The following is a 42447-nucleotide window of genomic DNA, read 5'->3' on the forward strand; positions in this document are numbered from 1 at the left end:
ATGGCATTGAGCTTTTTCGCAAGATCGGTGATATCAACAACCTTTAAATCGTCTGGCATCGAGTTTTCCTCTGGTTTGTCGTTATGGTTCTAGCGCGAATTATGCATAGTGCGTGCCTGGCTGATTAGCTGGCGCCATGCGCGATTATGTAGGGTAAACAGCAGCATCTTATAGAAGGCAGTGGAACGGATACAGCCACCACTGAGCAGCAGCATAACGACACTCACCAGCGCCGCTGTCAGGTTGACACCTGGCCAACTGGTACCGCTCAGCGTGCCGGCCAGCGCAAAAAGCAGGTAGGCTGCTGTCAATAGCAGGCTTAAAAGCGCCAACGTAAGATGTACCCGCAGGGCGCGCATACTGCCTTTGCCAATCATAAACATCGTCAAGCCATTGATGCCAGCAAACAGCAAAGCGATCGCCACTACCCACACGAACACTCTCTCAGCAGGCTGGTTTAGTGCGGCGAGTACGCCGTAACCCAACCACAGCTGCGGAATAGCAAAACTGACAATCACTCCGAGGGTGCTAATCGCCGCTGGAATGCCCATGGTATGCAGTCCCACCGGCTTACCCATCTGTTCGGCCAAGTGTGTTTTCAGCTGTTGCAGCTGCGCACTGCTAGCGTTGTTAATGCTGACCGCCGCGTCGTTACAATATTGCCAGCGACGGGATAATGCTTTAACCATTTTAATATCCTGCGCTTAGTTAGGGGAGAATGACTGTAACGTCAACGTCTGGGCATCAAGTGACTGGTCGTTATAATTCATCCGGCTAAAAACAAAGAATGGAAATGATAGTCGTGTTGTGTATGCGAAGGGAAGGGTAAGAATGCTGATTCTTATGTGTTAGCGGCTATGGTAGGACTGCGGATGATACTTCATATGCAATTTAACATAATATACATTATGCGCACTAAGGTTGTAGGAGCTCAATGCTAATCTCTATTTGTGGCTCACATTAGGAATGTCCGGGTTATAGTTCCAAAGCTGCTTGACTAGACAACGACTCACTTTTCCTGATGGTTTGGTCGTGCAATGCACGAACTGAATATCCAGACTATCTACGCCAATACCAGTTCAGCTAAAGGCCGCGTTGAACGCGCCCATCTGACGCTTCAGGATCGCCTGGTAAAGGAGCTCAGGCTCAGGGGAATTTCTTTAGTGGACGCCGCCAATGATTATGCCGATGAGTTGATGGCCGATTACAACCGACGCTTTGCAAAAGCCCCCCGGCATGACTTCGATGTTCACCGGCCACTTGAAACTGATGATGATCTGGCCGCATTTTTCACATGGCGGGAGCCGCGCCGTGTTTCAAAATCCCTGACGGTACAGTATGACAAAGTGCTTTATCTTATTGAAGATAATGACTTAAGCCGCAGGGCTATCGGGAAATATATCGAGGCCTGGCATTATCCGGATGGTCGTAAAGAACTCCGCATTAATGGCGCTGTCCTTCCCTACTCCACCTATGATCGTCTTCAGGAAATTGACCAGGGGGCCATCGTGGACAACAAGCGCCTCGGGCGCACACTCGAATTTATCAAGCTGGTTCAGGACAAACGCGATAATAACCGTTCACAGGCGCTGCCTGCCGGAAATGACTTGAATACTACGATAAACAGCAATGCTGTGGTAACTAACGTCCGCTTTGAGCGAGGAGCGGACGTCATTCTTGTTTCGAGCTTTTTAGGTAATTTTAACGGCTTCTGCTTGCCTCGCTCATCTCTTGACAAGGTATCTCAACCAGTGCGGTCAACTCTAAATATGGTGGTAGTGCTTCCTGGCTTTATCGCGTTAATCTGCCTGTATCTAAAGGACCACAAACAAAAACTCTTACCAGGAGAAAAACGATGATTTCAAAAGACAATGCTGAGCATTATATCTGGGGTGATGATTGCGATGGCTGGTATCTAGTGAACCGGCAAGATATGCTCATCATTCACGAAAAAATGCCTCCAGGCACTCAAGAAAAGCGACACTTTCACTCCATTTCCAGACAGATTTTTTATGTTCTTGAGGGGAACCTGACGATGGAACTCGAAGGCGTTAAACATGAAATCAAAGCCCGGCAGGGACTTGAAATCCCCCCGTATGCAAAACATCAGGCCAGAAACGACAGCCAGTTACCCGTAGAATTTATTGTCATCTCTCATCCGACAACTCGGGGCGATCGTTCTGATCTCTCTCCATGTTAATAACGGATCTCCGACAACAGATTTGACTGCATTAATCACAGAAAGCAATTGGTTTCGTATTTTGACGTCAGCCACGATCGCTTCTGGCACAAAGCAGACATGCGTAAGAGACAATGTCCGCTTTGAGCGAAAAGCGGACGTCAGGCTGGCAGATGTTACTGTTGTCGCTTTTCACTGCCGTCGACGAGTCTCCTGAAGTTTTTAATGGTCGCTCTGGAAAGGCTGGCTGCCGTATCAACGATGACAAAGCTAAAAGGATTTTCAGTTATCAGTGGGCTGAGATCTGTACAAGCGACAAGAACAGCCTCCACCTTATGGCTTTCCACTACCGACATTAAATTTCTCCACATTGATTGCACATCGGGGTCACGAAAGCCCTTTATTTTAACAAGCTCAATGAGTGATGTAGTCATTTCACGTAGCACCCGGGAATCAATAACTTCTTTGCCAGAAGCCTCTATCCGCGCCTGGTAAAACCTGGATTTCAGAGTGGGCTCTGTGGCTAATACAGCTACTTTAGTTGCAACAATTGGCAGAGATTCAAGTGCGCTATCTGCGATATGCAGCAGTGGGACCCCTGCGCTTACCTCTTCCATTTCGGGAAAGTAACAGTGTGCTAGATTACAGGGAATGACGATTAGACTAACTTCTGCTCTGACGAGTTCCTCAATCCCCTGTTTCAGAGCAGCGATCATTGCACTATCGTCAATTTCCTTACCAGGCCAGAAGGGTGTTGGTAGCGAGATAATATGCATTTTCGGAAAATCCATATCGTATTTCGCGCCATAACCCACCTGGCATTCTGTCACAAGCATATCAATGAACGGGGCCGTTGATCGAGGCCCCATACCTGCCAGCACTCCTAAAGAAATTGTCATTTTCATTGGCTCCTCTTAAGATTTTTTTCGAATAGCTTGTAATCTTTGCTGCAAGTAAAATACAACAGTAATCTTACTTTATCGCTTTAAATGCGCGGCACTGCCTTTGTGCATGATATTAAAAATTATTACTCAGGCCAAAATGAAAGGTAATTTATCACATCTTTAATAGAGTAAATCTATTTGTCCTGGTACATTGAGTAAACACACTTTACCTTGGCTATCATGTGAAAATTTAGCTATGTAACGTACTGATTCAACTCCAGTCACAAGGTTGTCAAGGTCGGTATTAGCAACGCGTACAGATTGATTTTTTGCCCAAGCGGGCAGAGCATGGATATAATAGGTAAACGTTACAAGAGTAATGCCACTCCTATCCTGCTGGGTTTTAAGTATTTTCCTCACCCGCATTGTTCCGTAGCAGAAATCATGCTTTTTACTAAATGATGTATAACCATATTGGGTTAAGTTCCAACTCTTTTTTCCCGCCTCGGCATGGGATGTTATTAATCCAGCATCAACAAGTGCCTCCATTTTTGCATTAATCCATCGGTCACTACCGAGCTTTATAGATACCGGCCAGTGATCCTCACCCAGACACAGAGGCTGTTGGTTTAGTGATTGTTCAATAAGTCTGCGATACAGGTTTTCCGAATTTGCCATGCAGTATGGCGCTATTAAAATTAGCAAAAGCCATGTCTTGCGCATCAACGAAACTTCTCCATAGCCAGCGTCTGAAAGGCATCATCGACACTGTTAAATATCTGCTCAGTGAGATAACTCCCTGCTGCTTCCCAGTAAAATGCGGACGTACCGGGATCATCATTATTTGCAGCCAGACTGTAACGGGAAAATTTCACTTTTGAACCGTCAGTGATATCGCCATTAGCAGCGTATTTCACCCCTCTTATTAGATAAACAATCCCGTTAAGCTGGTGTAGTTCTACGCCGTTTACCTTGAGAGCTGAGCCAGACAATCTGAAATCTGCCAGGATGAAACCCTCATCATCTGGAACCGGTACAATGAACCAACTTTTTCCAGTTTTAACAAAAACGGTAAGCGTTTCACTGGGGTGGGACGTATTATTGTCATAGGTAGCCATAAAGACTGTGTCAGCGGTACCATCATTGTTCAAATCGATGGTGTTAACACCGGTTTTAAGATGAACTCGGGTATTGTTCTGACAAAGAACAGAATTGCTAACCAAAAGCACCGTAATTAGAAGAAAAAATTTATTCATTTTGAAAGTGTTTTTACCAGTTTGAAGAACGCATAGGCATTGTATAGCTTGTACTGTACGTGTAGCAGTTTGTTAGCCTGGTTGTAGACATTAAGAACCGGAGAAACAGAAAGGGAAATTTTTTAATCAAAGTGATTTCCTGACTCAATAACAGCTAACTACGTTGGTGTGACCGAACTAATAATAGGAATGTAACAACTTAACTGATGCCAGGCTACCCCCTGAATTAGGGGCTTGGAAAAAGGGCCAGTCAATAACAAGCTTCCTATACTCAACATAACCCGCAAACGCTATGCAGACTTTAGACCGACGCTGGCGTGTGAGAAACTCGCAGAACTGCACGATGTTTACCTGTCAAAAGAGATTGTCCGTTCACTCATGCTCAAAGCCGGTCTCTGGAGCCCTCGCAAACTACGTGCGCCAAAATCTGGCATTATGCGGATGGGCGAAAAGAACCCCAATTGAACGGGACCGTTCTTCCCTACTCCATCTATGATCGTCTTCAGTAAATTGATCTGGGCGTTATCGTGGACAACAAGTGCCTCGGGCGTACACTTGAATTTATTAAACTGGTTCAGGACAAACCTTTCGTCCTCACTGCTTATCCGATGGGTTAATTATGAAAGACATCAACGTATTCGGGCTGGACAGCCTGATCGCACTTTATTTTGGACAGAATTATGATCTGTTCGGTAGCGGTGAAAGCGTGGAGGCTCAAATTGATGCCTGGATTGCTGACACGCCGCCAGCTTTACGGCATGGCTTGATAGGCGATATTGATCAGTTTACCGAGGAAAGCGACAACCTCGAAGAGGATTTTGAAAACCGTTATGGCGCGGAATTCTCTACGGAATTATGGGACACTACCCCAGTCGACTTTCTCAGCTTGTTGAAAAAAAAGGTGACCAGCTCCCTCTCTTAACACTTATGCAGGGACACAATGACTCCTACGTCTCTATCCAGTTGTGTAACGCCCGCCACCGGCACGACGCTGCCTGTAGGGTAATACTTGATCCTGACGGGCACCGTATAGGAGTATGTATACCGGATGAGTAAGATATGCTCATTTTAGGACTATGAGATGACGGATGACGAGTTAGACATTTTACTGAAAGATAAAACTGATTTTAATAAACGGTTGCGACTGATCGCATGTTTATACGGTTGTGAGGATGAACGCAGCGTACTGGCTCTGAAACATCTTGCAAAGCATGACTTCGTCTACGTTGTGCGTCGCTCTGCGTGGCAAGCACTCCAGGCGAAAGGCATTCTTATTCCAGAGCCCGTTGAACGACCGCGTTATGTAATCCTGTTAGAAAGATTCCTTGAGCGTGCTAAACGCATCTGCCAGAAGGTGGGTGATTTCTGCGTGGGCTGGAGTATCTGAACATAATACGCTCTACCTCAAGATCCCAGCATCAATCGATGCGACATGCGTCTTGCCGCAGAACGCCATCGACAAATCGAACTCATTACGAATGATGTTGAGCGCCATTGTGACGCCCTCCTCCCCCTGCGCCCCTAATCCATACAGCATGCTGCGCCCGATATAGGTTCCTTTTGCACCCAGCGCAATAGCCTTGAGCACATCCTGCCCGGAACGTATCCCGCCGTCGAAATGCACTTCAATGCGATCGCCTACCGCTGCGACAATCTCCGGCAATACGGTAATCGATGACGACACGCCATCCAGCTGACGCCCGCCGTGATTGGAGACGATCAGCGCATCCGCGCCCGCCTCCACCGCCAGACGCGCATCTTCTACGTCCATAATGCCTTTCACGACAAGCTTGCCGCCCCAGCGCTGCTTTATCCACTCAATATCCTGCCAGGAGAGCCGCGGGTCGAACTGCTGGGCCGTCCACTCCACCATCGCGTCGATATTATCCACGCCGCTGGCGTGGCCAATGATATTGCCGAAGTTACGATTGCGCGTGGCAAGCATACTGCGACACCAGCGCGGTTTGCCGGCAATATTAAGCAGGTTACGCAGCGTCATTTTTGGCGGTGTCGACAGGCCATTTTTGATGTCTTTATGGCGCTGACCAAACACCTGTAAGTCCATGGTGACGACCAACGCGCCGCAATTTGCGGCTTTTGCGCGGTCGATAAGGTTCCCGACGAACTGGCGATCGCGCATGACGTAAAGCTGGAACCAGAATGGATGGTAATCCGTCGCCTGCGCCACCGCTTCAATCGAACAAATACTCATCGTGGAGAGCGTAAAAGGAATGCCAAAATTTTTTGCCGCCCGCGCCGCAAGGATTTCACCATCAGGATGGATCATGCCGGTTAAGCCGGTGGGCGCAATGGCCACCGGCATCGCAACGGCCTGGCCGAGCATCACGCTGGCGGTGCTGCGCCCGGCAATATCGACCGCCACGCGCTGGCGAAACTCAAGGCGGTGTAAATCGGCTTCGTTGGCGCGATAGCTATATTCGGTCCATGAGCCTGCATCCACATAATCGTAAAACATTTTTGGCACCCGCTTACGCGCCAGCTGCCGTAACTCTTCGATGCAGGTTATGGTCATATCCGTTTCCCAATAAATTACGATTTAACGTAATCGGTATAGGCGTTCTGCAACGCAATGTGATCGGCAATATATTTAGCATCGTGCCAAACGCCGTAAATAAACGATGAGGCGCGATTGACGAGGTTCGGCAGGCCGATGAAATAAATGCCCCGCTCGGCGGAAATACCGCGCTTATGAAACGGCACCCCTTTCTCGTCGAATGCGTCAACCTGCAGCCAGCTGAAATCAAATTTAAAGCCGGTCGCCCAGATAATGGTCGTAATGCCCGCTGCGGCAATATCCAGCTGAGTAAGTGGATTGAGCAGGCACGCCGGATCGGGCAACAGCTCCCAGGCCTGCGGCTCCGGGGGCAGATCCAGCCCGTTGCGTTCAATGTAGGCGTCGGCATCGCGTAGTACGTCGAAGTAAGCTTTATCGCCCTCGGCGATATTCTCAGCCAAGCCTTCGGCGAAGCGCAGCACGCCGTTATCCCAACTTTTGGTAATGCCGACAAGCGTAATGCCCATATGCGCCAGCCGGCGGAAATCCACCGTTTTGCCGCCTTCATAGCCGCTCACCGCAAAGGCCACGTGCTCTTTCTTCGGCTTGATTTTAACTTCATCCCACAGGCCAAGCGCGCCGAGCCACCAGCAGTAATCACGGTTGCGATAAGCGCGCGGCGGACGGTAATGTTCCCCGACAGACAGATAAACCTCGCGCCCCGCTTTACGCAGCTCTTCGGCAATTTGCGTACCGGATGCCCCTGCCCCCACCACCATCACGCCGCCTGCGGGCAGCTGCTGCGGGTTTTTATAAACGGAGGAGTGGATCTGCTGCACCCCGGCGCTCTCTGGCACAATCTGCGGGAATGACGGCTTCTGGAAAGGACCCGTTGCGGCAACCACGTTGTCGGCTTCGAATTCACCGGCTGACGTCACCACTCTGAACCCGCTGCGCCCTGTCAGGCGCTCTACCTGATAGACCTCCACGCCGGTGCGTACGGGTGCCTTAAGCATCTTCACATAATCTTCGAAGTACTGCGCCATACGCTCTTTCGGCGGAAAGGCTTCCTGAGAGATATTGTCGAATTTAAGCGACGGGAAGCGGTCGTGCCAGGCGGGTCCGTTCGCCACCAGCGAATCCCAGCGCTCGGAGCGCCAGCGTTCAGCGATGCGGCTGCGCTCAAGAACAACGTGTGGCACGCCCATCAGCGCCAGATGTTCACTCATGGCAATACCGGCCTGACCGGCACCCACAATCACAGTATTGATTTTTTCTACTGACATGATAGATCCCTAAAAATTTAAATTTTATTAATGTCTGGCTTCAACGTTTAATACTTTGCCAAGCCCTAAAAATTTATTGGCGATAATTAACATCGTGGCGGTGACGGTAATATAAATAACTGACAGGGCCGCCAGCGTCGGGTCGGCAAATTCACGCACATAGTTATACATCGCCACCGGTAAGGTCTGCGTCGCCTGGGTGGTAATAAACAGCGATGCGGTAAACTCATTAAAGGAAAGAATGGCGGCAAACAGCCAGCCGCCGAACAGGCCCGGTAAAATCAGTGGCACGGTGATGGTCATTACGACGCGCAGCGGCGATGCGCCAAGGCTTGCCGCCGCCAGCTCAATACGCTGTTCGAGGTTTTTTAGCGACACGTACACGCTACGCAGCACAAACGGCAGCACCAGCACGACGTGGCAGAAGATCACCAGCGGATAGCCGCGCCCGAGGTTGAGCTGTGACACCAGCATCAGCAGGCCCAGACCAATAGTGAAATGCGGGATAAACAGAGGCGACAGCAGAATGCCTTCCAGCACCTGCTTGCACGGGAATGAGTAGCGCTCAATGGCAATCGCCAGCGCGGCGCCCACGATCACCGCCAGCGACGATGCCCATGCGGTGACAATCAGCCCGGACCAGAAGCCGTGACGAAAATCATCGTAACTCACCGCCCGTTCGAACCAGCGCAGCGACCAGCCTTTCGGCGGGAAGAACAGCACCGAGGTGCTGCTAAACGAGGAGATAAACACCACGATGGTTGGCAGCAGCACAAAGATAAGAATAGCGGCGACCAGCAGGCGGCCCGCCAGCGTCATCAGTTTGTCGTTCATCGAACGGGTCATATTAATGCTCTCCCATCGCGTGCAGGAATCGGGTCATGCGTTTCAGCGCCATCAATAACAGGATGGTCAGGATCAAACCGGCAATGCTTAACGCGGCGGCAAACGGGAAGTTCATCGACGAGAAACCCAACTGGTAGACCATGGTCGCCACGGTGCTGACGCGTCCGCCGCCAATCAGCTGCGGCGTGGCGAAGGCGCTAAAGGTCCAGGCGAACGCGGTGGTCAGGCTGGCGACAATGCCGGGGATAGAGAGCGGGATGGTCACTGTCAGCAAGGTGCGGAGCGGGCCTGCCCCGAGACTGGTGGCGGCTTTCTCATAATCGGGGTTAATGTGCGACAGCGCGGTGGCCAGCATCAGCACCATGATCGGCATGGTGACATGCACCAGAGCTACCACCACGCCAGTTTGCGTAAACATAAACTGGATAGGTGCTGAGATGACGCCCATCGCCAGCAGCAGGCTATTCAGGAAACCGCTGTTGCCCAACACGATGATCCATGAATAGGTGCGCACCACTTCGCCGAGAAACAGCGGCGTAATCGCGATAATCAGAATAGTGGATTTGATCCACGTGGTGCGGGTGCGAACCAGCGCGTACGCCAGCGGATAACTCATCAGCAGGCCAAAAATAGCGGTTTTGGCGCTAAGCATGACCGTGTTGATAAAGGCATCGGCATAAATGCTTTTAAACAGGCCGTTAAAGTTCGCCAGCGTAAATCCGCCCACGTCGAGCGAACCGGGAATATAGGCGCGCACGCTATACTGCATCACCGCGAACATCGCGATAACCAGCCCAAACGCGGTCAGCGTGGCGGGAATAATGAACCAGGGTAAGAATGTCGGTTTTCTCGTCATAGACGTTGCTGCCTGAGTAGTGTGTTGCCGGTAGAAACGGGGCGGCCCGCAAGCCGCCAGGGCAATCAATGAGACATGATGTTTTCAGAGAACCACTGACGCCACGCTGCGGTCTTCTCGGCGCGCAGCTGCGGATCGGTATTGATGGTGGCGTTCCACTGCTCCGGCGTGGTCAACATGCCCGGCAGTTTCGCCAGCTCGGGATCGATATGGGCGTTCGTCACCGTTGGGCTGCCGTGATAAATCTTCGCCACCTGCTGCTGGATCTCCGGCTTCAGGGCGATATTGATGAACTTATACGCGAGGTCGGCCTTGCGGGTGCCTTTGTTAATGCCAACGGTATCGACGCCCAGAACCGCGCCCTCTTTTGGCATCACCAGCTTGATGTTCACCCCTTCGGCAATCATGTGGTAGGCGTTCATTGACAGCATCACCTGCACGGGCGTTTCGCCGGTGGAGATCAGTTGCTGGCTATTGGCGTCATCGGTATAGAAGGATTTGATGTTCGGGATCAGCGCTTTCAACTTCGCCTGGCCCTGCTCCCAGTGCGCCGCATCGGTGCCGGAGAGTTTGGCGGAAACCGCAATGATATGGCTCGGATCCCAGTCAGGCAGCGCCAGCGTCCCTTTCAGCTCAGGCTTCCACAGATCGTTCCAGCTCTCAAAGGTTTCGCCCTTCGCCACCATGTCTGGACGATAGCCGATAGTGTAAACGTAGCCCCATACGCCGAGGTGATAAGGGCTGACTTTCGCCTGCTGCACCAGGTTCGCCGCGTTCGGGATTTTGCTCATATCGAGTTGTTCAAACAGGCCAGAGTTAGCGTACAGATAGCCCACATGCGCCGTCGTAAAGGTCACGTCCGTTTCCGGCGAGCCGCCTGCCAGTTTGGCTTTGTTCAGACGATCGATGGTGCCGCCCGTAACAAACTGCACTTCCACGCCGGTCTCTTTGGTAAATTCTTTGGCGATGGTCTCATCAATCAGATCTTTAAAACCGCCGCCCCACGTGCTGACAATCAGCTTATCAGCGGCCATCGCATGACCTGCGGTCAACACGCTCGTGGTCAACAACGTTAAGGCACAAATCTTACGCAACATATTCTCATCCCCAATGCATGAAATGGCTGTTGTAGCAATCTGAAACCCGGCGCGCCAACGCGGTGCGAACGGTGTTCCTTGGTGTGAAATCACTATGCCGATACGAGCCGATTCGGTAAAACAGCCTTTTCCTCGTCTTTGCGTCAGGATTTCTGACGCAAAAAAAATGGCCCTGTTTTGGCATGAGAAATGCAAGAAACCTGCACTATTAGAATGACTGCCGCCACATGAGGGCGTCAGCGATCTCAGGAGAACCTGCATGCTCAGTCGCATCACCCAGCGTCAGCTGGAATATTTTGTCGCATCCGGAGAGGCGGGCAGCATCATCGGCGCATCGGAACGCATCCACGTCTCATCCCCGTCGATCTCTGCCGCGATCACCCACATTGAATCTGAACTGGGCGTCCAGCTGTTCGTGCGGCATCACGCGCAGGGGGTATCGCTGACCGCCATCGGTCATCAGGTACTGAAGGAGGCGAAGCTCATTCTGGAGCAGATGGTGAACCTCTATACCATTGCGTCGGAATCCATGAACAATGTGCGCGGCCCGCTGCGCGTGGGCTGTCTGGATACGCTGGCACCCATGCTGACGCCGGAACTGGTGTTCGGCTTTGGCCGCGCGTTTCCGGGGGTGCGCATTACGCTCGTGGAAGGTCACCATGAACAGCTGCTGAAACAGCTGCGCACTGCCGATATCGACATCGCCCTGACTTACGATTTAGTCCCGGCTAACGACATTGCGTTCACCTCGCTGGCGCAGCTGCCGCCGTATGTGATGGTGGGTGAACATCATCCGCTGGCGACGCAATCAGCGGTGACGATCCAGGATCTGGCGACAATGCCGATGGTGCTGCTGGATATGCCGTGGAGCCGCGAATATTTCCTCGGGCTATTTAGCGAGGCGGGCGTCACGCCGAACGTAGTCATGCGCTCCGGCAACATGGAGGTGGTGCGCGCGATGGTGGCCAACGGCGTCGGGTTTGGTATCGCTAACGTGCGGCCGAAAGCGCATCTCTCCCAGGATGGCAAACGCCTGATTCGCGTGCGGCTGGCGGGGGTGAACAGGCCGATGCAGCTGGGTTACGCCACCGTGGCCCACACCCAGCACTCTATGGTGGTGAACGCTTTCGCCGAGCGCTGCCGCATGTTTATCTCCGACCAGTACATTCCCGGCATGGCAGCGCCCAGCTACTTTGACCCGCAGGTGGTGCGGGTGGCGTGACAGCGTCACCTCTCGTTTCGGCGCGGGTATAACGATTAATACCCGCGAGCCGGGAACACCTGATTGGTAACCGGCTCACCGCGTGCGGCGCGCTGGATGTTCTCTGCGACCTGCTGTGCGGCGCTGGCGGGAATGGCGACAGACGCCAGATGCGGGGTGATCAGCACGTTTTCCATACGCCACAGCGGATCGCCTGGCGGCAGCGGTTCGCGGTCAAACACATCCAGCGTGGCTTCTGCAATCCGCCCGGTGCGTAACGCATCTGTCAGCGCCGCCTGGTCGACAATCGCCCCGCGCGATACATTGATGAACGCCGCGCCTGCCGGCAGGCATGCCAGCCGTTCTGCGCTAAGCAACCCAGCCGTGTGCGGCGTAAGAGGCAGCATCATCACTAAAATGTCGCTCTGGCTGAGAAAATCATTCAGCGACGCCAGTCCGCTGCTACAGCGAACCCCCGCTATCGCTTTTTGCGAACGCGACCAGCCGCGCACGTCGAAACCCTGTCGCGCCAGCTCCTGCGCCGCATACCCGCCCAACTCCCCCAGTCCCAGCACGCCGACACGGACGCTGGAGGGCGTGCGCGGATGCAAATAGTGCCAGCGCTGTTCACGCTGTGCACGCTCGAACGCCGGAATATCGCGGGCGTAACGCAGCACCGCAAAAAGCACATAACCGGCCATCATGCGCGCCATATCAGGGTCAGACAGGCGAATGATCGGGATATCAGGCAGATCGTCACGCCCGACCAGAGAGTCGACGCCCGCGCCAAGATTCACCAGCAGCTTGAGATTACGGTATGGCGCAAAGAAACCATGCGGCGGTTTCCATGCCAGTGCATAGTGCACGTCATCAGGATTTTGCACCGTTTCGGCGCGGCAAATCGTCACGCCGGGCAAATAGGGTGCAAGTAAAGCTGACCACTCGTCGAAGCTGTCAAATTCGCTGTAAAACACAAGGGTGCTCATGCGACGCGGGCCTCCATCAGGTTGACCACCGCATCAATCGCCAGCTCGTACCCCATCGCGCCCAGCCCGGCGATCACGCCGGTTGCCGCTTTCGACACCATGGAGTGATGACGGAACGGCTCGCGCTTCCAGATGTTGCTCATATGCGCTTCGATGATCGGGCCGTCAAACATCAGCAGCGCATCAAGGATCGGCACGGAGGTGTAGGTCAACCCCGCCGCGTTGATAATCAATCCCGCCGCGCTCTGTCGCGCCTCCTGAATCCAGTCAACCAGCACGCCTTCATGGTTGCTCTGGCGAAAATGCACGATCACCCCGTGCGATTCGGCGCGACGCTGACAGCGTTCGCCGATGCTGACAAAACTTTCGCTGCCGTAGGTGCCGTTTTTATCCAGCCCATACAAATTGGCGTTCGGCCCGTTGAGAAAATAGATCTGCTGAGACATGCAAGCTCCTGATTAAACGTGCGGACGCGTAGCGACCATCGCCGGATGCGCATCGAAAACGGCGAACCATGCGGCGGTCAACGGGTGGTCATCGCGCCAGTTGAGTTCGGCGAAGCGGAAATCGAGATACCCCAGCGCGCAACCGATGGCAATCAGACCGATATCGTGGGGACGATCGCTAAAACCGCTGGCCTGATGCTCTATTTCCGCCAGTGCGGCGGCAACTTTTTTCAGCTGCGCGTCGGCCCAGCTCCGCCACTGTTTCTCAGGCGGGCGAGCGCTGTATTCATAGCGTGCCAGCAACGCCGCATCGATAATGCCATCGCCCAACGCCTGACGCGCAAGGCTCTGCCAGCGCGCATCTTCCTCTTGCGGGAATAAACCGCCCTGCGCGCGTGCGTTGAGGTATTCGCAAATGACCCGGCTGTCGTAGAGAGAGATCCCGCTTTCGGTACGTAGCGCCGGGACTTTAGCCAGCGGATTAAAGGCGGCGATACGTTCGTCGCGCTCAATGGGATGCGCAGCGGAATCCAGCCGGTGTATCTCCTCAGCAAGACCCAATACCGTCGCGCACACCATCACTTTACGGACGTAAGCGGAGGTCGCGGCGAAATAGAGTTGCATCATGACGCCACCGCCAGCAGCACTTTGCCGATGTTGGCATTGGCCTCCAGAATGCGATGCGCGTCTGCGGCCTGCGCTAACGGCAGGGTTTGATAAACCACCGGCGCGATTTTGCCGGCGGCGATGAGCGGCAGGAGATGTTTGCTGATGCACTGCGCCAGCCGTGCTTTCTCGGCGGCGCTCTTTGGACGCAGCGTTGAGGAGGTGAGGATCAGCCCTTTCCGCATCACCTGTTGCAGGTCGAGTTCAATCTTCGCACCCTGCATAAACGACAGGCTGACATGACGTCCGCCCGATGCTAACACGCTCAGGTTACGCGCAACGTAATCGCCGCCAACGTTATCCAGCACCACATCCACGCCGCGCCCCTGAGTTTCCTCAAGGATAACCGCGACGAAATCTTCGCTGTGGCGATCAATGGCGCGCCAGACGCCGAGCCGTCGCAGCGCGGCGACCTTTTCAGCGCCGCCTGCCGTCGCCACGACCCGCGCCCCGCACGCCTGCGCGCATTGAATGGCGAACGTCCCCACGCCGCTGGCCGCGCCGTGGATCAGCACGGTTTCGCCTGGCTGCAAACGCCCCAGTTCAAACAGGTTATGCCACACGGTAAACGCCGCTTCCGGCACGCCTGCCGCTTGGGTGAGAGGCAGATTTTCCGGCACGGGTAAACAGAGTTCGGCGCGCGCCACGCAATACCCGGCATAGCCCCCGCCGTTGAGCAGCGCCATGACCGGCGCGCCGGGCACGAGGGAGTCAACGCCCGCGCCCAACGCCGCAACGGTGCCGGAGACTTCCAGCCCCAGCACATCGGTGACGCCCGGCGGCAACGGCATGCCGTTGCGCTGTAAGATATCGGGACGGTTCACGCCCGCACTGGCGACACGGATCACGATTTCGCCCGGCCCAGGCTGCGGCACGTTGCGCTCTACTTGGGCCAACACCTCAGGGCCGCCCGGCTGGCGGGCGATGATAGCGTTCATCATTTCAGGTATCATCATCCCTGTTTCGCCGCGCTAAACGCGCATACGCCTTCATCATCAACGCTCACGCCCACCAGGCTGCCGATGGGCCAGCGCGTCAGCGCATTCAACCCGGACTGGCGCGCAAACAGCGAGGCGCTGCCAAGTGCCGGGACATCAAGATGCACATCCACATGATCGCCCTGAAAGACATGGGCGATCACCGTGGCGCTGAACAGCGAATGCGGGCCAAGCGGTGCCAGCTGCAGGTTTTCCGGCCGCACGTAGACATCAAGGCGTTCGCCCATCGTGGCATGCACACGTTCCGCCGGCAGGCGCAGCCTGTTGCCGCCTAACTCCAGCATCGCCGCGCCGTCACGACCGACATAGCGCCCTGGCAGAATATTCACATCGCCCACAAATCCTGCGACAAACGGATCCAGCGGACGACGATAGATCTCATCCGGCGTGCCAATCTGGCGTACATGTCCTGCCGACATCACCACCACGCGGTCGCTCATGCTCAGCGCTTCACCCTGATCGTGCGTCACAAACACCGTGGTGACGCCAAGCTTGCGTTGAATCGCCTTCAGCTCTACCTGCATCGACAGACGCAGGTTTTTATCCAGCGCCGAGAAAGGCTCATCCAGCAGCAATACTTTGGGGCGGATGACCAGCGCTCGCGCCAGCGCCACACGCTGCTGCTGGCCGCCTGAGAGTTCACGCGGCTTGCGATGACCGTAACCGGACAGCTTCACCAGCGCCAGCGCCTGCTCAACGCGCTCGACGATTTCAGCTTTTGGCACACCGCGCATACGCAGGCCGTAGCCGACATTTTTTTCCACCGTCATATGCGGGAACAGGGCGTAGTTCTGAAACACAATGCCGATTTCACGCTGGTACGGCGGTATCTCAGTAACCAAATCGCCATCAATAAAGATTTCGCCGCCATCCGCCTCGGCGAAACCCGCCATCAGGTTCAGCAGCGTGGTTTTGCCGCAGCCGGAGGGGCCGAGCAGCGTAATAAATTCCCCTTCTTCTATCGTCAGGGAAATTTTGTGTAGGGCGATGGCGTCGCCAAAGCGTTTCAGGACACCGTCAAGCTGTACGGCGATAGGGGCTTTGTTGGCGACGGGGTGCAGCGTTTCGGGCTGCGGGAATGTGGTGACTTCGGCACTTACCATGGACTCTCCAGAAACGGGCTATCAGATGCGTGTCACCAGCATACGGGTTAAGCGCGCATCACGCGGTTAGTGCTTCCTGAAGCTGGCGTTTGGAAAAGGTAAAGCAGAGAAAAAGGTGACAATGTCACCTTTTTTGACACATCCATGCGGCAAGACGGCGCAGCATGGCATCGCAGGCGGCGAGCTGTTCAACAGTGACAAACTCATCGGGCTTATGGCCCTGCGCCATACTGCCCGGCCCGCAGATCACGCTGGGAATGCCAGCCTGATGGAACAGTCCGCCCTCCGTACCGAATGCTACGGTGCTAAAGGCGTCAGAACCGGTGAGATGAGCAATCAGCCGCGCGGCGGCGCTGTGCGCTGCGGTATCCAAACCGGGATAGCCGCTGATGGGATAAAAGCGAATGGCGGCGTCGGCATTGACGGCGCGCATATGCGGCAGCAGCTCCCGCTGCGCGTAACGCTCCAGCGCCTGCGTCACCTGCTGCGCGTCATCCTGCGGCAACGTGCGCACTTCGAAGTCAAACGTACAGTCGGCAGGCACGATATTCAGCGCCCGACCGCCCTGGATCACGCCGGTTTGCACCGTAGTGAACGGCGGATCGAAACGCGGATCCTGACGTTCCGGCGCGGCCAGTTGCTGGCCTATCACCGTAAGGCGGTGAATCAGCTTTGCGGCGTATTCAATGGCATTGACCCCCTGCGGCGCATAGGCCGAATGGCAGGCCGCGCCCTGCACTTCGCAGCGAACCCCGAGCTTGCCTTTATGGCCGAGCACCGGCTGTAGCTCGGTGGGTTCGCCAATGAGGCAGATATCGGGCTTGTCCAAGCGGCTCGCCAGCGCATCCAGCAGGGTGCGCACGCCCAGGCACCCCACTTCCTCATCATAGGAGATCGCCAGATGCAGCGGCTGCACCAGCGGCTCTGCAAGAAAATGCGGCACCGCCGCCAGCATGCAGGCGATAAAGCCTTTCATGTCCGCCGTGCCGCGGCCATACAGCTTGCCGTCTCGCTCAGTCAGCGCAAACGGCGGGACGCTCCAGTTCTGCCCGTCCACCGGCACCACATCGCTGTGGCCGGAGAGCATCACGCCGCCGCTGCCTGCCGAGCCAAGCCGCGCATAGAGATTGGCTTTGCTGCGCTCGGCATTATGAATCAGCTCACAGTGGACGCCGAGATCGGTTAAGTAGCGCCAGACAAAGTCGATCAGCGCCAGGTTAGATTCGCGGCTGGTGGTGTCAAACGCCACCAGCTGCTCCAGCAGTTTGCGACTGGTTATCATCGCCTCTCCTTGCGTTATTCGTCGCCCGGCACGCCGTAGCCAGGCGCGCTGCGGGGATCGAGCGCGCGCGTGATATAGTCCTGCATCTGCGGCTTATACGCCTGCCAGAGCTGATTGAGCTCCTCTATGGGATCGCCGTCCGTCCAGTCGACACGTAAATCGACAACCGGCCAGACGGGCGCATCCACAATCGACAGTGCCGCTGAATGTACAGGCCCTGCCTCTCCGCCCGCGTTCATACCCGCCTGCATCGCGGCGATGAGCCTGTCGGCAAGATCGCCTGAGCGTTGTTCGAAGGCGTTGACCATCGCGATAATGACATCCGAATTCGCCAGCAGATTGCCCGCCGCCACGCAGTTTTCGCCGCTCAGGGCGTTGTTAACACCGAGCGTCTTTTCGCCGCTATAAAACGCGCTTTGTCCGTCGGCCGTCAGCACCGTAACCTGCCGATAGATGGCGTAATCATCGGTGTCGAGCCCGGCTTTTAGCGCGCTGTCGACAGCATCGCCCTGCTCCAGCCGGTCAAGAATGCGCGGTCCGAGCGCCGGTAACGTGATGTTTTGGGTTGATACCGCGCCGACCTGGCTGCGCAGCCAGGGGCAACGCGCGCCCACCGCGATGCTGGACGAGCTGATGGCGATGCCCATCTGGCCGGTTTGCGCGCAGCGGCCAATAATCGATAAGGTCATGATTATGCCCCCGCCTGCGGCTGCCAGTCGTCCGGGATCACGGCGATAACATCAATCTCCATCAGCCACTGCGGCTGACCCAGCCCAGAAATAACCAGTCCGGTAGAGATAGGAAATACGCCTTTCAGCCACTTGCCGACGACCTGATAGACCGGCTCACGATAGCGGGGATCGATGATATAGGTGGTGGTTTTAACGATGTGCGACAGATCGCTGCCCGCTTCTTCCAGCAGCTGTTTCACGTTTTTCATCGCCTGTTCGGCCTGTGCGGCCGGGTCACCAAGCCCCACCAGATTGCCGTCGAAGTCGGTACCAATCTGGCCGCGGACGTAAACGGTATTGCCTGCGCGAACGGCCTGACAAAGATCGTTGTCCAGCGACTGGTTCGGGTAGGTCTCTTTCGTATTGAATTTGCGAATGCGGGTATGTGTGCTCATGTTTGCCTGCTGAGAAAAGGGATTCCCAGCAAGGTATACATTCTCGGGCGTTACAAACAAAACAGCATAATCCGAGGCGTTAGTTTAGAAAATCCGGGTTGACCGAATCACGTAAACGGCTAGTGCTCACGCTGATACGTGAAAACGTTTGATCTAATCGACGTAATTTTGCTGCTTCAGGTGACGGATAAACACCCGTCCCTCTGGCATAAATTCGGTGCCATAGCGCACCAGGCCCACGCCCTTCAGTTCGGCATCGATGGCATAGCGCAGCTCGCCGGGGATCGTCTGGTCAAGAAGGATAACGCTGAGGCTTTTCAGCCGTGGTTCATACTTAAGCAAAACGGCCGACAGCGTGCTCATCATTTCGTGAGCGGTCCCCGGCATACCCTGCAGGATTTTAGTCATATCCGGCAGACCGTAATCCGGCAGATGCGCCAGTGTCCCGGCGCGGCAGTTTAAAATGCGTTGCATGTTGTCCAGCACGGACAGGATCACCTGGTTCTCTTCAGTGGCCTGGTTCAGAGCGAGATCACCTGTGAAATTGTTGAAGAGGGTTTCGTACAGCGACGGGCGTGGTCTGTCATTCATCTTTCACTGCCTTAAGCGTCAGCCGGTTATTGCCTGCCTCGATGATCCGGGCTTTGTCCGCATCCAGATCGTCACGGCTTAATATCACCCGCCAGGTGTTATTAGCCTGATCCGGGGAGATAAACATCCCTGCTACGGCGACATACTGCGCATTGTCATCCATCGGCATATCGATCATCACCGCCCCACCCGGCTGCAGGCGGATATCTTTTTCTGCAACCAGATCGGCTTTGATGGCCTGGCTGTCGGTTGCAAACAGTGACGGATAATCCGTGCTGTCGAACGTCTTGCGGTCCTTAAGCTGATAGATGCGTATGACCGTGGACAGCGGCACACCGCCGGCATTTTTATTGACGGCCTCACGCGCCCGGATATCAAGATGCAGGGTTTTCACCTGCTTGTAAAAAACAGACCTGGTCACGGCTGCCGTGCCGTCCGCGACGTCCTGGGTCAGGCCGCAGCCTGCCAGGATCATCGCGATGCCCGACGTCAGTACAAATAAGGTGGTTTTACCAGCGGTAGTCGCCATCTTCATCAGTCTCCCTGCGGTGTATATTCTCCTGGACCCGCTCATAGCGGCCCAGGTTAATGAGGATTGTGTGTGTTTGCGCTGCGGCATCTGAATTCAGAGGGCGCATGACGGCCGTCCATCCGAGCTGCCCGGCTCCCGGACGCGGCTGGCTGTTTATTGTCGCCTCCGGAAGCAGGCTTCGCGCAACACACAGCTGCAGACGAACATCGAGACGTGACCCGAGATAGACATGCAGCAGCGCCATGAGATCGGTGTGAAGATCACCTCCGGGTAACCAGCCCTGCACTTCCTGCGGATCCGTGGTGGTGAGCTGCATCAGCACCTGACTGTTCACATCGGTGGCATAGCTCCCCATCACCGGGCAGTTTGCCAGAGTAACGGGCTGGCGCAGGCTCATGGCCAGCGGCTTTTTCAGCGGGACACGTCTCCTGTCGTGGTGCCAGATGTTCGCCTGCGTCCCCGGTGCCAATAGTCGAACCAGGGACGCCATCCCTTCGGCCGTTCGTCCCGGTAACAGCATAACCGGCAGCAGCGCCAGAAAGCGTGATGCCGGTGCCGCAATACTCTCCACACAGCCGTCAATCCCAAGCCCCGCGAGTCCGAGTAGGTACTGTGAGGTCCTGTCTTTTCCGCCGTCTTCGAAGGTTGCCGGATAGGAGTATTTCCGCCAGATACGGTAGTACTGGGCAATCAGCCGGTGGTTAAAGATATCGAGAAAATCGGCCGTGGCTTCATAGCCCTCGCGTCGCCGGGTGATATCGTCAATGTAGTGAGTCGGTAGCGGGGACTCCACGCCGTACAGTCCCATAAAAGTGACACGCACCGTGTGCGGCAGGTGCGGATGGGCTGGCGGCTCCAGCGCCTTGATCTCCGAGGCCGGGAAGCCCATCCCCGGATGTGGCCGGAAACGCACCGGCTCATGTCGTACCTGCCAGGTGCTGCCGATGACAGGCTTATCGGGCTGGCTCTGCTCAAGCAGCTGGCAAAAGCGATAAAAGTTAATATACGGCAGCCGGTCGCCCAGCTGCGCCATCAGCCGGGCAGGCGCGGACTGTGATTCTCTTTCCACCGGATGCATTTTCCTTCTGGCTGAACAATAAGCGTGAGCTGGTTGAACTGGTTCATGTCGGCATAGAGCGCAAAAAAGCGGTTGAGCATTTCGCCAAACAGGTGGATATCCCCCTCCCCCGTGAACCCGTTGCTGTCGAGGGTCACTTCAATATCCAAGCCCCGCAGCAGATAGCCCTGTTCAAAACGCTGAAGACGGTGATGTTCCACGTGCTGAATCGCCTCCAGACGCCGGGTGTTCAGTTCATCTTCCTGCCAGTTATAGAGCGCCAGGGTGCCACGCAGGACTTCGGCGGTACTCATCATGTTCAGGAACCCTGAGCCCAGGTGGCTCAGCACCCGCCAGTGGAAGCGATCTTCAGCAGGCGGGTAAACCGGCAGCGTGGGTTTGCAGAGGTTTTTCACCGACAGCGGCGTCTGCACCACCTGCTCGCAGCGGTCCAGCAGCGTGCTCTGCAGTGCCCGGCGCGGTAACTGGCCGTTGGTGCCGGTGATTTGCAGCGACACCGCTTCGCGCCCGGCAAGTCTGTCCTCTTCCCACTGGTGACCGCCGAGGATAAGCCAGGTGTCATACAGCCCGGTGACACCGCGCTTAACACGGGTGTGGTAATACCGGGGCGGTGCCTGGCGGCGCATCATCCCTCCCTTGTGGCGGAAGCTGCTGAATGGCACGTATTCGGCATCACGGGTCCGGTTTGAACCGGTGACCGAATCCACGGTATAAATCTCGGTGTGTCCGTCCTGCAGTCGTTTGGGGCGCAGCAGGTATTCACTTTCAAGGCCAGTGATGGTGAGCGGGTCCGCTTCCAGCGTAAACAGGTTAATCACTGGCACACAGTGAAGAAGAACCGCGTCATCACTGACCGGCAGGTCTGATGGCCACAGCGTACTGAACACGACCTCAATGTCAAAGTACTCGGCCCCTGCTGGCGGCGTGATACCGTCCAGTCCATTGAGATGGACAAACATAAACTTGTTGCGAAAGGTGAAGTACTCCAGCAGCAGCTGATACCCGCTGAAGGCCGTATCGCCTTTCGGCCACAGCCTGTCTTCCTCAGCAAATCCTCCCGGCGAGAAGTACCCGTCAAGGCGAATACGATCGGTCTGCCCGGGCAGGCGCATATACAGTGCGGCCTGCCGTCTAGTCAGCATCAGATGCAGCTGACTGCTGACGGAGGCATCTGCACCAAGATAGAGACTCAGGTGACTGAGGTCAGCATGGGACCAGTCCGCCTGCATGCTGCAGGCAAAACGCATCCGCAGCAGCGAACGCCCGTCAGGCTCGGTCGTCATGGTCACCCCTGAGATATTCAGAGGATTGAGCATCACATCCCGGGTGGTGCGGTAGCGGCAGACTGTGTTTTTCGGTCCCACCGGGCGGGAGTACACCTCCAGGCCGGCGGGCATCACTTCCGCCATTTTCACGGCCTGAAGCGCGGGCGTGAACGCCACCATCGAGAGTGACGGAATGGTGCGCAGGTAGTGTGGCCAGAGCATACTCACCAGCCCTTCCGTCAGTTCCGGCAGGTCGTCGTCAATCTTCTCCCGCAGCCGTCCCATCGAGAAAGCAAAGCCTTCAAACAGGCGTTCGACATACGGATCGGGCGTGCCGGCCTTATCCAGATCCAGCATGGCGGCCCGGTCCGGGTGGGTCTGGGCAAACTCTTTGGCAGCCTCACGGAGGTAGCGCATTTCTGCGTCGTAATAACGCAGGGTCAAATCGTCCATTAGTTCATTTTTTCCTGTGAAAGGTGCTCATCAGTAGACCTCCCCGGCATCATTGCCTGCACGGGCAACCTGGCCCGGCACAGCCGCGTCGGGCGTGTTGAAGATGGTTTCCGGCAGGCGGAAATGACGCAGTTTCAGCAAGGCCAGCGGCCCCTCTCCCGCTTCGGTACGCAGGGTGTAATTGAGCGTGCGACCGTCCTGTGCCTTCCAGCTCAGGCTGTAGCTGCTGCCGACACCCGGGTAAGCACTGACGGCGGCTTTATCGAGCAGGCGGATCCAGCCCCAGCTACCCGGGATATCCGCATACTGGCGGGTTCCCGCCTGGGTACTGATCCAGCTTAAGTCAGCCCCCGGTGCCTCAGTATCGGCAGGCCAGGTGAAGCGCTTCCATACCGGGAGCTGGTTCACATAGGTCATTTTCTGGCTGTCGATAATCATGTCGGTCTGCATCACGCCAGCGGCCGTGCCCGGACGCAGCTCGAAGTTCATGCCGGCATTGCCTTCGGTAAAGGCCACATCCGAAATATGGCTCAGGGTGTTGATGGCGTTGAGGAACGCCGGGTTAAAGGTCAGCCCCTGGGCGTTAATGCTGTCCGGCACCCAGTGATTACCTTCCTTGTGCAGTACGCCCTTAAGGCGGGTCTGGAGAAACTGCGTGATACGCCCGGAATCCGCATTGAGGTATTTAGCGAGCAGCGGCAATGAAACCTCACTGCTGCTGTCACTGAACGGATAGCGACCACCAAAGGCGGTGTTCCACTCGCTCACCACCGCCTGCTGCCACCGGGCATTGAGGCTGTCCGCCGCCGGGGTCAGCACCTGCTGCCAGGCCTGCTCCATCGGATCGACAAACACGGTGCGGCCAAAGCCACTCCACTCCTGCCCCAGCCCGGCGGCAATCAGGCTGCCATAGTCGCGGGTTTCGGTCAGATCCACCGCTTTGCCCTGGAATACCGTCTCGGCGATGGTCCGGGTCATTGCCTGCGGGTCAGCGGCACTGGTGACCTGCTGCAGGCGCAGACGCACCTGCGTCACCCGGGTCAGATACGACTCTAAGCTCTGCGCCTGTGCGCCCGTGCGGCTCCTGTCCATCAGCGCCAGCACCGGGCCAAAGGTCGCATCCAGCGGGCCATGCAGACCGGCACTCTGATCAATGGCATCCTCGCTGTCACCACCCAGCAGGTTTTTCGCTGATTTCACCAGCGAATCGGAAATCGCCTCGCCGGTTTGCCCGGTGCGCCCCTGTACGTTCAGGGTGTTCATCAGTGCCACCAGCGGCGACTGACGCACGTCAGCCATCAGGGTCAGCTGGTCAATGGAATCCGACAGCGTGGCGGCCTGGTTCCAGCGCAGGCTGTTGAGGAACACCAGCCAGGCACCGCCAAAGTCGGCAAAGTAACGCGCCGTCAGGCGTTTTTTCAGCGCTTCCGGGGAGAGATCTTCCTGCACCTTATGTTTACTGTCGGTCAGCACCCAGTCGAGCTCATCCCGACGGTTTTTCACCACGTTCCCGATGGCGGGCTGTACCGCCTGCTCCCAGGCCTGGCGGGTAAACATCCCGGGCACCACCTCGCTAGTGCTGAACAGGCGGGCGGCATCGGTATCGCCGGTCATGTCTTCAAGGCGCATATCAACATAGAGATGCGCCACCTGAGAGAGCATCTTCTGGTACAGGGTCGATTCGCTGTTACGCATCCCCATCAGGCGAACCAGCAGGGAACGCGCCTGGCTGACCATGTTTTCATCTGCCCGTAACGCCCACGCCGGATGTGTCGTGAGCTGCGCGCCCCAGAACGACAGCAGTGACGGGGCCACGCCCTGCCATACCCCGTCTTTTACACCATCACGCTTCGGCCAGTCGTTCAGGAGCGCAGAGCTGAACCAGGCCGCATCCATATGTTCCGGGCGGGCCAGCATCAGGTAAAGCTTCAGCTGGTCATACGTGGTTTTTGCCCTCTGTTCACGCAGCGGACTGTCCGGTGGCAGCGCATTAAAGGCATTAATCTGCTTCTGCAGATGGTCTGCGGCTGCATCCCTCAGCAGCGGCCGGGCGCTGTCCTGATAACGTGGCCAGAGGGCCGCCAGCAGGGCACTGTTCTGGCTCAGTCCGGCCTGTTCGTACCACGGTACGCCGTGCTCAGAGCGATACTGCAGGCGGGCCAGCGTTTTTTGCAGCTCCGCCAGGGCATGCAGTTGTGCTGCCAGCGGCTGGTTTTGCCGGGAAGCCATCGCAGCCTGGGCATTCGCACCGGCAATCTGGCTGCGGTTCGTGATATACGCGATACCCATCCATCCAGCCCAGCCCACCATCGTAAGCGCAGCCACAGACGCCATCACCTTCGGCCACGGAATGCCTGGCCTGCGGGGACGCAGTGCGGCAGGAAGCATCCGGACAGACGCAGGCAACGCATCCCAGCGTTTATCCATGCCCCAGTGATGCTGTACGGCACGTTCCGCACCGGCAGAAGGCTGGCTGAACACTACCCCGGCCAGCGGCAGCGGACGGTACGGATTGAGCATTACCGAAAGCGGCGCGGTCACACTCTTTGGTTCGCGAATGAGCTGGTCGGCAAGCCGCAGCAAGAAGTTATGTTTCACCTCACCACAGGTCTGCTGCAACCCCTGTGCGATAAGGCCCGGCGTCAGGGCGGCAAGCTGTGCTGTTAATTCTTCGCTACGACACCCGGCAGGCAGCAGGCAGCCTGCGGCCTGCACAATGCGCCCTGCCGGCTGACCAGCGCGCGGATGCAGGGACCAGACGTACAGCGGGAGCTGCCAGCCCAGCACGCTCATCCGTTCGCTGATGGCGTGAGAAAGGGAGTCCATGGTGCTTTCAGACGGCACCGGCAGCGAGGGTTCCGGTCCCGGCGCGGAGAGCTGGTCCAGGGCTGAGGTGGCCCACACCAGGCCATCCACCGGACGGCGACGCAGCTTACGCAGCGCGGTCAGCCAGGCACTGTCAACCGGGGTGTTGAGGTCACCGCCCCACAGCAGCAGTGTCCCGCGATCTTCCTGCCAGAGCTGGCTGACAAGACCGGGGGTCAGCTGCTCCACCTCTGAGGCGGCACCGGTGATCAGCAGGATACGGACTTTGCTGCCCCAGCGGCGGCCGTAGAGGGTGCGCATGGCTTCACGTATTGCGGTGACGGTGACGTTACGGGGTGCGGTCTGCCTGACGCGGCCTTCATCGACAGGCAACACACTTTTGCGTCTGGCCTGAAAACGATGCCAGCCCTGCCTGATGGCAAGGCCAATTGTTTTGCCATGCGAAAACATCAATATCAGAAGTAAAGCACCGGCAAATGCCAGGCTCTTCAGAAATGGAGTGCGCAGCCCAACCTGGTCGCCAGCGTGCCAGATTAACCAGGCAATCCCCCCTGCAATAAGGGCAGAAAACCCCAGTCTGCCCCACCCTCCACGCCATGACGAATTACCTGTTGTCATTATTTCTGTTCCCTGCTTGCACTGTATTAATAAATCTCTGTTCGCTGTCAGAGGAGAGCATCAGACAGTCTGCTTTCTGTATATTCACGATATCGCTGACTACTGCGGCCATTATCCAGGGGGAAAAGGGACCGCTGAGTCCGGCATATTGTTCCAGCCAGTGGAGCTGTTCAGGTTGCCAGCGCCCTGCGTGTTCAGCTGCCGCTTCAAGCAGGTCCGCAAATACATCGCCCCAGTCAGCCCGATCGCCGATAATATTTTCTGTGGCGCAGGCCTGAGTCTGCGTTGAGAAAAACGTATCCAGTGATTTCTCTATAACATCCATGTCCAATAACATTGGGCGTAGCAGGCAGGCATCGTGTGTGAGTTGATATTTAGTGGCAACATCATCTGATGTCAGCAGCAGTGCGGCCAGAACATCGCTGTATCGACCTTCCCCCTGAATCTGTTGCACCAGAATCAGATCCACATCCAGCGTGGGTGATTTAATCCGTTCATCCAGTGCTATAAAGGATTTTGCGGTCTGTATATTCAGAACAGGGACAGGACGCAAAGGCGCTGAGTCCTGCCAGGCCGTTGTAAATGCGTCCTGAAGTGTAAGGCGATCTTCCTGCGAATCCGTCAGCAAAGTGACGCTGAGGGGTAAATCCGCTGGAACCCTGGCCAGGGCATCACTGGCACATTCAAGTAGTTGAGAGAAGCAACCTCGGGCAGTTGGGCGAGGTAAACGCCGCGACAATGTTGTGTGCTGCATTTGCTCAGCAGTGGCCTGTAAAAAACGACAGGGCGTCAGAGCACCCGGAAAAATGACATTGCTGTGCAGTACGGCAACGTTGCGCCCGGCCCATTCTGTCCATTGCTGCTGGGCATATTCAGCCTCATTAACCTCGAACTCGTGCTGATCAAACGCACTGTTAAAAAGCCAGCCCCGCAGACAGAGGAAGAAAAACCAGATAACGATGGGGCCTGCTGTGACGACCCAAAGATTGAATCCCTGTAAAGGCCCTGAAAGCTTGTTCGCATGCAGGACGAACAGCATCACACTTCCAACAACCGCAGCTAGTCCCAACACAAGCCACAGAACAAATGAGGGTTCTTCAGGCTTCCCGGATACCGTTGATTTCTGACGCTCCCAGCTCATTGCTTATCCTATTACACAATCCGGTGCGCTGGATATCAGCTGACAACCACATTCACAGCGGCAACCATTGACAGCAATTGCTTTACCGTCTGAGGACCACTCTGATGAACCTTCAATAATAGTGTTGATGCCATGTCCCGCTACCGGGCAGCTAACTTTATCCCCCACCAGCGCAACCTTTTTACCATTAACAATCATTGTCGATGATGCAGATATAACCTGACCACCATGTGTGGTTTTATCACCGAGTAATACGAAACCTTTAGACATAATAAATTTCCTTTTGCTATAAAAAACAGATTTTTAAATGGCTGGATTTACATTTCTAATGACAACCTGGAAAGCCACATTATGGCTACTTTATTTAAATAAACCCACCCTCTTGTTTGGATTTCTGAAATATCATAAACCTTACGAGATACGATTATCAGAAAAATCATGGGTTATTATTTATTAACTACGCAGCGGAACACACCAGTATCATAGTCATATTCATCATCTTCTGGTTTCGGATTAGGTGGAGAAGATTGTCTGAACATTGTTAATGCATATTGGTCATCCCCACCTACAGCTCCGCGCTGTACTTTCTTTTTCCCCTTAGCTGGTCCCTGTGGATCTTTGACGGGAGAATGCGAATAATAATCTGATGCATACCAGTCATTCGTCCATTCTTTTCCACTTAACCCCATATCATAAAGTCCTGATGGGTTGGGAGGATACTTACCAATTGGGTATATAGGAAGATATAACCCGTCAGTATATTTCTGCAACTCATCAAAAGTTGGGTAATTTCTACCACGCTCAATTTTTCCATTATCGGTTGCAAAAGGTAAATACTTACCTTCTGAACGTGCGGCATACTCCCACTGAGCTTCTGTCGGCAGATCTACTTTTTTTCCTGACTGCTCTCCCAGCCACAGGCAATAGTCTTTTGCTCGCTGCCAGGTAATTCTTACAGAATAATTGTCACTCAGAAGTATCGGAGAACCTTTCGCAAGGCTGTAAACTGGAGGAGCGGTGATACCCGTCACCTCAAGATAAATTTTATAGTCTGCATTTGTGACTTTATATTTCGAGATCATAAAGTCGCTAAGAATAACCTTATGCAGTATCTTATCATCCCGCTGGATACTAAAAGGTAATTTTTCTCCAACCAGTGGGCCAAAGTCTCCCATCATAAATTCCCCGCCTTTAACAGCGATCATGTTTGAGAGTGATTTATCAACCAATTTACTGGCTAACTCTGATTTTTCTGAAGGGTTATCACAGGCGACAAGAGTGAAAGCGAGTAGAATAATTATTTTTTTCATATGCCTGACCTAATATAACCACGCCTAAACAACACTGTGTTTGATACAGGTAATCATTTATTGATTACACAACGAAAAACACCAGTATCATAGTCATATCTATCATCTTCTGGTTTCGGATTAGGTGGAGAAGATTGTCTGAACATTGTTAATGCATATTGGTCATCCCCACCTACAGCTCCGCGCTGTACTTTCTTTTTCCCTTTGGCTGGTCCCTGTGGATCTTTGGCGGGAGAGTGCGAATAATAATCTGATGCATACCAGTCATTCGTCCATTCTTTTCCACTTAACCCCATATCATAAAGTCCTGATGGGTTGGGTGGGTACTTACCAATTGGGTATATAGGAAGCCCCAGTCCATCTGTATATTTATCTAATTCATCAAAAGTTGGGTAATTTTTACCACGCTCAATTTTTCCATTATCGGTTGCAAAAGGTAAATACTTACCTTCTGAACGAGCGGCATACTCCCATTGAGCTTCTGTCGGCAAATCTACTTTTTTTCCTGACTTATTCCCCAGCCACAGGCAATAATCTTTTGCCCGCTGCCAGGTGACAGTTACAGAATAATTGTCACTCAGAAGAGACGGAGAATCCTTGGCAAGACTGTCAACAGGAGGAGCGGCGATACCCGTCACCTCAAGGTAAATTTTATAGTCTGCATTTGTGACTTTATATTTCGAGATCATAAAGTCGCTAAGAATAACCTTATGCAGTATCTTATCATCCCGCTGAATACTAAAAGGTAATTTTTCCCCAACCAGTGGGCCAAAGTCTCCCATAAGAAAATCACCACCTTTAATGCTCACCATGTCTGCAATGGATCTATCAACAAGCTTATTGGTTAACTCTTTCTTCTTTGATGAACTGTCACAGGCAACTATTGTAAAAATAAGAAGCAACAATATTTTTTCTATATTCATTTTTTTCATTACAGTCTGCCTTACGCCATTTGTGTAGTAGAGTTATGGTTGTTATTAATCAAGGCGATATATCGTTCCATTTCGTCGTGAGGAATTGGTTTAAAGGGTTCATCTGGAACAACAGTATCGGGAAGTCTTTCATAGAGAGTCTGGAGGTTTTGTTGGTATTGCGTCGAGAAGTTCCCCATAAATCCAAACTCCGTTGTCCCTAAAAAGTTCAACAGTGCTTGCTCATTGGCCTTAATATTCCCTTTTCCCGCAGCAGGCCTCGCCGTCATATGCTGCATCACATTATTATAATCCGCTTTACTCTGCACCCACTTGAAGCAAAGCATTATTGCTGTTTTCCTTAACTGCATTACCCCCCATTTACTGGTGTCTTTTTTTTGATTTCTTTGATCTATAACATCCAATGCATTAACATCCATTAACTGGAATATTATGGATCCTTTTGTCTCGGGTGGCGTGTATTTCAATTGGTCTGGGTTAGCATTGATGCTTTTCATCAGAGCCACACGCTTATCTTCATTATCTAACGCCTGTTTGAACTGCCTTAAAATACCATCAATGTCGTCTTCAAGATGATCAAACATGTCAACACCAATTTGAATTTTTTCCGCAGCCAGTATTATTGGTATCGCACACAAAGCTCTAAATGAATCTGGTTGCATCATGTCCTCAAGCTTTTGATAATCCACATTTCTGAGCATATACATAAAGCCTTTCATAAATGCTGCAAACGAATTACCATCGACCTCAAAACCCAAAGAACCTTTGGCACCAACACCCCAGCAAAGTGAGGCTTTGCAATATATTCTGAAGCGGCTGTTAACATACGTTACGTAAAAAACTGCAGATCCGCCTGCCCCGGCCTGAGCCGTTACGCCAAGAGACAGTTTGGCAATAGCGGTAAACTTCTTCTCTTTATTCACAATTTGCTTGCTACTGTCATGAGCAATTTTCTTGTCTTCTTCAGGATGAGGATCAAACCATTCAATAGCACCGCTGACATTGCCACCGGCCTGAATGCCAGCAAAAGCGCCAATTTCACTACCCGCTTTCACATCAGGTAGAGGAAGGGTCAAATTAACCTGCCTCTGGCCAGGCGGTGGCGGAGGTGTCAGCTTCGCCGGACTCCCCTTAATGCCATAGCCCTTTGCCATTTCGTCACTAAAGTCGGCTTCTACACCCAGTTCAATGCCGAGGCTTGCCCCGGCATTGCCGGATAACACCGCATTTATCACGTACCGGATAGCCCCCATATTACAGACACCACCTGGTGCACCCGCAGAGGCTCTGGCAGGAAACAACAGTGCGGTACCAAGCCGATCGGGAATAAAAAGTTCAGCGGACGCTTTTGCCTCACCCAGTGCAAAAGTTGAGTGGCCTTCCATCTTCGCGGCAGCTTTCTTGTGTAATGGGTTAAACTCAGCAGACAGCCCGGCTCCCTGACTGTAGCGCATCAGCTGCGCCTGTGTACTGATGTCAACATACTGATGATAAGTTGACTCATCTTCAGGTTTATCACTTTCTCTGGGCCATGTTAGCCCTTTATTCATTTTTTTCGCCCAGTCAGTAAGGACAACATTACTGTCTTCTAATAGCTCATCTTTAATCTTAAGGTTGTGTGATGCTTCTTTTAATTGTCTGCTGAGCTCTTCGGGATCTATTTTTCCTGTCCTGACTGTTTTTTTTGTTTCATTCCCGTCAGCATCGACGCCAGTCACTTCTTTATCTGTATATTTAATGAAACTGGCCTCTCCGCTTTCTTTATCCACCTCACTGAGCTTGTATCTCCGCCAGTGGCTGCGAATTTTGTCAGAACGGACATAGGTACTTTTAAATCCGGCAGTCTTCTGAAGGGGGATCAGTTCCATAAGACCTATAGCTGACTCTTTGGCGTTTTCATCGAGCAGTTCCCCTTCGGGCACCTTTGCAGTCAGGGTTTTAAGTTCTGCCTTTAATTTTTCGTTAGCGTCATTGAGTTGCTGGTAAGCGCTCTGAAGTTTGCTGTCATAAGCACGTTTTGGCCTCTTACCTGCCTGAGTCAACATCTCGAAATTGAGTTCATCCAGAGCATTCTGCGCCTTCTTCTGTTTTTCCAGCAACGCTGTCATTTTCAGCTGTTCCTGAATGAATAAGCGATTATCTTTTGCATCAACCCAGAGTAATGTTGCACTGCCCGGGTGAAAATAAACCTGAGGGTCATGCTCTCCGTTGACAATAGTATTTTTACTCACGTTATCCAGACGACTTTGCTGTGTACCTTTAGTCATTTACTCACTCCCTTAATCAGCCACCGAGCAGTTCAATACTGATTTTGCTTTTTGCCGCACCAAATATTTCAGCCGTCTTACCTTCACTGTCAGTGCGCCCTTCATAAACAGAACCATCAGCCGTGGTGATCCGGTATCGCGTGTTTGCCAGAATGTCGCCAGATTCCTTGTCCTGTGCAACAAAACGCTCACAGTATCCTTGCGGAAGTTCAGGCTCTGAGGCGTCATAGTCCGCACTGCTCATTTTCTGGACACTGGCACACTTCAGTAAAATATTGCCCGGTGCGCCGAGTTCCATATTTCCACCTGCCAGTTTCATAAATGCCCCGTCACAGTTAACGACCAGCTCTGTTGCACCCGTAATGATCACTTTGCCTTCTAAACTGGTCACCGTGACGTCTTTCTTCGCAATAGCCTCCAGCGCATCGTCCTGCGCCTGAATTTCCATCTTTCCTTTGGCGGCAAAAAGCTTCATCCCGGCCTTGCGGGCCAGCATACTCACAGCTTCGCCCGCCGCCACCGTAAAGCGCTTCATCGCGCTGATATCCGTATTCTGCTGGGACATAATCCCCACACTGGCAGCACCCGAAGCTACACGTACAGCCTGAGGACTGGTGATACTCACGCCTTCAGGCGCATTCAGTATGATCCCTGGCTTAGCGAGTTCTTTGAGAGCCGCGTTAAGCGTCTGCTGACTTGCAGTATCTGCAGGCAGGGCATCAGCTCCTTCAGCAGCAGAGGATAAGCTTTTTGCTATCGTCAGCGCATTTTCCAGCTGGGCAATCGCCTCCTGCATAGAGAGCATGTTGTCCCCGGCGAGCGGTTGTTTATCGGCTGTGATAAACACCCCGGTACCGCCACGAATGGAAACGTGTCGATCGGTACGAAGCTCAGCACCTTCACCACGCAGCGCGCGGGAAGCATCGACATTGTGTCCTAAATTAAGCTGCGTCTTACCCCCGTACTCGGTACTGAGCTTGATGTGCTCCTCACCGCGTTTGTCCTCCATCCGCAGCTTGTTCAGGCCGGCGGTCCTGATGACGTTTCGGGTGCTGTTCAGTTCGGTGACGTGGTCAACGTGACGGGAGTCGTGCATCGCGTGCGCGATATACGGGCGGTCCGGATCGCCTTCGTGGAACGCAATGGCGACTTCAGTACCCTGGATCAGCGGAAAGTGAAAGCCGTACTTGTCACCACCATATGGCTTAGCAAAGCGCACCGGCATGCTCTCCATGCCCTGACGCTTGTCATCCCGGTCAGCATCAAACTTCACCCGGTACAGGCCGGATGCATCCTGCCAGGCGTAGATATCATTGTCTTTCGCGCTGGTCACCCGTGCCATCAGGGTACCGCTCACCACCGGGCGCTTTTTAGCCGCAGGACGCCAGCAGCGGTTCTCGTAATACGGCATGGCCGCCCACTCCACCCGCAGCGCGTTCTTCCGGCTGGCTGTGTAACCGGCGCTGATGATGATGAGACCGTTTTCAGTTTCACGGGGCAGCGTCGGCGGAACAGCCGTCTCGGTGATGGTGAGCACCTGAGCCGGGCCCAGGGTATGGTCGGTGCTGCTGCCGGTCACCGTGGTCTGGGTGGACAGAAAGCGTTCGTGCTCCAGACGCGCCCAGAAGTTGCCGGTTTCCGCTGCTGGGTTAATTTTGTCACCCCGCTCCCGATGGCGCGGGCGGTAATGGTACACATCACCGTAGGTGTTGCCCTCCCCGTCGCCGCGGGTCATGTCTACCGGTGCGGACGTCAGGACGTTCTGCGCCTCACGGTGGTTATAGTCACTGGCCGTGACGGAGTGCGCCACCACGTTGTGCCAGACGTGAATGCCCCACACGGAGTCAGCCGCATTGTCATTTGCCCCGGACGGGCTGTTCAGCGGCAGCGTTTTACCAAACGTCCAGGCGCTCTGCTTGTCCGCGAAGTGCACCACCTCGGTCTGCGTGTCCGGCTGCAGGCTGAAGAAGTAAAATATTCCCACCTCCGCCAGCAGACGTTCAATAAAGGCGAGGTCATTTTCCTGGTACTGGTTAATCTGCTCCCGCTTTGGATAATCAGCCTTGAGGGTAAACTCATACTCCCAGCCTTTCAGGCCATGCTCCTTAAGCACTTCGGTGACCACTTCCGGCACTGATTTGTTGACGAAAAAGCGGTGGGTGCGGAACTGGTTACCCAGCAAAGACAGGAACGGCTCAATAATAATCTGGTACGTCGCTTGGTCACGTGACCCACTGATACGCTTAAAATGCGTCACCACGCCATGTACCACTTTCTGGCCGGTCAACTCGATCAGCGGCCCTGTGCCCATGGTCAGCGTGGCCGGTTTGCTCAGCAGTTGTGTGGCATCAATGTTCAGATCGCTGCTGGTGAAGCGGACGTTGTAATAATACAGTTCACTCATACATTCTTTACCGCTGAACTCTTCCACATCCAGTAATGAGGTACAGGATGGGATATCCAAACGGTAGCGATTCAGCCCGCTTTCAGTTAGTGCAGACAGGGTATTCTTCAACGCATCAGTCATACTCATTATTTTGGCTCCATAGAATAACCTGCCGTCCATGACTTTCTCGCCGACAGGCAAGTAACAGGTTTAGGTACTTAGAGAGTACGAAAAAGAAAATTATACATTTATTATTCAGACACCTGAATTGAACCATACGGCCTTGCAATTTCACGATCGGTCAACGGAAAATTGTAAACCTCCCCATTTTTTATCCCCACACCAACAACGAACTTACGTGGCTCATCATCTTTCTTTGAAATCAATATATATTCAACAATGAACCTTCCATTATCAGGGAAATGATAAAAAGAAGGGGGAATGCATAATTTCCCATCAACGATCGTAAGGCCAGGTGAAAAGTTAAAATCTTTTTCCTTCGCAGGGGTTCCTCGTGGATTTATCCCTATGTCAGCAGGTTGGTAATCTTGAGCATCAGTAACGTTAAAGCATATGTTTTTTCCCTGTTTACTAACAGAGGTGGTTTCATGGGGGATAAACCTGTCTCCCGGACCAGGGCATCCAGTTAAAGTCAACAGGAATATGCCAGAAAAAACAACCGACCAAAACATACGAAAACCAAACATTTTCACCATGGGAACCCCCGTAATGCAATGTTGTATTGTTCACGTATTACTGACTCCGTAGTATCCCCATCTAAAGTAATAGTTGGATTTTTACCGCCCCACAATCGATACCATAACTTATATCCCTGCGTTTGCAACGTAAAATTATCCGCAATAACCTGCGCCTGCTGCTCCATCGGATAATCACTTAAGAGGCGACCATCAAGTGTATAATGATAACTCACCATCCAGCTTACCATTCCTCTGAAGATGACATTCATCCCCTTTGCACGTTGCCAGACGTGCCCCATTTCATGGATGAACATATGTTGAATATCGTCTGTCGTTTGGGAGAAATCATCGAAGTATTGATCACGAAAATAGATCTCCCCGTTCGGCGTCATCGCCGTATTCTTATCTTGTAAATTAAAAGGGAGATAACTATCTCTGTGGATCCACACTTTCGAATAATCAATAGTGGATAAAAAGACAGATTGTGCCAGCTGTATCTCACCCGTCGTAAGGAGCCTGACACCACCTTCTTTAATTCTGAACTGATCCTGAGTTTCTTCAGTCATGTTTAAACTCCATGCCAATCCCCTCTTCCTCACTCCAGCCGAGCGTCAGGGATTGTAGTTTCTGTTTCGCATCCATATGGGTCAGCAGCTGCTGACTCAGCACCGGCAGGATCTGCTGATTGAGCAGGCTGTCGATATTGCGCGCTCCGGTGTCCGGCAGCAGGCAGGCGGCGGTCAGGGCGTCATACAGGCTCTCGTCGATATCCGTTGTCATGCCGTAATGGCGTGCCAGCCGCTGGCTGACCTGCTCCAGCTTCATCCCGACGATGGTGCGCATGGCAACTTCTGGTAGCGGGCGGTAGATCACCGTCTGGAAACGGGCCAGCAGTGCGGGCTGGAAGTGGTCCCGCAGCAGCGGGCGCAGCAGTTCGTGCAGGTCGGCATCTGTCGTATCCGGCTGGTCATCCAGCAGCTGCATGATGCGGTCGCTGCCGAGGTTGGCGGTCATCAGGATCACCGTGTTGCGAAAGTCGATTTCGCACCCCTCGCCGTCGCGCATAAAGCCGCGGTCGAAGACCTGGTAGAAGAGGTTCATTACGTCCCGGTGCGCCTTCTCCACTTCATCGAGCAGCACCACGCTGTATGGACGCTTGCGCACCGCTTCGGTAAGGATGCCGCCCTGGCCGTAACCAACGTAGCCCGGCGGGGAGCCTTTCAGCTGGGAAACAGTATGCGGCTCCTGGTACTCCGACAGGTTGATGGTGATAAGCGATTTCTCGCCGCCGTACAGCACATCCGCCAGCGCCAGCGCGGTTTCGGTTTTGCCAACTCCGCTGGGGCCGACCAGCAGGAACACACCCTGCGGCCCGTTCTCCGGGGTCAGCCCGGTTTTAGCGGCGCGCAGCCGCTGCGCGATGGCGTTCAGCGCGGCCGCCTGTCCGACCACCCGTTTTTCGAGTGCGGCTTCCAGGCTCAGCAGCGCCGTCTGCTCATCCTTCATTAAGGAAGAGAGCGGCACCCCGGTCCAGTCGGCAATAACCGTGGCAACCGTGCGCACACCCACGTCTACCTCCAGCAAAGGATTACTTTGCTGGATCTCGGCAAGCTGGTGTCGCAGAGCGGCAAGCTCCCTCTGGCGGGAGATATCGGCGCGGCAGGCCAGCAGCTGTTCAGTGAGCGCCAGCTCCTGTCCATACTGCGTCTCCAGGGTGTCAAGCTGCAGAATAATGTTCACCTCCTCCCTGTCGATAGCCTCCAGCCGTTCGCCGTGCGGACCATTTCCCACCGCGACATCCTCCAGCAGCGCCTGTTTTTCCAGCTCCAGCGCAGTGATGGCAGATTTCATGCGGGTCAGCGGCTCCGGCACGGTGTCGAGATTCATGCGCACGCGAGCGGAGGCGGTGTCGAGCAGGTCCACGGCTTTATCCGGCAGCTGGCGTCCGGTGAGGTAGCGGCGGGAGAGCGTGACGGCGGCGCGCACGGCGTCATCAGTGATATGCACCCCGTGATGCTGCGCATAGCGGCCTTTCAGGCCCCGGAGCATCAGGCAGGCAGTGTCGTCATCCGGCTCGTCCACTTTCACCATCTGGAAGCGGCGCTCCAGTGCGGCGTCACGTTCGAAATACTGTTTGTACTCGCTCCAGGTGGTGGCGGCGATGGTGCGCAGCTCGCCCCGCGCCAGGGCGGGTTTCAGCAGGTTGGCCGCATCCGCGCCGCCCGCCTGGTTTCCCGCGCCGATAAGGGTGTGCGCCTCGTCAATAAACAGCAGCACCGGCACGGGCGACTGCTGCACCGCATCGATGACGTTTTTCAGCCGCTGCTCGAACTCGCCTTTCACGCCCGCGCCCGCCTGGAGTAAACCCAGGTCGAGGGTACGCAGGCTGACGGTTTTCAGGCTGTCCGGAACGTTACCCCCGGCGATGCGCAGCGCCAGCCCCTCCACCAGCGCGGTTTTGCCCACGCCCGGCTCGCCGACCAAGATAGGGTTGTTCTTGCGCCGTCTTGAGAGAATATCCACCATCTGGCGGATCTCCGTATCGCGACCAGACACCGGATCGATACTGCCCTCCCGCGCTCTGGCGGTGACGTCGAGGGTGAATCTGTCCAGCACGCTTTGTAGCGCCGGATCGGGTTGATCCTCTTTTATCCCGGCCCCGGCCGGGCGGCCAGCAAATTCCACCTCACCGCCGTGACGTTGCATCAGCGCCTCGTCCTGCTGAACCTCCGGGCGTTCATCGGACTGCGCATCGAGCAGCGGGCGCAGGCGCGCCAGCTGGCTCTGGCCCAGGGTCAGCAGCGGCCACAGGCCATCGCAGCGGATCAGTTTCGGGCTGTCCACCAGGGCAATCAGCAGGTGGATGCTGCGGATCTGCTCCTCACCGGCCAGCGAGGCCCGCAGCCAGGCATCCTGCATCAGCGTCTGCGTGCTCTCAGCCAGCTGCGGGCGGCTGCGGACCGAGCGCGGCAGCGCGTCCAGCCAGCCGATCAGATCCTGCCACAGGGAGTCCATGTCCCACTCGTAGCGACGGGCCAGCACCATCAGGTCCCCCTCGCCCTGCTCCAGCAGTTTCAGCAGCCAGTGCTCCGGCAGAATGTCCGCGTGCGCCCGGGTCTGGCACAGGGCGGCGGCCCCCTCCATCGCACGGGCGCAGTAGGGGTTGAGACGACGCAGCAGAATGGCGGGATTTTCCATGACTCTCTCTCTTTATCGGTTCCTGGACACGCTACCGCCCATCGCTGTTTCCTGATATTCAGGAGACCAAAGCGCACGAGGTCGGTATCAAATTGTGTTTTTGTTTGCTCAGCAGTCACAGTTGACCGCTCAGAAAACAAAAACAGCAGACGGAAAACCGTCTGCCGGGGGCTTATGCAGTAGCCCGTTCGTTCCACGAGTCGGAATGAATGATGTTGCCGTCTTTGTAGGTCCAGGTGATTTTTTCATAACGCAGCTCGATGGTTTCGAGATGGTTATGCTTCTCGTAGGCCGGGTCCTTGATGTCGTGCATTTCTGGCGCGACCTTCACCAGCTTGACGTTCTCCAGTTTGGTGTTGAAATACTCCACCTCCTGGCCCGCGTCGTTGATCTTGTACCACTTGAACTCGGCAGATTTCAGGGTCTGCCCGGTGGTCACCGCCTTGTACAGGTAAGGACTGGAGGAGTCGATCTCCTTGGTGAATTTGAACGGCGTGTGAATACGCGTGCCGGTCAGCCTGCCGGTGTTGCTGTCGGTCGGGATGTACAGATCGTGCTTCTGGGCGACAACTTCGATGCTGCCTTCACGATCTTTCACATCGACGGAACCCTTGATGTCGGCACCGCCGTCGTCTTTCAGCCACAGATAAACCGGAATTGCCATGTCAAAACTCCTTCTTACTTTTTAAGGGCGCTGCCGGTCATGGCAACGCTGTGATTACCCGGCACCTGACAGGCATTCGCTTGCGGCACCAGCGTGATGTCGACACGGCGGTTGAGCGCTCGCCCTTCCGGCGTGTCATTGGTTGCGATTGGGCGGCTTTCGCCATAGCCCTGCACCGCAAAACAGCTCTCCGGCACGCTGCCCGTGTCACGCATCCAGTTACGGACTGACTCGGCGCGTTGCAGAGAGAGAAGCTGGTTAGGTTTCTCATCCCCGCTGCTATCGGTGTATCCGGCCACCACAATCAGCCAGCCCGGTCTGGCCTTAATACCCACCAGTGAGTTCACCAGCACCCTGGTCGAACCCGGCTTCAGATCCGCTTTACCGGTATCAAACAGCGACATGCTGTCGAGGCGGATGGTTTTCGGACCCTGAATGATTTTCTTAATGACAGGTGGAGGCGGTGGCGGAGGTGCCCAGTCACTGACGGCGGCCTCAATGGGCGGCACCAGGCGCAGCCCCTGATACAGACCCAGGCGATAACGCAGTGGCTCCCCGCGGCGCTGCCAGTCGTCCAGCAATGCGTCATCGGCACGCAGCCGCTGCTGCGCCCGCAGCTTTGGTGCAACAGGCTTACCCGTCAGCTGGTGATATAACGCAAGATGATCGCCAACATTACGGATGAGGCGCTGGTTGTTCATCCAGGACGCCAGCATGACCAGCGCGAGGAAAATTCCACCCAGTAATCCGGCGTAACGCCAGAACACCATTCTGCGACTGACGCCACGCCTGCGCGGTAACGCCGGCAGCAGCAGTTCTGGCAGCGGCAGTGGCTCAGTGGTCACGGCCGCTGCAGGTGGCAGCGCCGTCAGGGAGGTGATGTGCTGCTGCCAGAGATTGGCCGCGATACCGTTCACCGGCACCATACACATGCCCTGCACGCAGGGCTTTATCACCGGCAGCTCGCCGTGGCGTACCGTCAGCAGGTCACTGACTGCGCTGTTCTGCCAGGCAAGCAGGCTGTGCAGCCACAGCCCCTGGCTCAGACGGGAAAGCCGTCCGTCTGGCCCGGTCTCGCGGGTCCACTCCGTCAGTGACACACTGCCCTGACCGGGCTGACAGACCTGAATGCCGCTTCGCTGGCTTACCGTGGTAAACCAGACGGACTCCGCCTTCGCGCAGGCCGCAGGAGGCGATACCCAGGTCACGGTCCACAGCGGCGGGAGGGTGCCGAATGCCGCACGGCACCGGACAACAGCACGCTGCCAGCCCCGCAGAGACTGGGTAAAATCATCCCCGGATGTGTGCTGCTCAGGTATCACCGCCAGCAGGACGGAGATCTGCGACACCAGGGCCGGACGCACCCGACTCAGGTGCTGTGCAAAAAGCGGCAGCTGTTCTGCATCCTTCACCCACAGATACCAGCCCTGCCGGGTTTCCCGGTGACGGGATCCGGACACAAAGAGAGGCGTGTTGTCACCGCAGACGAGGATCACCGCCCCCTGAAAATCGTCCGGCGGCAGGTTTTCACCCGCCATCTCCCTGACAGCGGTCGCCCGCGTCTGAGAGGCCCGGCGCTGCCGCCAGAACATCACGCCGGATGCTAGAACGACCAGCAGCGTGAGTGCCACACGGCTGCCCGTGGACAGGGGCCAGAATCCCAGGATGAGCCACAGCGCCAGGACGGCACCCAGGGCAGTTAACAGACTCCGGTACGCATCCCGCATCGCTTACCCCGGCCTGATAGTCTGGCTTACCAGCCCGGCAAGCGAAGATGAGAGGACGAACCAGAGTGCCGCCAGGGCGACAGCGGCCACAATCCAGGTCAGCCAGTACCCGCGACGGCCACTGTGCAGGCGTGAAGCGCGGGCAACAAGGGGGGCGTCCTGCGCCAGGGTGAACGCCGGCACCCGTTCAGCGAGCGCGCGAACAATATCCTCACGACGCTCATCATCCCGGGCGCGATACTGACCCACAAACCCCAGCTGCAGGGTCCGGTACATACAGGTCAGCACGGCTGCATCAGGAGCGGTTTCTTTCAGCAGGTTCCGGATGCGTTCCCACAGCTCCTCTCCGGCGTTCAGTGTGCCAAAGAAGTGCGCCTGCAGCGGGTCACGACGCCAGGTCAGGTAACCATCATCGGTGGTGCCCCGGTTCATCACGCTCTCGTCAAGGAGGGCACACAGGGCATACACCATATGGTCGCGGCTGATGTCGCTGTAGCCCGCCTCGGTGAGCGCAGTTCCCGCCTCCTGCACCAGCCGGCAGGCCCGGCGATAGAGCCCCTCCCCGTCACGGACTTCCTGACCGCCCCGCAGCTGGCTGGCCATCAGCCAGCCCGGGTAGAAGATACGTTCTGTCTGGCTGAGTTCGGATTTATTCATGTACGCAGTACCGCAAAGAGTTCAAGATCCACATCCCCCAGTGAGCGCGGGGTATAGAAGGTACAGCTGCCCGCCTCAAGCATGGAGCGTGCTGCCTCAGTACTCAGATCCAGCGAGAAATACTGGTTCTCAAGACGCAGCGGGATCGCCGCCGGAACATGGGCGAGGGGCGCGATCACCATCCCGCTCAGGGCCACATTCACCACCTCTGAAACATCATCAAAACTGCCCGCTTTACACAGCTGCGGGAATTTCGTCTGAAGCTCGTGGTTCGGCATGGAGGAGCGTACTGAGAGGTAGAAATCGGCCCCTTCGCGCAGGCGCGCATCGTGCAGGGCACCTTTCCAGATCTGGTCCTGATGCTCCAGGTGGATCCTCACCACCCGTGACGGCAGGCTCGCTTCCAGCAGCTTATCGAGCAGTGTGAGCAGCGGCGGGAATATCTGTTCCGGCGCATCGTGCTGATAAGCAGGAATATCCCCGGCGTCATGCTCCAGTGAGAAGGTCAGCAGGCTGCCGGCAAGACGGGCCAGTTCGCGGTACAGCAGTTCCGGGTGGCGATCGGGCGTCTGCAGCAGCTCCGTGAGCACCGGCTCCGCACTGTTCAGGGCATTGAGCAGCCAGAACAGGGACACATCCGCGACCGCAAAGTCGGCCATCCGCGCATTACTCTCACGGCGCATGGCCATCAGGCGGCGACGGCGGGCCTGCAGCCGGACCAGCAGGCCACCCAGTCCGGCGATCAGCCACGGGCTGGCAGAAAGGGAAAGCATTGGCGGGATAAAGGCCGGATCCCGGCTCCACTGCCCCTGCGCATTACGCACCAGGCGGGCCACCGGACAGGTCAGCCAGGCCGTGTTCTCCTGGCTGGAGAGACGCAGGGTCAGGGCATTACGCAGAATGGCCAGCTCCCCGCTTTCATGGCCTGCCAGGTCCTGCACCACCACGCGCTCGGCTTTCCAGCGACGCGGGCGCTCACTGTCCTGGCCGTTATCGAGGTTGCCGCCACTGGCGCTCAGTAGCGGCAGCGCGGCAACCACGTCAACAGCCTCACGGCCGGCTGCGCCAGACAAATCACAGACCGGAGGAAGATTGTCTGCCAGGTCCGTATCCACAAGGGTACCGTCCTGAAAGCGCACCACCAGACGGGTGGCGTTCAGGCGCGAGAGCGCTAGCGCAGCGTCGTCGAACTCTGCGGCCCCGACACCCCAGGGGTGAGAAATGCCCATCCGGGCGACCCTGTCGGCAACGTGCGCACTCCAGCGGGCCTGCTGCTGGAACTGTTGCGGGGCCAGCGCGGCCCCGTCCTGCCAAAGTGGACGATAAATTTTCATTCCCGATACCCCACCTTACGCTTTCGCCTTCGGCATCTGGGAG

The 42447-nt window shown here is 55.4% G+C and carries 40 protein-coding genes and 3 pseudogenes (1 of these 43 running past the window's edge); 7 read left to right on the forward strand and 36 right to left on the reverse strand.

The genetic code is table 11. From position 1 onward, the window contains the following. Together EV102420_RS08975 and EV102420_RS08980 are read right to left on the reverse strand one after the other, a co-directional pair. On the reverse strand, window positions 1-59 hold the beginning of the coding sequence (locus EV102420_RS08975; RefSeq protein WP_042391095.1) for an NUDIX hydrolase. The gene continues 565 nt to the left of window position 1, outside the view; 59 of the gene's 624 nt are visible here — the first part of the coding sequence; its start codon is at window positions 57-59; its stop codon lies off the left edge, out of view. Between the two features lie 30 nt (window positions 60-89). After that, on the reverse strand, window positions 90-689 hold the full coding sequence (locus EV102420_RS08980; RefSeq protein WP_042391097.1) for a hypothetical protein: 600 nt from the start codon (window positions 687-689) through the stop codon (window positions 90-92). A 336-nt stretch (window positions 690-1025) separates the two neighbouring features. On the opposite strand from EV102420_RS08980, the pseudogene EV102420_RS08985 reads away from it, so the two are divergent. Together EV102420_RS08985 and EV102420_RS08990 are read left to right on the forward strand one after the other, a co-directional pair. Beyond that, window positions 1026-1604: pseudogene (locus EV102420_RS08985) on the forward strand (transposase family protein); the annotation flags it as partial. Window positions 1605-1855: 251 nt separating this feature from the next. Further along, window positions 1856-2200, forward strand: coding sequence for a cupin domain-containing protein (locus EV102420_RS08990; protein ID WP_042391099.1), 345 nt, complete (start codon window positions 1856-1858; stop codon window positions 2198-2200). 155 nt (window positions 2201-2355) lie between these two features. Here the strand turns inward: EV102420_RS08990 and EV102420_RS08995 are convergent, their stop codons facing one another. From EV102420_RS08995 to EV102420_RS09005, 3 genes are all read right to left on the reverse strand, one after another. After that, window positions 2356-3084, reverse strand: coding sequence for an aspartate/glutamate racemase family protein (locus EV102420_RS08995; RefSeq protein ID WP_255211669.1), 729 nt, complete (start codon window positions 3082-3084; stop codon window positions 2356-2358). Between the two features lie 159 nt (window positions 3085-3243). Next, a complete protein-coding gene (locus EV102420_RS09000; RefSeq protein WP_052512341.1) occupies window positions 3244-3786 on the reverse strand; it encodes an SEN1982 family lipoprotein in 543 nt (180 codons plus the stop codon). Further along, complete coding sequence (locus EV102420_RS09005) at window positions 3786-4319, reverse strand: carbapenem self-resistance protein CarG family protein (protein WP_052512342.1); 534 nt, start codon at window positions 4317-4319, stop codon at window positions 3786-3788. The genes EV102420_RS09000 and EV102420_RS09005 overlap by 1 nt, the downstream gene beginning before the upstream one ends. A 291-nt stretch (window positions 4320-4610) precedes the next feature. Here EV102420_RS09005 and EV102420_RS22885 point away from each other — a divergent pair. From EV102420_RS22885 to EV102420_RS09015, 4 genes and pseudogenes are all read left to right on the forward strand, one after another. Beyond that, a pseudogene (locus tag EV102420_RS22885) lies at window positions 4611-4730 on the forward strand (ISNCY-like element ISTde1 family transposase); the annotation flags it as partial. 14 nt (window positions 4731-4744) lie between these two features. Next, window positions 4745-4903 (forward strand): annotated as a pseudogene (locus EV102420_RS22890) (ISNCY family transposase); the annotation flags it as partial. Window positions 4904-4938: 35 nt separating this feature from the next. After that, window positions 4939-5241 (forward strand): contact-dependent growth inhibition system immunity protein, encoded by a 303-nt coding sequence (locus EV102420_RS09010; protein ID WP_042391101.1) that lies wholly within the window; start codon window positions 4939-4941, stop codon window positions 5239-5241. A 159-nt stretch (window positions 5242-5400) separates the two neighbouring features. After that, a complete protein-coding gene (locus tag EV102420_RS09015) occupies window positions 5401-5706 on the forward strand; it encodes a hypothetical protein (protein ID WP_042391103.1) in 306 nt (101 codons plus the stop codon). A 12-nt stretch (window positions 5707-5718) separates the two neighbouring features. Here the strand turns inward: EV102420_RS09015 and EV102420_RS09020 are convergent, their stop codons facing one another. From EV102420_RS09020 to EV102420_RS09040, 5 genes are all read right to left on the reverse strand, one after another. Beyond that, window positions 5719-6852 (reverse strand): alpha-hydroxy acid oxidase, encoded by a 1134-nt coding sequence (locus tag EV102420_RS09020; RefSeq protein WP_042391105.1) that lies wholly within the window; start codon window positions 6850-6852, stop codon window positions 5719-5721. Between the two features lie 17 nt (window positions 6853-6869). Then, entirely contained in the window at window positions 6870-8120 is a 1251-nt protein-coding gene (locus EV102420_RS09025) for a flavin-containing monooxygenase (RefSeq protein ID WP_042391106.1), read from the reverse strand. A 27-nt stretch (window positions 8121-8147) separates the two neighbouring features. Beyond that, complete coding sequence (locus EV102420_RS09030; RefSeq protein WP_042391108.1) at window positions 8148-8966, reverse strand: ABC transporter permease; 819 nt, start codon at window positions 8964-8966, stop codon at window positions 8148-8150. Between the two features lies 1 nt (window position 8967). After that, window positions 8968-9822 (reverse strand): ABC transporter permease, encoded by an 855-nt coding sequence (locus EV102420_RS09035; protein WP_042391111.1) that lies wholly within the window; start codon window positions 9820-9822, stop codon window positions 8968-8970. A 65-nt stretch (window positions 9823-9887) separates the two neighbouring features. Further along, window positions 9888-10919, reverse strand: a complete 1032-nt coding sequence (locus EV102420_RS09040; protein WP_042391113.1) for an ABC transporter substrate-binding protein — start codon at window positions 10917-10919, stop codon at window positions 9888-9890. Window positions 10920-11178: 259 nt separating this feature from the next. Between EV102420_RS09040 and EV102420_RS09045 the strand changes: the two genes are divergently transcribed. Further along, entirely contained in the window at window positions 11179-12141 is a 963-nt protein-coding gene (locus tag EV102420_RS09045) for a LysR family transcriptional regulator (RefSeq protein WP_042391115.1), read from the forward strand. Between the two features lie 35 nt (window positions 12142-12176). Here EV102420_RS09045 and EV102420_RS09050 read toward each other — a convergent pair whose 3' ends face one another. The 26 genes from EV102420_RS09050 to tssK form a co-directional block, all read right to left on the reverse strand. After that, window positions 12177-13106 (reverse strand): 2-hydroxyacid dehydrogenase, encoded by a 930-nt coding sequence (locus EV102420_RS09050; protein WP_042391117.1) that lies wholly within the window; start codon window positions 13104-13106, stop codon window positions 12177-12179. Further along, complete coding sequence (locus EV102420_RS09055; protein ID WP_042391118.1) at window positions 13103-13552, reverse strand: type II 3-dehydroquinate dehydratase; 450 nt, start codon at window positions 13550-13552, stop codon at window positions 13103-13105. Before EV102420_RS09055 ends, EV102420_RS09050 begins: the two co-directional genes overlap by 4 nt. 12 nt (window positions 13553-13564) lie before the next feature. Then, the gene (locus tag EV102420_RS09060; protein ID WP_077776512.1) at window positions 13565-14179 is read right to left on the reverse strand and encodes a glutathione S-transferase; all 615 of its coding nucleotides are present in this window, start codon (window positions 14177-14179) and stop codon (window positions 13565-13567) included. After that, window positions 14176-15174, reverse strand: coding sequence for an NAD(P)H-quinone oxidoreductase (locus EV102420_RS09065; RefSeq protein ID WP_255211670.1), 999 nt, complete (start codon window positions 15172-15174; stop codon window positions 14176-14178). The genes EV102420_RS09060 and EV102420_RS09065 overlap by 4 nt, the downstream gene beginning before the upstream one ends. Beyond that, entirely contained in the window at window positions 15171-16319 is a 1149-nt protein-coding gene (locus EV102420_RS09070) for an ABC transporter ATP-binding protein (protein WP_042391119.1), read from the reverse strand. The genes EV102420_RS09065 and EV102420_RS09070 overlap by 4 nt, the downstream gene beginning before the upstream one ends. A gap of 124 nt (window positions 16320-16443) precedes the next feature. Beyond that, the gene (gene argE / locus EV102420_RS09075) at window positions 16444-17601 is read right to left on the reverse strand and encodes an acetylornithine deacetylase (protein ID WP_042391120.1); all 1158 of its coding nucleotides are present in this window, start codon (window positions 17599-17601) and stop codon (window positions 16444-16446) included. A gap of 14 nt (window positions 17602-17615) precedes the next feature. Continuing rightward, window positions 17616-18290: a DUF1028 domain-containing protein gene (locus tag EV102420_RS09080; protein ID WP_042391121.1), complete on the reverse strand. Its 675-nt coding sequence runs from the start codon at window positions 18288-18290 to the stop codon at window positions 17616-17618. Between the two features lie 2 nt (window positions 18291-18292). Further along, on the reverse strand, window positions 18293-18727 hold the full coding sequence (locus tag EV102420_RS09085) for a RidA family protein (RefSeq protein WP_042391122.1): 435 nt from the start codon (window positions 18725-18727) through the stop codon (window positions 18293-18295). Window positions 18728-18880: 153 nt separating this feature from the next. Further along, a complete protein-coding gene (gene tssE, locus EV102420_RS09090; RefSeq protein WP_042391123.1) occupies window positions 18881-19318 on the reverse strand; it encodes a type VI secretion system baseplate subunit TssE in 438 nt (145 codons plus the stop codon). Next, the gene (tssJ, locus tag EV102420_RS09095) at window positions 19311-19847 is read right to left on the reverse strand and encodes a type VI secretion system lipoprotein TssJ (RefSeq protein WP_172462258.1); all 537 of its coding nucleotides are present in this window, start codon (window positions 19845-19847) and stop codon (window positions 19311-19313) included. The genes tssE and tssJ overlap by 8 nt, the downstream gene beginning before the upstream one ends. After that, window positions 19828-20928 carry a type VI secretion system baseplate subunit TssG gene (tssG, locus tag EV102420_RS09100; protein ID WP_042391125.1) on the reverse strand — a complete coding sequence of 367 codons (1101 nt, stop codon included), beginning with the start codon at window positions 20926-20928 and terminating at the stop codon, window positions 19828-19830. The genes tssJ and tssG overlap by 20 nt, the downstream gene beginning before the upstream one ends. Continuing rightward, window positions 20883-22646 carry a type VI secretion system baseplate subunit TssF gene (tssF, locus tag EV102420_RS09105; protein ID WP_042391126.1) on the reverse strand — a complete coding sequence of 588 codons (1764 nt, stop codon included), beginning with the start codon at window positions 22644-22646 and terminating at the stop codon, window positions 20883-20885. The genes tssG and tssF overlap by 46 nt, the downstream gene beginning before the upstream one ends. A gap of 30 nt (window positions 22647-22676) precedes the next feature. Continuing rightward, window positions 22677-26090: an ImcF-related family protein gene (locus EV102420_RS09110; protein ID WP_042391127.1), complete on the reverse strand. Its 3414-nt coding sequence runs from the start codon at window positions 26088-26090 to the stop codon at window positions 22677-22679. Beyond that, window positions 26077-27231: a KPHS_23130 family T6SS system protein gene (locus tag EV102420_RS09115; RefSeq protein WP_042391128.1), complete on the reverse strand. Its 1155-nt coding sequence runs from the start codon at window positions 27229-27231 to the stop codon at window positions 26077-26079. The genes EV102420_RS09110 and EV102420_RS09115 overlap by 14 nt, the downstream gene beginning before the upstream one ends. 3 nt (window positions 27232-27234) lie before the next feature. After that, window positions 27235-27501 carry a PAAR domain-containing protein gene (locus EV102420_RS21295; RefSeq protein ID WP_072015222.1) on the reverse strand — a complete coding sequence of 89 codons (267 nt, stop codon included), beginning with the start codon at window positions 27499-27501 and terminating at the stop codon, window positions 27235-27237. A gap of 176 nt (window positions 27502-27677) precedes the next feature. Next, complete coding sequence (locus tag EV102420_RS09120; protein ID WP_042391130.1) at window positions 27678-28541, reverse strand: formylglycine-generating enzyme family protein; 864 nt, start codon at window positions 28539-28541, stop codon at window positions 27678-27680. 53 nt (window positions 28542-28594) lie between these two features. Beyond that, complete coding sequence (locus EV102420_RS09125) at window positions 28595-29473, reverse strand: formylglycine-generating enzyme family protein (protein WP_042391131.1); 879 nt, start codon at window positions 29471-29473, stop codon at window positions 28595-28597. Between the two features lie 11 nt (window positions 29474-29484). Then, window positions 29485-31740 carry a hypothetical protein gene (locus tag EV102420_RS21855; protein WP_077776513.1) on the reverse strand — a complete coding sequence of 752 codons (2256 nt, stop codon included), beginning with the start codon at window positions 31738-31740 and terminating at the stop codon, window positions 29485-29487. A 16-nt stretch (window positions 31741-31756) separates the two neighbouring features. Further along, window positions 31757-34273, reverse strand: coding sequence for a type VI secretion system Vgr family protein (locus tag EV102420_RS09135; RefSeq protein WP_042391133.1), 2517 nt, complete (start codon window positions 34271-34273; stop codon window positions 31757-31759). 104 nt (window positions 34274-34377) lie between these two features. Further along, a complete protein-coding gene (locus EV102420_RS09140) occupies window positions 34378-34842 on the reverse strand; it encodes a putative T6SS immunity periplasmic lipoprotein (protein ID WP_255211671.1) in 465 nt (154 codons plus the stop codon). Next, window positions 34836-35390 (reverse strand): hypothetical protein, encoded by a 555-nt coding sequence (locus tag EV102420_RS09145; protein WP_042391135.1) that lies wholly within the window; start codon window positions 35388-35390, stop codon window positions 34836-34838. The genes EV102420_RS09140 and EV102420_RS09145 overlap by 7 nt, the downstream gene beginning before the upstream one ends. Further along, window positions 35383-38022: a type VI secretion system ATPase TssH gene (tssH, locus tag EV102420_RS09150; RefSeq protein ID WP_042391137.1), complete on the reverse strand. Its 2640-nt coding sequence runs from the start codon at window positions 38020-38022 to the stop codon at window positions 35383-35385. The genes EV102420_RS09145 and tssH overlap by 8 nt, the downstream gene beginning before the upstream one ends. Window positions 38023-38194: 172 nt before the next feature. Beyond that, window positions 38195-38686 (reverse strand): Hcp family type VI secretion system effector, encoded by a 492-nt coding sequence (locus EV102420_RS09155; RefSeq protein ID WP_042391139.1) that lies wholly within the window; start codon window positions 38684-38686, stop codon window positions 38195-38197. 14 nt (window positions 38687-38700) lie between these two features. Then, a complete protein-coding gene (locus tag EV102420_RS09160; protein ID WP_172462257.1) occupies window positions 38701-40413 on the reverse strand; it encodes an OmpA family protein in 1713 nt (570 codons plus the stop codon). A 3-nt stretch (window positions 40414-40416) separates the two neighbouring features. Then, complete coding sequence (gene tssL / locus EV102420_RS09165; protein ID WP_042391140.1) at window positions 40417-41070, reverse strand: type VI secretion system protein TssL, short form; 654 nt, start codon at window positions 41068-41070, stop codon at window positions 40417-40419. Continuing rightward, a complete protein-coding gene (tssK, locus tag EV102420_RS09170) occupies window positions 41067-42404 on the reverse strand; it encodes a type VI secretion system baseplate subunit TssK (RefSeq protein WP_042391141.1) in 1338 nt (445 codons plus the stop codon). Before tssK ends, tssL begins: the two co-directional genes overlap by 4 nt. Window positions 42405-42447: the final 43 nt, after the last annotated feature.

The sequence above is a fragment of the Pseudescherichia vulneris NBRC 102420 genome (assembly GCF_000759795.1).
Lineage (GTDB): Bacteria > Pseudomonadota > Gammaproteobacteria > Enterobacterales > Enterobacteriaceae > Pseudescherichia > Pseudescherichia vulneris.

What these genes read in the sequence shown, in the direction of transcription:
- EV102420_RS08980 (WP_042391097.1), bottom strand. Translation starts at nt 689, where the DNA reads ATGGTTAAAGCATTATCCCGTCGCTGGCAATATTGTAACGACGCGGCG.
- EV102420_RS08990 (WP_042391099.1), top strand. Translation starts at nt 1,856, where the DNA reads ATGATTTCAAAAGACAATGCTGAGCATTATATCTGGGGTGATGATTGC.
- EV102420_RS08995 (WP_255211669.1), bottom strand. Translation starts at nt 3,084, where the DNA reads ATGAAAATGACAATTTCTTTAGGAGTGCTGGCAGGTATGGGGCCTCGA.
- EV102420_RS09000 (WP_052512341.1), bottom strand. Translation starts at nt 3,786, where the DNA reads ATGCGCAAGACATGGCTTTTGCTAATTTTAATAGCGCCATACTGCATG.
- EV102420_RS09005 (WP_052512342.1), bottom strand. Translation starts at nt 4,319, where the DNA reads ATGAATAAATTTTTTCTTCTAATTACGGTGCTTTTGGTTAGCAATTCT.
- EV102420_RS09010 (WP_042391101.1), top strand. Translation starts at nt 4,939, where the DNA reads ATGAAAGACATCAACGTATTCGGGCTGGACAGCCTGATCGCACTTTAT.
- EV102420_RS09015 (WP_042391103.1), top strand. Translation starts at nt 5,401, where the DNA reads ATGACGGATGACGAGTTAGACATTTTACTGAAAGATAAAACTGATTTT.
- EV102420_RS09020 (WP_042391105.1), bottom strand. Translation starts at nt 6,852, where the DNA reads ATGACCATAACCTGCATCGAAGAGTTACGGCAGCTGGCGCGTAAGCGG.
- EV102420_RS09025 (WP_042391106.1), bottom strand. Translation starts at nt 8,120, where the DNA reads ATGTCAGTAGAAAAAATCAATACTGTGATTGTGGGTGCCGGTCAGGCC.
- EV102420_RS09030 (WP_042391108.1), bottom strand. Translation starts at nt 8,966, where the DNA reads ATGACCCGTTCGATGAACGACAAACTGATGACGCTGGCGGGCCGCCTG.
- EV102420_RS09035 (WP_042391111.1), bottom strand. Translation starts at nt 9,822, where the DNA reads ATGACGAGAAAACCGACATTCTTACCCTGGTTCATTATTCCCGCCACG.
- EV102420_RS09040 (WP_042391113.1), bottom strand. Translation starts at nt 10,919, where the DNA reads ATGTTGCGTAAGATTTGTGCCTTAACGTTGTTGACCACGAGCGTGTTG.
- EV102420_RS09045 (WP_042391115.1), top strand. Translation starts at nt 11,179, where the DNA reads ATGCTCAGTCGCATCACCCAGCGTCAGCTGGAATATTTTGTCGCATCC.
- EV102420_RS09050 (WP_042391117.1), bottom strand. Translation starts at nt 13,106, where the DNA reads ATGAGCACCCTTGTGTTTTACAGCGAATTTGACAGCTTCGACGAGTGG.
- EV102420_RS09055 (WP_042391118.1), bottom strand. Translation starts at nt 13,552, where the DNA reads ATGTCTCAGCAGATCTATTTTCTCAACGGGCCGAACGCCAATTTGTAT.
- EV102420_RS09060 (WP_077776512.1), bottom strand. Translation starts at nt 14,179, where the DNA reads ATGATGCAACTCTATTTCGCCGCGACCTCCGCTTACGTCCGTAAAGTG.
- EV102420_RS09065 (WP_255211670.1), bottom strand. Translation starts at nt 15,174, where the DNA reads ATGATGATACCTGAAATGATGAACGCTATCATCGCCCGCCAGCCGGGC.
- EV102420_RS09070 (WP_042391119.1), bottom strand. Translation starts at nt 16,319, where the DNA reads ATGGTAAGTGCCGAAGTCACCACATTCCCGCAGCCCGAAACGCTGCAC.
- argE (WP_042391120.1), bottom strand. Translation starts at nt 17,601, where the DNA reads ATGATAACCAGTCGCAAACTGCTGGAGCAGCTGGTGGCGTTTGACACC.
- EV102420_RS09080 (WP_042391121.1), bottom strand. Translation starts at nt 18,290, where the DNA reads ATGACCTTATCGATTATTGGCCGCTGCGCGCAAACCGGCCAGATGGGC.
- EV102420_RS09085 (WP_042391122.1), bottom strand. Translation starts at nt 18,727, where the DNA reads ATGAGCACACATACCCGCATTCGCAAATTCAATACGAAAGAGACCTAC.
- tssE (WP_042391123.1), bottom strand. Translation starts at nt 19,318, where the DNA reads ATGAATGACAGACCACGCCCGTCGCTGTACGAAACCCTCTTCAACAAT.
- tssJ (WP_172462258.1), bottom strand. Translation starts at nt 19,847, where the DNA reads ATGGCGACTACCGCTGGTAAAACCACCTTATTTGTACTGACGTCGGGC.
- tssG (WP_042391125.1), bottom strand. Translation starts at nt 20,928, where the DNA reads ATGCATCCGGTGGAAAGAGAATCACAGTCCGCGCCTGCCCGGCTGATG.
- tssF (WP_042391126.1), bottom strand. Translation starts at nt 22,646, where the DNA reads ATGGACGATTTGACCCTGCGTTATTACGACGCAGAAATGCGCTACCTC.
- EV102420_RS09110 (WP_042391127.1), bottom strand. Translation starts at nt 26,090, where the DNA reads ATGACAACAGGTAATTCGTCATGGCGTGGAGGGTGGGGCAGACTGGGG.
- EV102420_RS09115 (WP_042391128.1), bottom strand. Translation starts at nt 27,231, where the DNA reads ATGAGCTGGGAGCGTCAGAAATCAACGGTATCCGGGAAGCCTGAAGAA.
- EV102420_RS21295 (WP_072015222.1), bottom strand. Translation starts at nt 27,501, where the DNA reads ATGTCTAAAGGTTTCGTATTACTCGGTGATAAAACCACACATGGTGGT.
- EV102420_RS09120 (WP_042391130.1), bottom strand. Translation starts at nt 28,541, where the DNA reads ATGAAAAAAATAATTATTCTACTCGCTTTCACTCTTGTCGCCTGTGAT.
- EV102420_RS09125 (WP_042391131.1), bottom strand. Translation starts at nt 29,473, where the DNA reads ATGAAAAAAATGAATATAGAAAAAATATTGTTGCTTCTTATTTTTACA.
- EV102420_RS21855 (WP_077776513.1), bottom strand. Translation starts at nt 31,740, where the DNA reads ATGACTAAAGGTACACAGCAAAGTCGTCTGGATAACGTGAGTAAAAAT.
- EV102420_RS09135 (WP_042391133.1), bottom strand. Translation starts at nt 34,273, where the DNA reads ATGAGTATGACTGATGCGTTGAAGAATACCCTGTCTGCACTAACTGAA.
- EV102420_RS09140 (WP_255211671.1), bottom strand. Translation starts at nt 34,842, where the DNA reads ATGGTGAAAATGTTTGGTTTTCGTATGTTTTGGTCGGTTGTTTTTTCT.
- EV102420_RS09145 (WP_042391135.1), bottom strand. Translation starts at nt 35,390, where the DNA reads ATGACTGAAGAAACTCAGGATCAGTTCAGAATTAAAGAAGGTGGTGTC.
- tssH (WP_042391137.1), bottom strand. Translation starts at nt 38,022, where the DNA reads ATGGAAAATCCCGCCATTCTGCTGCGTCGTCTCAACCCCTACTGCGCC.
- EV102420_RS09155 (WP_042391139.1), bottom strand. Translation starts at nt 38,686, where the DNA reads ATGGCAATTCCGGTTTATCTGTGGCTGAAAGACGACGGCGGTGCCGAC.
- EV102420_RS09160 (WP_172462257.1), bottom strand. Translation starts at nt 40,413, where the DNA reads ATGCGGGATGCGTACCGGAGTCTGTTAACTGCCCTGGGTGCCGTCCTG.
- tssL (WP_042391140.1), bottom strand. Translation starts at nt 41,070, where the DNA reads ATGAATAAATCCGAACTCAGCCAGACAGAACGTATCTTCTACCCGGGC.
- tssK (WP_042391141.1), bottom strand. Translation starts at nt 42,404, where the DNA reads ATGAAAATTTATCGTCCACTTTGGCAGGACGGGGCCGCGCTGGCCCCG.